This is a genomic window from Pseudomonas sp. FP2254 (assembly GCF_030687695.1).
GTDB lineage: Bacteria > Pseudomonadota > Gammaproteobacteria > Pseudomonadales > Pseudomonadaceae > Aquipseudomonas > Aquipseudomonas quebecensis.
The window spans coordinates 685,638-742,124 of record NZ_CP117444.1; the positions used below are offsets into that span (position 1 = coordinate 685,638).

At 63.1% G+C, this 56,487-nt stretch carries 50 protein-coding genes and 1 pseudogene (2 of these 51 running past the window's edge); 23 read left to right on the forward strand and 28 right to left on the reverse strand.

The annotated features are described in order from the left end of the window. From prmA to PSH94_RS02965, 6 genes and pseudogenes are all read right to left on the reverse strand, one after another. Positions 1–106, reverse strand: partial view of a 50S ribosomal protein L11 methyltransferase gene (prmA, locus tag PSH94_RS02940; RefSeq protein WP_181080888.1) — the beginning only. 773 nt of this gene lie to the left of the window's left edge; 106 of the gene's 879 nt are visible here — the first part of the coding sequence; its start codon is at positions 104–106; its stop codon lies off the left edge, out of view. Between the two features lie 210 nt (positions 107–316). Beyond that, positions 317–1,678, reverse strand: coding sequence for an acetyl-CoA carboxylase biotin carboxylase subunit (gene accC / locus PSH94_RS02945; RefSeq protein WP_181080887.1), 1,362 nt, complete (start codon positions 1,676–1,678; stop codon positions 317–319). A gap of 17 nt (positions 1,679–1,695) precedes the next feature. Further along, complete coding sequence (accB, locus tag PSH94_RS02950) at positions 1,696–2,160, reverse strand: acetyl-CoA carboxylase biotin carboxyl carrier protein (protein WP_181080886.1); 465 nt, start codon at positions 2,158–2,160, stop codon at positions 1,696–1,698. 24 nt (positions 2,161–2,184) lie between these two features. Continuing rightward, positions 2,185–2,640, reverse strand: coding sequence for a type II 3-dehydroquinate dehydratase (gene aroQ, locus PSH94_RS02955; RefSeq protein WP_034095685.1), 456 nt, complete (start codon positions 2,638–2,640; stop codon positions 2,185–2,187). A 235-nt stretch (positions 2,641–2,875) separates the two neighbouring features. After that, positions 2,876–3,391 (reverse strand): annotated as a pseudogene (locus PSH94_RS26010) (methyl-accepting chemotaxis protein); the annotation flags it as partial. 1,499 nt (positions 3,392–4,890) lie between these two features. Beyond that, on the reverse strand, positions 4,891–6,561 hold the full coding sequence (locus PSH94_RS02965) for a PleD family two-component system response regulator (protein WP_181080884.1): 1,671 nt from the start codon (positions 6,559–6,561) through the stop codon (positions 4,891–4,893). A gap of 389 nt (positions 6,562–6,950) precedes the next feature. On the opposite strand from PSH94_RS02965, the gene PSH94_RS02970 reads away from it, so the two are divergent. The 4 genes from PSH94_RS02970 to speA all read left to right on the forward strand — a co-directional run bounded on the left by PSH94_RS02970 (position 6,951) and on the right by speA (position 11,075). Then, positions 6,951–7,928 (forward strand): DUF2333 family protein, encoded by a 978-nt coding sequence (locus tag PSH94_RS02970; protein ID WP_370694758.1) that lies wholly within the window; start codon positions 6,951–6,953, stop codon positions 7,926–7,928. A gap of 2 nt (positions 7,929–7,930) precedes the next feature. Next, positions 7,931–8,467, forward strand: coding sequence for an NUDIX hydrolase (locus tag PSH94_RS02975; RefSeq protein ID WP_305437711.1), 537 nt, complete (start codon positions 7,931–7,933; stop codon positions 8,465–8,467). Between the two features lie 181 nt (positions 8,468–8,648). Continuing rightward, on the forward strand, positions 8,649–9,020 hold the full coding sequence (locus PSH94_RS02980) for a translation initiation factor Sui1 (RefSeq protein WP_181080881.1): 372 nt from the start codon (positions 8,649–8,651) through the stop codon (positions 9,018–9,020). 141 nt (positions 9,021–9,161) lie between these two features. Further along, on the forward strand, positions 9,162–11,075 hold the full coding sequence (gene speA / locus PSH94_RS02985; protein ID WP_181080880.1) for an arginine decarboxylase: 1,914 nt from the start codon (positions 9,162–9,164) through the stop codon (positions 11,073–11,075). Between the two features lie 535 nt (positions 11,076–11,610). On the opposite strand, the gene PSH94_RS02990 is transcribed toward speA, so the two are convergent. Continuing rightward, positions 11,611–12,957 (reverse strand): MATE family efflux transporter, encoded by a 1,347-nt coding sequence (locus PSH94_RS02990; RefSeq protein WP_305436405.1) that lies wholly within the window; start codon positions 12,955–12,957, stop codon positions 11,611–11,613. 207 nt (positions 12,958–13,164) lie between these two features. Here PSH94_RS02990 and PSH94_RS02995 point away from each other — a divergent pair, with 207 nt between their 5' ends. Beyond that, positions 13,165–18,066 (forward strand): alpha-2-macroglobulin, encoded by a 4,902-nt coding sequence (locus tag PSH94_RS02995; RefSeq protein WP_305436407.1) that lies wholly within the window; start codon positions 13,165–13,167, stop codon positions 18,064–18,066. Between the two features lie 75 nt (positions 18,067–18,141). Here the strand turns inward: PSH94_RS02995 and PSH94_RS03000 are convergent, their stop codons facing one another. Continuing rightward, positions 18,142–18,435, reverse strand: a complete 294-nt coding sequence (locus PSH94_RS03000; protein ID WP_034095695.1) for a hypothetical protein — start codon at positions 18,433–18,435, stop codon at positions 18,142–18,144. A gap of 108 nt (positions 18,436–18,543) precedes the next feature. On the opposite strand from PSH94_RS03000, the gene pbpC reads away from it, so the two are divergent. The 6 genes from pbpC to PSH94_RS03030 all read left to right on the forward strand — a co-directional run bounded on the left by pbpC (position 18,544) and on the right by PSH94_RS03030 (position 25,370). Next, the gene (pbpC, locus tag PSH94_RS03005; RefSeq protein WP_305436409.1) at positions 18,544–20,886 is read left to right on the forward strand and encodes a peptidoglycan glycosyltransferase PbpC; all 2,343 of its coding nucleotides are present in this window, start codon (positions 18,544–18,546) and stop codon (positions 20,884–20,886) included. A gap of 160 nt (positions 20,887–21,046) precedes the next feature. Further along, positions 21,047–21,352 carry a MazG-like family protein gene (locus PSH94_RS03010; protein ID WP_305436410.1) on the forward strand — a complete coding sequence of 102 codons (306 nt, stop codon included), beginning with the start codon at positions 21,047–21,049 and terminating at the stop codon, positions 21,350–21,352. Continuing rightward, positions 21,349–22,098, forward strand: coding sequence for a methyltransferase domain-containing protein (locus PSH94_RS03015; protein WP_305436411.1), 750 nt, complete (start codon positions 21,349–21,351; stop codon positions 22,096–22,098). The genes PSH94_RS03010 and PSH94_RS03015 overlap by 4 nt, the downstream gene beginning before the upstream one ends. Before the next feature lie 24 nt (positions 22,099–22,122). Next, positions 22,123–22,734 carry a DUF4136 domain-containing protein gene (locus PSH94_RS03020; RefSeq protein WP_305436412.1) on the forward strand — a complete coding sequence of 204 codons (612 nt, stop codon included), beginning with the start codon at positions 22,123–22,125 and terminating at the stop codon, positions 22,732–22,734. Between the two features lie 44 nt (positions 22,735–22,778). After that, positions 22,779–23,336, forward strand: a complete 558-nt coding sequence (locus tag PSH94_RS03025) for a DUF4136 domain-containing protein (protein ID WP_181080872.1) — start codon at positions 22,779–22,781, stop codon at positions 23,334–23,336. A gap of 87 nt (positions 23,337–23,423) precedes the next feature. Continuing rightward, positions 23,424–25,370, forward strand: coding sequence for a pilus assembly protein TadG-related protein (locus PSH94_RS03030; RefSeq protein WP_305436413.1), 1,947 nt, complete (start codon positions 23,424–23,426; stop codon positions 25,368–25,370). On the opposite strand, the gene PSH94_RS03035 is transcribed toward PSH94_RS03030, so the two are convergent. Beyond that, a complete protein-coding gene (locus PSH94_RS03035) occupies positions 25,355–28,090 on the reverse strand; it encodes a PAS domain-containing sensor histidine kinase (protein ID WP_253510276.1) in 2,736 nt (911 codons plus the stop codon). The two genes, PSH94_RS03030 and PSH94_RS03035, sit on opposite strands and share 16 nt — an antisense overlap. After that, entirely contained in the window at positions 28,087–28,530 is a 444-nt protein-coding gene (locus PSH94_RS03040) for a TadE/TadG family type IV pilus assembly protein (RefSeq protein ID WP_181080869.1), read from the reverse strand. Before PSH94_RS03040 ends, PSH94_RS03035 begins: the two co-directional genes overlap by 4 nt. 72 nt (positions 28,531–28,602) lie before the next feature. On the opposite strand from PSH94_RS03040, the gene PSH94_RS03045 reads away from it, so the two are divergent. Beyond that, a complete protein-coding gene (locus tag PSH94_RS03045) occupies positions 28,603–29,052 on the forward strand; it encodes a prepilin peptidase (protein ID WP_305436417.1) in 450 nt (149 codons plus the stop codon). Positions 29,053–29,166: 114 nt separating this feature from the next. Continuing rightward, the gene (locus tag PSH94_RS03050) at positions 29,167–29,943 is read left to right on the forward strand and encodes a response regulator transcription factor (RefSeq protein ID WP_305436419.1); all 777 of its coding nucleotides are present in this window, start codon (positions 29,167–29,169) and stop codon (positions 29,941–29,943) included. A 7-nt stretch (positions 29,944–29,950) separates the two neighbouring features. Here the strand turns inward: PSH94_RS03050 and PSH94_RS03055 are convergent, their stop codons facing one another. The 8 genes from PSH94_RS03055 to cpaB are packed head-to-tail and all read right to left on the reverse strand — an operon-like array spanning position 29,951 to position 37,361. Next, positions 29,951–30,220, reverse strand: coding sequence for a DUF3613 domain-containing protein (locus PSH94_RS03055; protein ID WP_305436422.1), 270 nt, complete (start codon positions 30,218–30,220; stop codon positions 29,951–29,953). A gap of 11 nt (positions 30,221–30,231) precedes the next feature. Next, positions 30,232–30,942, reverse strand: a complete 711-nt coding sequence (locus PSH94_RS03060; protein WP_181080865.1) for a tetratricopeptide repeat protein — start codon at positions 30,940–30,942, stop codon at positions 30,232–30,234. A gap of 12 nt (positions 30,943–30,954) precedes the next feature. Further along, positions 30,955–31,842, reverse strand: coding sequence for a type II secretion system F family protein (locus tag PSH94_RS03065; protein ID WP_305436425.1), 888 nt, complete (start codon positions 31,840–31,842; stop codon positions 30,955–30,957). Between the two features lies 1 nt (position 31,843). Further along, positions 31,844–32,725 (reverse strand): type II secretion system F family protein, encoded by an 882-nt coding sequence (locus PSH94_RS03070; protein WP_305436427.1) that lies wholly within the window; start codon positions 32,723–32,725, stop codon positions 31,844–31,846. A gap of 11 nt (positions 32,726–32,736) precedes the next feature. After that, the gene (locus PSH94_RS03075) at positions 32,737–34,005 is read right to left on the reverse strand and encodes a CpaF family protein (protein WP_181080862.1); all 1,269 of its coding nucleotides are present in this window, start codon (positions 34,003–34,005) and stop codon (positions 32,737–32,739) included. After that, positions 34,002–35,195: a pilus assembly protein gene (locus tag PSH94_RS03080; RefSeq protein ID WP_181080861.1), complete on the reverse strand. Its 1,194-nt coding sequence runs from the start codon at positions 35,193–35,195 to the stop codon at positions 34,002–34,004. The genes PSH94_RS03075 and PSH94_RS03080 overlap by 4 nt, the downstream gene beginning before the upstream one ends. Beyond that, positions 35,192–36,409 (reverse strand): type II and III secretion system protein family protein, encoded by a 1,218-nt coding sequence (locus PSH94_RS03085; protein ID WP_305436429.1) that lies wholly within the window; start codon positions 36,407–36,409, stop codon positions 35,192–35,194. The genes PSH94_RS03080 and PSH94_RS03085 overlap by 4 nt, the downstream gene beginning before the upstream one ends. Positions 36,410–36,428: 19 nt before the next feature. Then, on the reverse strand, positions 36,429–37,361 hold the full coding sequence (cpaB, locus tag PSH94_RS03090; protein ID WP_305436431.1) for a Flp pilus assembly protein CpaB: 933 nt from the start codon (positions 37,359–37,361) through the stop codon (positions 36,429–36,431). Positions 37,362–37,693: 332 nt separating this feature from the next. Between cpaB and PSH94_RS03095 the strand changes: the two genes are divergently transcribed. Beyond that, the gene (locus PSH94_RS03095) at positions 37,694–37,885 is read left to right on the forward strand and encodes a Flp family type IVb pilin (RefSeq protein WP_181080858.1); all 192 of its coding nucleotides are present in this window, start codon (positions 37,694–37,696) and stop codon (positions 37,883–37,885) included. A gap of 60 nt (positions 37,886–37,945) precedes the next feature. Next, entirely contained in the window at positions 37,946–38,356 is a 411-nt protein-coding gene (locus PSH94_RS03100) for a response regulator (protein WP_181080857.1), read from the forward strand. A gap of 14 nt (positions 38,357–38,370) precedes the next feature. Here PSH94_RS03100 and PSH94_RS03105 read toward each other — a convergent pair whose 3' ends face one another. Together PSH94_RS03105 and PSH94_RS03110 are read right to left on the reverse strand one after the other, a co-directional pair. Continuing rightward, complete coding sequence (locus PSH94_RS03105; RefSeq protein WP_305436434.1) at positions 38,371–39,219, reverse strand: MaoC/PaaZ C-terminal domain-containing protein; 849 nt, start codon at positions 39,217–39,219, stop codon at positions 38,371–38,373. A 2-nt stretch (positions 39,220–39,221) separates the two neighbouring features. Next, on the reverse strand, positions 39,222–40,574 hold the full coding sequence (locus PSH94_RS03110) for a 3-oxoacyl-ACP reductase (protein ID WP_305436436.1): 1,353 nt from the start codon (positions 40,572–40,574) through the stop codon (positions 39,222–39,224). A gap of 109 nt (positions 40,575–40,683) precedes the next feature. On the opposite strand from PSH94_RS03110, the gene PSH94_RS03115 reads away from it, so the two are divergent. Together PSH94_RS03115 and PSH94_RS03120 are read left to right on the forward strand one after the other, a co-directional pair. Beyond that, positions 40,684–41,961 carry an acetyl-CoA C-acetyltransferase gene (locus PSH94_RS03115; RefSeq protein ID WP_181080854.1) on the forward strand — a complete coding sequence of 426 codons (1,278 nt, stop codon included), beginning with the start codon at positions 40,684–40,686 and terminating at the stop codon, positions 41,959–41,961. A gap of 134 nt (positions 41,962–42,095) precedes the next feature. Then, positions 42,096–42,995 (forward strand): PA4780 family RIO1-like protein kinase, encoded by a 900-nt coding sequence (locus PSH94_RS03120; protein WP_181080853.1) that lies wholly within the window; start codon positions 42,096–42,098, stop codon positions 42,993–42,995. A gap of 383 nt (positions 42,996–43,378) precedes the next feature. On the opposite strand, the gene cueR is transcribed toward PSH94_RS03120, so the two are convergent. The 3 genes from cueR to PSH94_RS03135 all read right to left on the reverse strand — a co-directional run bounded on the left by cueR (position 43,379) and on the right by PSH94_RS03135 (position 46,425). Further along, on the reverse strand, positions 43,379–43,780 hold the full coding sequence (gene cueR, locus PSH94_RS03125) for a Cu(I)-responsive transcriptional regulator (protein ID WP_181080852.1): 402 nt from the start codon (positions 43,778–43,780) through the stop codon (positions 43,379–43,381). Next, a complete protein-coding gene (locus PSH94_RS03130; RefSeq protein WP_305436437.1) occupies positions 43,777–45,978 on the reverse strand; it encodes a cation-translocating P-type ATPase in 2,202 nt (733 codons plus the stop codon). Before PSH94_RS03130 ends, cueR begins: the two co-directional genes overlap by 4 nt. A 66-nt stretch (positions 45,979–46,044) precedes the next feature. Beyond that, entirely contained in the window at positions 46,045–46,425 is a 381-nt protein-coding gene (locus PSH94_RS03135; RefSeq protein WP_181080850.1) for a hypothetical protein, read from the reverse strand. 148 nt (positions 46,426–46,573) lie between these two features. Here PSH94_RS03135 and PSH94_RS03140 point away from each other — a divergent pair, with 148 nt between their 5' ends. After that, the gene (locus tag PSH94_RS03140) at positions 46,574–46,765 is read left to right on the forward strand and encodes a heavy-metal-associated domain-containing protein (protein ID WP_181080849.1); all 192 of its coding nucleotides are present in this window, start codon (positions 46,574–46,576) and stop codon (positions 46,763–46,765) included. Between the two features lie 85 nt (positions 46,766–46,850). Further along, positions 46,851–48,044, forward strand: coding sequence for a multidrug effflux MFS transporter (locus PSH94_RS03145; RefSeq protein ID WP_181080848.1), 1,194 nt, complete (start codon positions 46,851–46,853; stop codon positions 48,042–48,044). A 9-nt stretch (positions 48,045–48,053) separates the two neighbouring features. Here PSH94_RS03145 and PSH94_RS03150 read toward each other — a convergent pair whose 3' ends face one another. The 3 genes from PSH94_RS03150 to PSH94_RS03160 all read right to left on the reverse strand — a co-directional run bounded on the left by PSH94_RS03150 (position 48,054) and on the right by PSH94_RS03160 (position 49,704). Beyond that, positions 48,054–48,227: a hypothetical protein gene (locus tag PSH94_RS03150; RefSeq protein ID WP_181080847.1), complete on the reverse strand. Its 174-nt coding sequence runs from the start codon at positions 48,225–48,227 to the stop codon at positions 48,054–48,056. Positions 48,228–48,372: 145 nt separating this feature from the next. After that, entirely contained in the window at positions 48,373–49,386 is a 1,014-nt protein-coding gene (locus PSH94_RS03155) for a zinc-binding alcohol dehydrogenase family protein (protein WP_253510301.1), read from the reverse strand. A 24-nt stretch (positions 49,387–49,410) separates the two neighbouring features. After that, positions 49,411–49,704, reverse strand: a complete 294-nt coding sequence (locus tag PSH94_RS03160; protein ID WP_305436441.1) for a putative quinol monooxygenase — start codon at positions 49,702–49,704, stop codon at positions 49,411–49,413. Between the two features lie 104 nt (positions 49,705–49,808). On the opposite strand from PSH94_RS03160, the gene PSH94_RS03165 reads away from it, so the two are divergent. The 3 genes from PSH94_RS03165 (at position 49,809) to PSH94_RS03175 (ending at position 53,043) form a co-directional block, all read left to right on the forward strand. Then, positions 49,809–50,738, forward strand: coding sequence for a LysR family transcriptional regulator (locus PSH94_RS03165; RefSeq protein ID WP_305436443.1), 930 nt, complete (start codon positions 49,809–49,811; stop codon positions 50,736–50,738). Between the two features lie 134 nt (positions 50,739–50,872). Then, the gene (locus PSH94_RS03170; RefSeq protein WP_181080843.1) at positions 50,873–51,562 is read left to right on the forward strand and encodes a helix-turn-helix transcriptional regulator; all 690 of its coding nucleotides are present in this window, start codon (positions 50,873–50,875) and stop codon (positions 51,560–51,562) included. Positions 51,563–51,672: 110 nt separating this feature from the next. After that, complete coding sequence (locus PSH94_RS03175; RefSeq protein ID WP_181080842.1) at positions 51,673–53,043, forward strand: MFS transporter; 1,371 nt, start codon at positions 51,673–51,675, stop codon at positions 53,041–53,043. 49 nt (positions 53,044–53,092) lie between these two features. Here the strand turns inward: PSH94_RS03175 and PSH94_RS03180 are convergent, their stop codons facing one another. Continuing rightward, positions 53,093–54,046: an adenosine deaminase gene (locus tag PSH94_RS03180; protein WP_181080841.1), complete on the reverse strand. Its 954-nt coding sequence runs from the start codon at positions 54,044–54,046 to the stop codon at positions 53,093–53,095. Between the two features lie 193 nt (positions 54,047–54,239). Here PSH94_RS03180 and PSH94_RS03185 point away from each other — a divergent pair, with 193 nt between their 5' ends. Next, on the forward strand, positions 54,240–55,331 hold the full coding sequence (locus tag PSH94_RS03185; RefSeq protein ID WP_181080840.1) for a calcium:proton antiporter: 1,092 nt from the start codon (positions 54,240–54,242) through the stop codon (positions 55,329–55,331). A 33-nt stretch (positions 55,332–55,364) separates the two neighbouring features. On the opposite strand, the gene PSH94_RS03190 is transcribed toward PSH94_RS03185, so the two are convergent. Beyond that, positions 55,365–56,487 carry the 3' portion of an 8-oxoguanine deaminase gene (locus PSH94_RS03190; protein WP_305436446.1) on the reverse strand. 236 nt of this gene lie beyond the right edge of the window, so 1,123 of the gene's 1,359 nt are visible here — the last part of the coding sequence; its start codon lies off the right edge, out of view — the gene reads right to left on this strand; its stop codon occupies positions 55,365–55,367.

The following is a 56,487-nucleotide window of genomic DNA, read 5'->3' on the forward strand; positions in this document are numbered from 1 at the left end:
CGGCGTCCATGAAGGTCACCGACACGGCGCCCACTTCGAGGAATGCGTCTTCGTAGGTTTCGGCTTGTTCTGGGCTGATGGCGAGACGGACTTGCAGCCAAGGCATGGCGGGCACCTTTGAAAATAATGAGTGTGCGACGGCGGGGTCGCGAAAGCGCGCAAGTTTACGCGAGCGGCGGGCAGAAGACGACACTGCTGACTGCACGCCGGTCAAATGTGGGGCTGCCCCCTCCTACCTATGGAGTGTGTACTTTTTCAAAATAGAGGGCCCACAAACAACAAAACCGCCCGAAGGCGGTTTTGTTGGGTGGAGCACTTACTGGTTGGCCAGCTTGTGTTCCAGGTAGTGAATGTTCACACCACCTTCGCAGAAGCCTTCATCGCGGACCAGGTCCCGGTGCAGCGGGATGTTGGTCTTGATCCCGTCGACCACGATTTCGTCCAGAGCGTTGCGCATGCGGGCCATGGCCTCATCGCGGGTGGCGCCCCAGGTGATCAGCTTGCCGATCAGCGAGTCGTAGTTGGACGGAACCTTGTAGCCGCTGTACAGGTGCGAATCGACGCGAACGCCGTTGCCGCCCGGTGCATGGAAATGCTTGACCAGGCCTGGACTCGGAATAAAGGTTTTCGGGTCTTCGGCGTTGATTCGGCACTCCAGGGAGTGGCCGTGCAACTTCACGTCGTCCTGGGTGTAGGACAGTGGGTTGCCGGCGGCGATGCTGAGCATCTCCTTGACGATGTCGATACCGGTAACCATTTCCGACACCGGGTGCTCTACCTGAACGCGCGTGTTCATCTCGATGAAGTAGAAACGACCTGCTTCATAGAGGAACTCGAACGTACCGGCGCCACGGTAGTTGATGTCGATGCACGCTTTGACGCAGCGTGCCAGCACTTCCTGGCGTGCTTTCTCGTCCAGGCCCGGTGCCGGGGCTTCTTCCAATACCTTCTGGTGACGGCGTTGCAGCGAGCAATCGCGGTCGCCCAGGTGGATGGCGTGGCCCTGGCCGTCGGACAATACCTGCACTTCCACGTGACGTGGATTGGTCAGGTACTTCTCCAGGTAGACCATCGGGTTGCCGAACCAGGCAGCCGCTTCGGAGCGAGTCTGCTTGGCCGCTTCGATCAGGTCTTCTTCCTTGTGCACCACGCGCATGCCGCGACCACCACCGCCACCGGCGGCCTTGATGATCACCGGGTAGCCGACTTCGCGACCAATGCGCAGTGCGGTTTCCTCGTCCTCAGGCAATGGGCCATCGGAACCTGGAACGGTTGGCACGCCGGCGGCGATCATGGCGTCCTTGGCCGATACCTTGTCGCCCATCAGGCGAATGGTTTCGGCTTTCGGGCCGATGAAGGCAAACCCGGACTTTTCCACCTGTTCGGCGAAATCGGCGTTTTCCGCGAGGAAGCCGTAGCCTGGATGGATGCCGTCAGCGCCGGTCACTTCCGCGGCAGCGATGATGTTCGAGACTTTCAGGTACGAGTTCGTGGCCAGTGGTGGGCCGATGCAGATGCTCTCGTCCGCCAGTTTCACGTGCATCAGTTCGGTATCGGCCGTCGAGTAAACAGCGACGGTCTTGATGCCCTCTTCCTTACAGGCGCGCAGGATACGCAGCGCGATCTCGCCGCGGTTGGCGATCAGGACTTTTTGCAGTTTCTTCGCAGGTTTCAACATCGAAGGTGCTCCGCGGTTCAAACGATGGTGAACAGCGGCTGGTCGTACTCAACCGGCTGACCGTTTTCTACCAGGATGGATTCGATCACGCCGGCTTTTTCAGCGGTGATGTGGTTCATCATTTTCATCGCTTCGACGATGCAGATGGTGTCGCCCACTTTCACGGTCTTGCCCACTTCAACGAAGGCTGGCGAGGTCGGTGCCGGGGTGCGGTAGAAAGTACCGACCATTGGCGACTTGACCACGAAACCGTTCAGCACAGGAGCTGCCGGTGCGGCAGGAGCAGCCGGGGCAGCCGGTGCAGCGGCTGGTGCAGCAGCGGCCGGAGCCGGCGCTTGCATCTGCGGGGCATAGAATTGTTGAGCCGGGGTCTTGCTGTGGCGGCTGATCCGTACGGACTCTTCGCCTTCCTTGATTTCCAGCTCGTCGATACCGGATTCTTCCAGCAGTTCGATCAACTTCTTAACTTTACGGATATCCATGAATCATCAACTCCCAAGGGTCGGTCAGGGGCGCTTGGCCGGTTGTTCAAGCTGTTCCAGGGCGGCCTCCAGGGCCAGTCGGTAACCGCTGGCGCCAAGGCCGCAGATCACTCCTACCGCTACGTCGGAGAAGTAAGAGTGATGGCGGAAAGGTTCGCGTTTGTGCACGTTCGACAAATGCACTTCGATGAATGGGATGCTCACCGCCAGCAGCGCGTCACGTAATGCAACGCTTGTGTGCGTAAAAGCGGCGGGATTGATCAGGATAAAGTCCACGCCTTCGCCGCGCGCGGCATGGATTCGATCAATCAATTCGTACTCGGCGTTGCTTTGCAGGTATTGCAGATGGTGGCCGGCATCACGGGCTCTCTGTTCCAGATCGAGGTTGATCTGATCGAGGGTCACTGCCCCGTAGACGCCCGGTTCACGGGTGCCAAGCAGGTTCAGGTTGGGTCCGTGAAGAACCAGTAAGGTCGCCATCGGCTGTTCCTTGTTATGGAGGTGGGTACGTCAGAACCCGGCGACTATGCCGTAAAGCCTTTGTGACTGTCCAGTTCTATGCAGTAGGCGGCACGATTAGCGAGGATAGCGCGAAATTTGTGACTGTGGGCCAGTATCCGGTCATAGGCGACACGTCCTTGAACCCTATGGAGATCAAGTGTGGGAGGGGGCTTGCCCCCTTCCACATTAGTTCTTGATATGACGCTGGATCCGGTTAGACGCGGAATGCCTGTACGGCGGTATTGAGCTGCCCACCCAGCACCAGCAGGTGCTCGCCCTGGCTGCGGCCCTGGCCGATGCGCAGCAGATTATCCTCACCCAACTGATGAATCCGCTCGCTGTTATCGCGGATTTCGCTTACCGCATCACGTTGCTGCGCGGTGACATCGGCGATGCGCACGGCGGTATCGGAAATGGTCTGGATCGCGCCGACGATTTCATCCAGTGCGCCGTCGGCCGCCTGGGCCTGCTGGGCGGTGGCTTCGGCGTGCTCGACCTGGGCGCGCATGCCTTCCACCGATTGGTGAGCGGCGCTTTGCAGACCGGCGATCAGGCCCTGGATTTCGGCGGTGGCGCCGGCGGTGCGCTGGGCCAGGGAGCGCACTTCGTCCGCGACCACCGCAAAACCACGTCCGGCTTCACCGGCGCGGGCGGCTTCGATGGCTGCGTTCAGCGCCAGCAGGTTGGTCTGGTCGGCGATCGAGCGGATCACCGTAAGTACGCCGCCGATAGTGGCGGATTCTTCAGCGAGTTTTTCGATCATCTGCGCGTTTTGCTGCACTTCACCGACGAGGGCATGCAGCCCGGTCAAGCTCAGGCCGATCACCCGCTGGCCTTGTTCCACCGCCTGGCCCGCGCTGCGGCTGGCGCCGGCGGCCTGGCTGGCGTCGCCGGCCACTTGCTGAATGGTCGCTTCCAGTTCACCCAGGGAATCGCGGATCTGCGCGGTGTCGCCGGCCTGGCGCTCGGCGCCGTCATGCAGGCCGCTGCTCAGTTCGGCGAGCGTGCGGCTGCTGCCGGCGACTTCCTCGGCATTCCCGCGAATAGTGCCCACCAGGTCCACCAGATAAGCGCGCAAGCGGTTCAGGGAGGCTCCGATATCGTGCAGTTCGCGGTTGGTCTTGCCCAGGGCAATCGGCTGGCTGAAGTCGCCCTCGGCCCAGGTCGACAGAGCGGGCGCCAGGCTGGTCAATACCCGGGCCAGGCGCCGCTGCAGGGTGTCGATCAGCAGCGCGATCAGCAGGATCAGGCCAATCATCATGCCTTGCATCAGGCGCACTTCGGCCTGGATTTTGCCATGCTGCGCGCGCACCACCGGCTCCAGCCCGGCAATGGCTTGCTGCACGGCGTTGATTTTCAGGTGCGTGGCGGCGGCCAGGTCGGCGCGCTGCTGGATCTGGGTACGGGTGCGCTTGAGTTCAGCGGGATAGCGGGTCAACAGGCTGTTGAGTTCGCGCTTGAGGTCGACGCCGGTGTCCTGAGCTTCGGTTTTTTCGGTGTTTTCCAGGCCCATCAGCGCGGAGAAATCATCGGTGTTGGATTCGGTGCTGGCTTTCACACCCAGTAATGGCAACTGTTCCAGCAGGTCGGCCTGGCCACGGATCTGGCCCAGTTCGCGCTCCACATCATCGGCCAGCTCGGCGCGTCCGCTGCTGACCAGTTTGTCGCGGGCCAGTGAGAGTTTGCCCAAGTGCTGGGAAGCGGCCAGCAGCGCTGGCAGGTAGCGTGCAGCTTCCGGCGAGTTCACGCCGGTGGCGTACTGGCTCAGCTGTTCCAGGTTCGCACCCAGCTCACGCTCGGCCTGCACCAACAAGGCTTGCGGGTCGCCAGCCAACTTGCCGGCGGCAAGCAGGTCGGTTTTGCTGAAGGCGTCCAGTTCCACCAGGCTGGGGCGCAGGCTCTGCGCCAGTTCGGCCGGCAGTTCGTGCAATTGTTGCAGCAAGCCTTCCAGGCTTTGGCTGGCGCCGCTCAAACGCAGCGCATCGCCATTGGCCAGATAGTCCTCGATATTGCGTGCCGCCTGGTTCTGAAAGGTCTGCGACAGGCTCAGGTAGCGTTCCATCAGCAGATAAGGGCGCTCCAGGGCGCGTTGCGACCACCACAGGGTCGCCCCGAGGGCCAGGCACACGGCCACTAACAGGAGGGTGTTGAGATTGGTCAGCAGCTTCAGGCGCATGCGAGGTTTCAGCCGGCAGCAAAAGATAAGTGCCTGAAGTTATTGCGTTTCTATTACAGCGTTATGACGGAGTCGGTGGATTCCGATGAAAAGATGGCACTTTGCTTTGATGTGCGCGCCGCCTGTACGCGGTTGCGTCCGCCGTCCTTGGCGCGGTACAGCGCCTCGTCGGCCTGGGCGGCCATCATCAGGCTGTCGGAACCGTCGCACAGCTCAACCAGGCCGGCGCTGAAGGTGCACCACAAATCCTGAGGCTGAGCCGGGTAGTGGATTTCGGCAAAACGTTCGCGAATTTCATCCAGCACCTTGCAGGCCGATTCCAGGTCGGTATCGGGCATCACGATGGCGAACTCCTCGCCGCCGTAGCGCCCGATAAAGTCGGTCTTGCGCAAACGTTGCTTGAGAAACAGCGCCAGACTCTTGATTACGCGGTCGCCCATCGGGTGGCCATGGCTGTCATTGACGCGCTTGAAATGGTCGATATCGAGCATCGCAAAGCTCAACGGCTTGTTCTCGCGGCGCGCGCGGAAGCTGCAGTCTTCAAGCAGTTGCAGGATATGGGTGTGGTTGTACAGGCCGGTCAGGCTGTCGCGCACCATTCGCGCCTTGAGGTGCCGGGCGCGTGCTGCGCGATTGCGCACGGTGGTGATCAGGTGGCGCGGCTTGATCGGTTTGGTGAGGAAGTCGTCGCCGCCCTCACTCATGGCGTCCAGTTGTTTGTCCAGGTCATCTTCGGCCGACAGGTAGATGATCGGCACGCTCACATAACGGTCGTTATGGCGGATCACCTTGGCCAGCTCGGTGCCGGTGCAGGCGGGCATGTACATGTCGAGGATGATCAGGTCAGGCTGGAAGTCCGCCAGTTCGGCCATGGCCTGGATCGGCTCGATCAATGTGCGGGTGACGATACCGGCACTGTTGAGCAGGCGCTCGGTGTGCAGGGCCTGGGCCCGCGAGTCGTCGATAATCAGCACTTTATAAGGGTCGTACTGAGCGACGCAGGTCAGCACTTCAATCTTTTCCAGCAGGCTGGAGGCTTCCAGCGTGCCGGTCAGGAACTCCTGGCCGCCGGCGCGTACGGCGGCCAGGCGCGTGGGCGTGTCGGTTTCGTGCAGGCTGAAAAACAGCAGCGGCAGCTTGTGCTCCAGGCCTTCCTGGGCTTCGGCGGCGAGCGTAAGGCCCAGGCCGGCGCCGCAGAAATCCACATCCATCACAATCGCCGACGGCAGGCGCTCGGCCATTGACGCGCGAAACGCCGCCACGCTGTCCAACGACTGAGCGCTCAAGCCAAAGAATTCCAATTGCTTGGCCAGGCGTTCGGCGCGGTCGTGATCGGCCAGCATCACGTAGATCGGCTTGCGCATCGGCGGCAGTAAGGTTTGCTCCAACTGGTCGCCCTGGCGCAGGCCGGTGCGCGACAGGCGCTGCATCAGTCGGTTGAGCTCAGTGATCAACTGACTGCTCAGACGGCCGCGGTTTTCATCCACCGCCCTGAGGGATTCGCCGATACGGTGCGCCAACTGACCGTGCTCGGGCTGTTCGAAACGCTCGGCAAAGCGCAGCAGGCGCAGGTTCGCGTCGTTGAGCTCGGAGAGGTCTGCATTCGACCATTCGCTGCGTTGCAGGCGCTGCCAGATCTCAAGAATTTGACGTGCCTGATGAATTACCCGCTGGGCAAAGTGCTGCTTGAGGCGCTCACGGCTGGGGTCTTCTGGCTCGGTCATATCCTGACTACTGGTGAGGGTGCATGCTGAGGGCGACTGATGGCTCTATGCTAGCACCTCTTGATCAAGCGGATGAGTGTCATACGTCAATTAACTGCGTGTCTTTGCTATTCAGTTAATGACTGGCTGGTCGCGTGCGTGCAAAAGCGTGCATCCTTTATAGTCGAACACGGCCGGTGCGCCAGTTTGGATAAAAGCGCCGCGCCGACGGGCACGATGGGGTAGGGTTGTGGTCGGAGTGTTTGAACGCACGCCATCAATTCAAGTGCATGAACTCAAGTGATTGAAAGGATATCGCCATGCTGGACTGGAAAAACCGTGCAGGCAGTGCCAAAGGCCCTGTGCCTGAGCCCAAGTCAACCAACCGCGGCTATTTTCGTACGCTGCTGATGAGCCGTGCGGTACTCAGCCTGCTCGGCGTGTACCTGCTGGTCACCGGCGCTCTGGGTTGGTACTGGAGCGAAGAGCCTGCGCTGTTTCCGGTGCAGCAAAATGCGCAGATCGCCGCCGAAAAGGACGGCAAGCAGATGGTGGTGGGCTTCACCACCGTCGAAACCCTCAAGAGCGTGGTCGGCACGCTGCTTAACAAGCCCGGCGGTTATATTTCCAACGATCGTTTCCCGCCTGGTCTGTGGATGGACAACATGCCCAGCTGGGAGTACGGCGTGCTGGTGCAGGTGCGGGACCTGACCCGCGCTCTGCGTAAAGACTTCGCCCGCTCTCAGTCGCAGTCCGCCGAAGACGCCGATCTGGCCAAGGCCGAGCCGCGTTTCAATTTCGATAACAAAAGCTGGGTACTGCCATCCAGTGAGTCCGAGTACCAGGAAGGGATCAATTCCCTCAGCCGTTATGAAGCGCGTCTGTCCGACCCCAACCAGCGCGGCGCCTTGTTCTACGCCCGTGCCGACAACCTGAACAACTGGCTGGGGGATGTGGCTACTCGCCTGGGTTCGTTGTCGCAGCGCCTGTCGGCCAGCGTCGGCCGGGTCAAGCTCAATACCGCGCTGAAAACCGAAGCCCTGGCACCGGGTGAAGTACCGCAGGTCGATGAAGAAGTGGTGGAAACCCCATGGATGCAGATCGACAACGTGTTCTATGAGGCCCGTGGTCAGGCCTGGGCCTTGTCTCACCTGCTGCGTGCGATTGAAGTCGACTTCGCCGACGTACTGGCCAAGAAGAACGCCACGGTCAGCGTGCGCCAGATCATTCGTGAGCTGGAAGCCTCGCAGGAACCGGTTTGGAGTCCTATGATTCTTAACGGCAGTGGCTTCGGCGTACTGGCGAACCATTCGCTGGTGATGGCCAATTACATTTCCCGGGCAAACGCTGCAGTGATCGATTTGCGTCAGCTCCTCAATCAGGGTTGATGATGGACGTTACTCCACGGGAGGCCGCTCACCGGGTGGCCTCCGATGCTGAACTGATCTGTTGGGTGGATGAGCAGGACAACCTGCTCGGCCATCTGGTCAGGTCAGACTTGCGCAAGCGCGGCCTTATCGGCCGTTGCACCTTTATCTTCCTGTTCAACCGCGCCGGTGAGCTCTGCGTGCACCGCCGCACTCTGAGCAAAGCCCTGTATCCAGGATTCTGGGACACTGCGGCCGGTGGGATGGTCGCGGCCGGTGAGACTTATGGTGAATCGGCGGCCCGCGAGCTGGAGGAGGAACTCGGAGTCAGTGGCGTGGAGTTGACCGAGCATGACCATTTCTATTTCGAGCAGGACGGCAGCCGGCTCTGGTGCAAGTCCTACTCCGCCGTGTGGGATGGGCCCCTGCGGTTGCAGCCTGAAGAAGTCATGGAAGCGCGTTTTTTGCCCGTCGAGACGGTCTTGAAGGAAGCTGAGCAAAAACCGTATTGCCCGGACGCCCAGGAGGGCCTGCGCCGCTATCTGGCCCTGCGTCGCTAAACTTGCATGAATTGGCGCTATTTGGCTCTTAGCAAGCGTGCTTTTTGCCGTTACACTGCGCGACTTTTCACCCGAACCGCCTTGGCGTGTCGGTAGCGCTGCCCCTGCCTGAGTGGGGTTTCGCGGTCGGTCGTCCGTTAACGGGGGCCGATCAGTCTTTGTCCTCCCAAGAGGATTGCCGGTGGCCAAAAAAGCCGCATCCTTCGCCGCCCTTGGTGGCCTGGTATTTTCCACCGACGCAGGTCGCCACTGCCCGGACTGTCGTCAGCCCGTGGACGCCTGCATCTGCAAACAGACCCTGATCCCGGAAGGCGACGGTATCGCCCGCGTGCGCCGCGAGAGCAAGGGCCGTGGCGGCAAGACGGTGACCACCATCACCGGCGTGCCGTTGGCCGCGGAGCCGCTCAAGGAGCTGGCCACCACGCTGAAAAAGCGCTGTGGCACCGGTGGCGCCTTGAAAGACGGGATCATCGAGATTCAGGGCGATCACGTCGAACTGCTGTTGGCCGAGCTGATCAAGCTTGGTTACAAGGCCAAGAAGTCCGGCGGCTGAGCCTCTTCCCGACCTGTGTCTAAACTCTGTCCTGCGAGTGGGGTCTACCTCTCTTACAGGCAAATCGTCATTTTCATTCTTTAGACTGCGCCGGCCTCGAACCCGAGGCGGTGTCTTCGACTTCATTTATAGGGGACTTCGATGTCCGTACGACGCACACGCAAAGACGATGGCAGCCAATGGACAGTTGCGGACAGCCGCAGTGTTTACGGGATTCGCCATTGGGGGGCCGGGTATTTCGCGATCAATGATGCCGGTCGCGTTGAAGTCCGTCCGAACGGTCCCGACAGCACGCCCGTCGATCTCTACGAGCAGGTCGACGAGTTGCGCAAGAGCGGCCTGTCGCTGCCGCTGCTGGTGCGTTTTCCCGATATCCTGCAAGACCGCGTGCGCCAACTGACCGGTGCATTCGACGCTAACATTGCGCGCTTGGAATATCAGAGCCAGTACACCGCGCTGTACCCGATCAAGGTTAACCAGCAGGAAGCGGTGATCGAAAACATCATCGCCACGCAGAACGTCTCCATCGGCCTGGAAGCCGGCTCCAAACCTGAGCTGCTGGCCGTGCTGGCGCTGGCACCAAAAGGCGGCACCATCGTCTGCAACGGTTACAAGGACCGTGAGTTCATCCGCCTGGCGCTGATGGGCCAGAAGTTGGGCCACAACGTATTTATCGTGATCGAAAAAGAATCCGAAGTCGGCCTGGTGATCGAAGAGGCGGCGAGCCTCAAGGTCAAGCCTCAGGTTGGCCTGCGCGTGCGCTTGTCGTCCCTGGCGTCGAGCAAATGGGCGGACACCGGTGGCGAGAAGTCCAAGTTCGGTTTGTCGGCCGCGCAACTGCTCTCCGTGGTCGAGCGCTTCCGCGCCGCCGGGCTGGACCAGGGCATTCGCCTGCTGCACTTTCACATGGGCTCGCAGATCGCCAACCTGGCGGACTACCAGCACGGTTTCAAGGAAGCCATCCGGTACTACGGCGAGCTGCGCAACCTCGGTTTGCCGGTGGATCACATCGACGTCGGCGGGGGCCTGGGTGTGGATTACGACGGTACCCACTCGCGTAACGCCAGCTCCATCAACTACGACATGGACGACTACGCCGGCGTGGTCGTGGGCATGCTCAAGGAATTCTGCGACGCGCAGAGCCTGCCGCATCCGCACATCTTCTCCGAAAGCGGTCGCTCGCTGACCGCCCACCACGCCATGCTGGTGGTGCAGGTAACCGACGTCGAAAAACACAACGACGAAATCCCGCTGATCGAAAACAAGGAAAGCCTGCCGGAAACCGTGCAATGGCTGGTGGATCTGCTGGGCCCGACCGACATTGAGATGGTCACCGAAACCTACTGGCGCGCCACCCACTACATGAGCGACGTGGCCGCCCAGTACGCCGACGGCAAACTGACCCTGGCAGAAAAGGCCCTGGCCGAACAATGCTACTTCGCCGTGTGCCGTCGCCTGCACAACTCGTTGAAAGCCCGTCAACGCTCGCACCGCCAGGTGCTGGACGAACTCAACGACAAGCTGGCCGACAAGTACATCTGCAACTTCTCGGTGTTCCAGAGCCTGCCGGACACCTGGGCCATCGGCCAGGTGCTGCCGATCCTGCCGCTGCACCGTCTGGACGAGGAGCCGCTGCGCCGCGCCGTGCTGCAAGACCTGACCTGCGACTCCGATGGCAAGATCAAACAATACGTCGACGAACAGAGCATCGAAACCAGCCTGCCGGTACATGCCCTGAACGAAGGCGAGGACTACCTGCTGGGTATCTTCCTGGTCGGCGCCTACCAGGAAATCCTCGGCGACATGCACAACCTGTTCGGCGATACCGACTCGGTGAACATCTACCAGCGTGAAGACGGCTCGGTGTACAGCGCCGGGATCGAAACCCACGACACCATCGAAGACATGCTGCGCTATGTGCATTTGTCGCCGGAGGAGTTGATGACGCATTACCGTGATAAGTGCGCCAGCGCCAAGATCAGCGCATCGGAGCGTACCCAGTTCCTCGACGCGTTGCGTCTGGGGCTGACGCGGTCTTCGTACCTGTCCTCCTGATACCGGTTCAGCGTTTAACAAGGGCCGCAGTTAACACTGCGGCCCTTTTTTATGGAGTTGGCGGTCAAGTGCCGGTTCCAAGGCACCTTTCATCTGCGCAGCGATAAGTAAACGGTCAATATACGAGGACGCACAAGTTGACCGAACAGCCGCCGGGATTGAACTTGAGGTTGAACCGGTCAATCTTGTCGCGGTTGCTATCGGCCGGCATTACGGTTAATCCGAAGCTATTGATGGGTAGGTCGATTGTTGCGTTTGGCGCGAGGGGGTGGACGTCAGAATTCTGGCTGACTATTACAGTGGAACTGCCGGCATTGCTTACCCGCATGGTTCCCTCAACGCTGTTGGGGCCTCCAGCGGTGCATCCTGCGACCGTTGCCAGGGTGCACGCTGTGACGATCCATAGTGCGGTAACGCTTATGTGTTTTGTGATGTTCATATTCGACTCTCCAGGAAGGTAGGGGGTGGATACCTCCCTGGCTATTCAACCCCCGGGTCGTCGGTTTGTAACCTGTCAGAAGTAACAGGTAGGGGATTAATGACGGGTGCCGATCCATTGTTCCTGCCGGTTCAGCCGCCAGGCGATCGCCCACAGCGTCAGGCTGCGCATCGCCATGAACAGCAGGAAGGTTATCCACAAGCCGTGGTTGCCCAGCCCCTGCAATGCCCAGGCAAACGGCGACACCATCAGCACCGTCAGCAGCATTGCGTTGCGCATCTCCCGAGCCCGTGTTGCACCGATAAACAAGCCATCCAGCAAATAACTCCACACCGCAATCAACGGCAATACCGCCAGGTAAGGCAGGTAGATATCAGCCGTTTCGCGCACGCTGGGGATATCGGTCTGCATGGCGATAAACAGATGGCCGGCGACGGTGAACAACAATGCAAATCCAAGGCTGGCAATCAGCGACCACCCGCCGGCCACCACCAGCGAACGGCGCAGGGATTGCCGGTCGCGGGCGCCGATGGCGTGGCCGCACAGGGCTTCGACGGCGTGGGCCAGGCCGTCCAAGGCGTGGGCGGTCAGCAGCAGGCCGTTGAGCAGCAGCGCGTTGGCCGCCACGGTGGCGTCGCCCAGGCGTGCGCCTTGCACGGTGATCATGAAAAATACCGACTGCAACGCCAGGCTGCGGATAAAGATGTCGCGGTTCACCGCCAGCAACGGGCGCCAGCTCTCCCATCGTTTCAATGCGGCCCAGGCGATATGCCCGGGGTAGGCGCGCAGGGCCTTTTGCGTAAGGGCCAGGCCGAGCAGGGCACCGGTCCATTCGGCGATCACCGAGGCGCGGGCGGAGCCGACCACGCCCCAATCCAAACCCAACACAAACCACAGGTTCAAGGCGATGTTCACCAAGTTGGTGGTCAGCAGAATCGCCAGCGGCGCGCGAGCGTTCTGTGTGCCGAGGAACCAGCCGACCAGGGCATAGCTGGCCAGCGCGGCGGGCAGACCGAACAGGCGAGTGTGGAAGAAATCGCGGGTCAGTTGGTTCAGTTCGGGCGAGGGCTGCATCCATTCCAGGGCCAGGTGGCTCAGGGGAGTGCCCACGGTGCCGAGCAGCATTGCCAGGCCCAGCGCCAGCAGCAAACCTTGCAGCAGAATTTGCCGCAGTGCCGCACCATCCTTGCGCCCGGCGGCCTGGGCGGCAAAACCGGTGGAGCCCATGCGCAGAAACCCCATGGCCCAGGCCAGGAAGGTATACAGGCTGGCCCCGACGGCCACGGCGCCCAGTTGGTGGGCATGGGGCAGGTGGCCGATGACCATGCTGTCGACCAGGGCAACCAACGGCACCGAGATATTCGACAGAATCATCGGCGCAGCCAGGGCCCATACGCGGCGGTGGGTGGGGCGGTCGCGCCAGTCGGTCAGTAAGGTGGACATGCAGGCTCCTTGGGGGAGCGGCATTGTAACCATCCATTAGCCCTGCAGCAGAGCCAATGTGGGAGGCGGCTGTGGGATTTGGCTGGGGGTTTCAAACGGCTGCGAACCAACCCACCCTCCGTCGGTCAATGTGACCAGTGCCACACCAGCCCCGCTCGGGCTGATATATAGTTCACACCCCGGTTTCCTCTGACAACGAGTGCCCCAATGCTTAACAAAGGACTGTTCCTGGCTTGCGCGCTGGCCCTGCTGAGTGCCTGCGATTCCTCCGACAAACCTGCTGCGCCGACCGCCCCCGCAGCCGCCACCAGCACCGCGCCCAAGCCGGTCAAGGCGGCAGTGGATGTGGCGGCGCTGAAGCAACGGTACGCTGGGCGTGAGTTGAGCGTGGTGGACGTGTCCGAGGTGCAGCTGGACGGTGCCAGCACGTTATCGGTGAGCTTCTCCATTCCTCTGGACCCGGAGCAGAAGTTCGCCGACAAACTGCATCTGGTCGACAGCAAGTCCGGCAAGGTCGACGGCGCCTGGGAGCTGTCCGACAACCTCATGGAACTGCGCCTGCGCCACCTCGAGCCGCAGCGCAAACTGGTGCTCACCGTCGACGCCGGGCTCAAGGCCGTCAACGATAATAAACTCGCCGCCGAGTACATCGCCCGCCTGGAAACCCGCGACCTGCAAGCCACCGTCGGCTTCGCCAGTCGCGGCACCCTGCTGCCGACGCGCCTGGCAGAAGGCCTGCCGGTGATCGCGCTGAACGTCGACAAGATCGACGTCGAATTCTTCCGCATCAAGCCCGAGTCCCTGCCGTCGTTCCTGGCTCAGTGGGGGCGCAATACCAGCCTGCAAAGCTACGAGTCCCGTGAGTTGCTGCCCATGGCCGACCTGGTCTATGGCGGGCGTTTCGACCTCAACCCGGCGCGCAACACCCGCGAAACCCTGCTGCTGCCGATTGCTGGCCTCAAGCAATTGCAGCAGCCGGGGGTGTATCTGGCGGTGATGCGAGCATCGGGCACTTACAACTATTCTCAGCCGGCCACGCTGTTCACCTTGAGTGACATCGGCCTCTCCGTGCATCGCTACAGCAATCGTCTCGACGTCTTTACCCAGGCCCTGGAAGGCGGCAAGGCCCTGAACGACGTGGACCTGGAAGTGCTGGACGCCGATGGCCGCGTGCTGGCCCAGGGCAAGACCGAAAAGGGCGGCCATGCGCAATTGCCGCTGCCGAAAAAAGCCCAGGTGTTGCTGGCCAAGCAAGGTGAGCAGACCAGCCTGCTGCGCCTGGACAGCGCCGCCCTCGACCTGGCCGAGTTCGACATCGGCGGCCAACCGTCCCATCCCTTGCAATTCTTTGTGTTCGGCCCGCGCGACCTGTATCGCCCCGGCGAAACCGTGCTGCTCAACGCCTTGCTGCGCGACAAGGACGGCAACGCGGTCAAGCCGCAGCCGGTGAGCGTCGAAGTGCGGCGCCCGGATGAGCAGGTCAGCCGCAAATTCGTCTGGGATGCCGACGCATCCGGCCTCTATCAATACGCCCTGCAATTGGCCGGTGAAGCGCCGACCGGGCGCTGGCAACTGGTGTTCGACCTGGGCGACGGCAAGCCGCAGCTTTACGAATTCCTGGTCGAAGACTTCCTGCCCGAACGCCTGGCCCTGGAACTCAAGGGCAGCGACACGCCGCTGAGCCCGGCGGACAGCCCGCAGATCCAGCTCACGGGGCGCTATCTCTACGGCGCGCCGGCCTCGGGCAACCGCATCAGCGGACAGGTGTATGTGCGGCCGCTGCGCGAGGCGGTCAAATCGCTGCCGGGCTACGAGTTCGGCTCCGTCACCGAGGAGGATCTGAGCCAGGACTTTGAGATCGACGAAAGCGTGCTTGACGCCAAGGGCCGTGAAGTCCTGAGCATGGAGAGCAAATGGGCCGAGGCCAAGTCGCCGCTGCAATTGATTGTGCAGGCCAGCCTGCATGAGTCGGGCGGGCGGCCGATCACTCGGCGCCTGGTGCAGCCGATCTGGCCAGCCAAGCAACTGCCGGGCCTGCGTGGGCTGTTTGACGGCAAGGAAACCAATGGCGACGGCCCGGCGGAATTCGAAGTGCTGCTCGCCAACCAGGAAGGCCAGAAGCTCGCCGCGCCCAACCTCAAGGTACGCCTGGTGCGCGAGCGCCGTGACTACTACTGGAACTACTCCGACAGCGACGGCTGGAGCTATCACTACAACGAGAAATTCCTCAACCTTGACGAGCAAACCTTGAACATCAAGGCCGGCGACACCGCCAAGGTCAGCTTCCAGGTGGAATGGGGCCCGTACCGCGTCGAGGTCGAAGACCCGCAGACCGGCCTGGTCAGCAGCCTGCGTTTTTGGGCCGGTTATCAGGCCCAGGACAATACCGAAGGCGGCGCGGTGCGCCCCGACCAGGTCAAGCTGGCGCTGGACAAACCGGCCTATGGCGATGGCGACACCGCTAACATCACAGTCACGCCGCCGGCCGCGGGCAAGGGCTACCTGCTGGTGGAATCCGCCGAAGGGCCGCTGTGGTGGCAGGAAATCGACGTGCCGGCCGAAGGCAAAAGCTTTGCCGTGAGGCTTGATCCGAAATGGTCGCGTCATGACCTGTACGTCAGCGCCCTGGTGATTCGTCCCGGCGAACGCAAAGCCAATATCACCCCCAAACGTGCGGTGGGCCTGCTGCACCTGCCGCTGGACCGCACCCAGCGCAAGCTCGGCGTGACCCTCACCGCACCGGAAAAAATGCGTCCCAAGCAACCGCTGAAAGTGAAAGTCGCCGCCCGGAATGCCGATGGCAGCGTGCCGAAACAGGTGCATGTACTGGTGGCGGCAGTAGACGTGGGTATCCTCAACATTACCGAATACCCGACGCCGGACCCGTACGCCAGCCTGTTCGGCCGCAAGGCCTATGGCGTGGATCAGTTCGATATCTACGGCCAGTTGATCGAAGCCGGGCAAGGCCGTCTGGCCAGCCTGGCGTTCGGCGGTGACGCGGCGTTGGCCAAGGGGGGCAAGCGCCCGGACACCAGCGTGACCATCGTCGCCCTGCAAAGCGCGCCGGTGACTTTGAATGACAAGGGTGAGGGTGAAGTCAGCGTCAATATTCCCGACTTCAACGGCGAACTGCGCCTGATGGCCCAGGCCTGGAGCGATGACCGCTACGGCATGGCCGAAGCCAGGACGGTGATCGCTGCGCCGCTGGTGGCCGAACTGTCGGCGCCGCGCTTCCTGGCCGGCGGCGATCAGACGACCCTGGCGCTGGACCTGTCCAACCTGTCGGGCAAGGCGCAGAAACTCGATGTGCAACTGAGTGCCGAAGGCCAACTGGAACTGGTCAATGCCGGCGCGCAATCGGTGGAACTGAAACAAGGCCAGCGCACCACGCTGCGCATCCCGGTCAAAGCCTGGGGCGGGCTGGGACAGGGCAAGCTCAAGGTGACGGTCAACGGGCTGGACCTGCCGGGCGAACAATTGCCGCCGTTCAGCCGCGAATGGACCCTGGGCGTGCGCCCGGCTTATCCGGCGCTGCTCAAGCATTACCGCGCGGTGCTCAAGAACGAGCCGTGGAGCCTGCCCGTCGGCACGCTGGACCAGTTCGATGCCTCGGGGCGTGAGGCCTTGTTGAGCCTGTCGAGCCGGCCGCCGCTGAACCTGGGCGCGCAGATCAGTGCGCTCAAGGCCTATCCGTATGGTTGCCTGGAACAAACCGCCAGCGGCTTGTACCCCTCGCTGTATGCCGACGACGCGTTGCTCAAGCGCCTGGGCGTCAAGGGTGAGCCGGATGCCGAGCGCAAGCGCAAGATCGAGCTGGGCATCGAGCGCCTGCTGGGCATGCAACGCTACAACGGCAGCTTTGGCCTGTGGGGCGCCGACGGCGAAGAGGAATATTGGCTGACCGCTTACGTCACCGACTTCCTGTTGCGCGCCCGTGACCAGGGTTTTGCCGTACCGGCCGAAGCCCTGAAAAAAGCCAGCGAGCGCCTGCTGCGTTACGTGCAGGAGCGTAACCTGATCGACGTCGACTACAGCGACAACGCCGACCACACCCGCTTCGCCGTGCAGGCCTACGCCGGCATGGTCCTGGCGCGCAGCCAGCAGGCGCCGTTGGGGGCCTTGCGCAGTATTTTCGAACGGCGCAGCGACGCGCGTTCCGGGCTGCCGCTGGTGCAATTGGCGATTGCCCTGCAAAAGATGGGCGACCAACCGCGTGCCGACCAAGCTTTGCTCGCCGGCCTGGCCGCACAACGCAATACCAAGGAGTGGCTGGCCGACTACGGCAGCCCGCTGCGCGACCAAGCGATGATTCTGGCGTTGCTTGAGGAAAATGACCTGGCCAAGGGCAAGCGTGAGGAGCGGTTGTTCACCTTGTCCGATCAACTGGCGGCCAGCCCGTACCTGTCGACCCAGGAGCGCAATTCGCTGTTCCTCGCCGGCCGCCTGGGGTTCGCGCAACCCGAGGCGAACTGGCAGGTGTCGCTTACCGGCAGTGGCGGGGTGCATGAGTTGAATAATCAGCAGCCGACGCTGGCGCTCGAAGGCAAACTATTGTCCGGCGATCTGGCCCTGAGTAATCAAGGCGACACGCCGGTGTACCAGCAGTTGACCCTCTCGGGTTATCCACAAGTGCCGCCGACAGCGGGGGGCGACAACCTCAGTATCCGGCGCGAATACCTGGGCATGAACGGCCAGCCGTTGAACCTGCGCAACCTCAACAGCGGCGACCTGGTGCTGGTGCATGTGGCGGTCAGCGCCAAGCAGCGGGTGCCGGACGCACTGGTGGTAGACCTGCTGCCGGCGGGCCTGGAACTGGAAAACCAGAACCTGGCACAAAGCGCCGCCAGCCTGGAAAACGCCAGCAGCCAAGTGAAGGAATGGCGTGAGTCGATGCAGAACGCATCGCTCAAGCATCAGGAGTTCCGCGATGATCGCTATGTGGCGGCACTGAACCTGGACAGCGATGTCACCACGCACCTGCTGTATCTGGCGCGTGCCGTGACGCCGGGCATCTATCGCGTGCCGCCGCCGCAGGTGGAGTCGATGTATCGGCCGAATTGGCAGGCGGTGGGTGACACCCCGGCGGACCTGGTGATCAAGGGGCGCTGATTTCTCAACGTGGGATCGGAACTGATGTGGGAGGTGGCAAGGCCCCTCCCACAGCGGCAATGACAGTCTTGGGGGTCAGTGCACGACCCAACTGAGCAGCCACAGGCCGAGCATCAGCCAGATGATGCCCATGATTATTGACGCCCGCATAAAGGCGCGAACGGCCGAGTAGAGCAGCATCAGGCCGATGATCAGGGTGATGATGCTGATGATCGACGTGTCCATGCCCAAGGTGCGGGACAGACCCTCGACAAAGTTACTGCCGGCGTGGGTCAGGGCACCGAACAGTCCGCTGAGGCCATCGACGATAAAGCGGATGACGGAACCGAGCGCCTGGCCCAGCCATTCGAAGAAGCTTTCAACCTGCATGTGAGTGTCCTGATCAGAAGGTGGGCGTGTGTGTGCCTTTGGTTGTAATTGCAGCGGGCTAGTTCCCCACAAGCATAGAGGTTTGCCGGTTTGAGGTTTCGTTTAATCATGGCTGGATGCGCTCGGCTGTCACAGTTACTGCGCTGGGTTTTGGGTGTTGTGCTGGTAGTGATCGCGCTGCTTTGGCTGGCGGACCGCCTCTGGCCCCTGCCGCTGCCCAAGGACGACCTGGCGCGGGTGGTGCTGGCCGAGGATGGCACGCCGTTATGGCGGTTTGCCGATGCCAATGGTGTGTGGCGCTACCCGGTGCAGACCCGTGAGGTGTCGCCGTACTACCTCGACGCGCTGCTCACCTACGAAGACCGCTGGTTTTATCAGCATCCTGGCGTGAACCCGCTGGCGTTGGTGCGGGCGACCTGGCAGAACCTGGCCGGGGAGCGGGTGGTGTCGGGTGGCAGTACCCTGTCGATGCAGGTGGCGCGTCTGCTGGACCCGCATTCGCGTACCTTTCACGGCAAGTTGCGCCAGCTGTGGCGCACGGCCCAATTGGAGTGGCATCTGTCCAAGGCCGAGATCCTCAACCTGTACCTCAACCGCGCGCCCTTTGGTGGCACCTTGCAGGGCGTGGCGGCGGCCAGTTGGGCTTACCTGGGAAAGTCCCCGGCGCAGTTGACCCATGCCGAGGCCGCGTTGCTGGCGGTATTGCCCCAGGCACCGAGCCGCCTGCGCCCGGATCGCCATCCGCAACGCGCGCAGCAGGCCCGCGACAAAGTGCTGCGGCGCCTCGCCGAATTCAAGGTGTGGCCGCAGGCCGCAGTCGATGAAGCCCTGGAGGAACCGCTGCTGCTCGCCCCGCGCCTGGAGCCCAGCCTGGCGCCGTTGCTCGCGCGCCGCCTGAACCGTCCCGACAGCCCGCCGCTGATCCGCACCACCCTCGACGCCACTCTGCAACGTCGCCTCGAAGACCTGTTGCTGGGCTGGCGTGCGCGCCTGCCGGAGCACACCTCGGCCGCGATCCTGGTGGTGGAGGAAGAAAGCATGGCGGTACGCGCTTACCTGGGCTCGGTGGACATCAACGATGCCAAGCGCTTCGGGCATGTGGACATGGTCAATGCCTTACGCTCGCCGGGTTCCACCCTGAAACCTTTCCTGTATGGCATGGCGCTGGATGACGGCTTGATTCATTCCGAGTCGCTGCTGCAGGACGTGCCCCGGCGCTATGGCGATTACCGTCCGGGCAATTTTTCCATGGGCTTTACCGGCGCGGTGCCGGCGAGCACTGCGCTGTCCAGTTCGCTTAACCTGCCGGCGGTGCAATTGCTGGAAGCCTACGGGCCCAAGCGCTTCGCCGCGCAGATGCGCATCGGCGGCGTGCCCCTGGCGCTGCCGGCGCTGGCCGAACCGAACCTGGCGCTGATCCTGGGCGGCGCGGGCAGCCGCCTGGAGGATCTGGTCAGCGGCTACAGTGCCTTTGCCCGCGACGGCAAAAGCGCCACCCTGCGATTTCAGCCGGACGATACGCTCAGAGAACGGCCGCTGCTGTCGCCAGGGGCTGCCTGGATTGTGCGGCGCATCCTCAGCGGCCAGGCTCGACCGGATCGCGACCCGCGTGCCGAGTTGGTGCAGCGTCCGGTGCTGGCCTGGAAAACCGGCACCAGCTACGGCTTCCGTGATGCCTGGGCAATTGGTGTGGGGCCGCGCTACTTGATCGGCATCTGGATCGGCCGCCCGGACGGCACGCCCGTGCCTGGCCAGTTCGGACTGGCGTCGGCGGCGCCGCTGATGCTGCAGGTGCACGATGTGCTGACCAACCGCGACAGCCAGCGCGGCATCAGCGCGCCAGTCAAAGCGGTGCCGGCCAATGTCGGCGTGGCGGCGATCTGTTGGCCGCTGGGCCAGCCCATGAGCCGCACCGACCCCAATTGCCGACGCCAGCGCTTTGCCTGGACGCTGGACAACACCACGCCGCCGACTTTACAGGCGTTGGATCAGCCGTTGAGCGTGGGCTTGATGGAGAGCGTTTGGGTCAATGCCAAGGGTTTGCGTGTGGACGCCCACTGTCCCGGCGCGGTTGCCAGGAATATCGCCCTGTGGCCCGCGCCGCTGGAGCCATGGCTGCCCAGGACTGAACGCCGTGAAGCGCGCATCCCGGCGGCCGACCCGGACTGCCCGCCACCGGCCTTGGCGGCTTCTTCACCGTTGTCGATTGTCGGTGTGCGCGAAGGCGACCAACTGCGCCTGCCCGCCGGCAGCCAGCAGGCTTTACAGCTAAAACTATCCGCCCTGGGCGGCAGCGGCCGGCGCTGGTGGTTCCTCAACGGCGCGCCCCTGGGCGACAGTGCCAACCAGGACAGCGTCAATGCCAGTTTCGAGCGCTTGGGCCGCTACCAGCTCAGTGTGTTGGATGAGGCCGGTCAAACCGCCAGGCTTGAATTCAGCGTGGTGGATTAGGGCCTCATCGGGGGCAGCCCCCTCCCACTTTTTGATATGTAAATGCATTCAAATGTGGGAGGGGGCTTGCCCCCGATGGCGGCCTGAAGACCAACCCAGGTGATTCACTTGCCTTCAACGCTCATCCCCCCGAAGCTATACACCTTCAGGAGCCCGCCCCATGAACCTCGAACACCTCACCGAACGCCTGCATCGCATCCGCGATACCAACGACTGGAAACCGTTTCACAGCCCGAAAAACCTGGCCATGGCTGCCAGTGTGGAAATGGCCGAACTGGTGGAAGTCTTCCAATGGCTCACCGAAGATCAATCCCGCCAATTACCCGCCGACACACTTGCCCACGCCGGGCAGGAAGTCGGCGATATCGTGTTGTACCTGTTGTTGCTGTGCAGTGAGTTGGGCCTGGACATGAACGAGGTGGTGCGTGCCAAACTGGCCGACAGCGAACGGCGGTTCGCCCCATGAGTGATCGTCACTTCGATCAACTGGCCACGCGCTTCGCCGAAAAAATCTACGGTGGGGCCAAAGGCGCGATCCGCCTGGCGGTGTTGCAGGCCGACCTGGCCGAAGCGCTGCCTGATCGCCCATTGCGCGTGCTCGATATTGGCGCGGGCCTGGGGCATATGTCGCTTTGGCTGGCCGAGCGTGGTCACCAGGTAACCCTGGCCGAACCCGCCGCGCCGATGCTCGAAGGTGCTCGCCAACGCTTCGCCGAAGCCGGGCAGCATGCGACCTTTATCCACGCGCCCTGGCAGGAGCTGCTCGGCCAACTCACGCAACCCTATGACCTGGTGCTGTGCCACGCCGTGCTGGAGTGGCTGGCCGAACCCCACGCCATCCTGCCGGTGCTGCATCAGCTGACCGAGCCGGGCGGCTGGTTGTCCCTGGCGTTCTACAACCGCGATGCGCTGATCTACCGCAACCTGCTCAAAGGCCACTTCCGCAAGATGCGCAAGAACGACATGGCCGGCGAAAAGCAAAGCCTCACGCCGCAACAGCCCCTCGACCCGCGAGAGCTGGCGGCGCAACTCGAAGGGCTGTGGCAGGTCGAAAGCCAAAGCGGGGTGCGGGTCTTCCACGACTACATGCCGGTGGAGTTCCAGGCTCGCGCCGCATTGCAGGACCTTATCGAGATGGAGCTCATTCACCGTCGTCACCCAAGCTTTGCCGGACTTGGGCGTTATTTGCACTGGATCTGCCGTCCGGTTTAAGCGGCCCAGTCCGGGGAGGTCGAAATGCGTCGTCTGTGTTTGATCCTGCTGTCTCTCGGGCTGGGCGCATGCTCCAGCCCCAACCCTTATGTGGCCGCTTCGGCGCCGATCCCGCCGATCCCGCCGGCACCGCCGCAGGCTGCCGGCACCTTCGATGCCAGCGCCTACCCGGCGCCGGTGCGGGACTACGGCGCCTATCGCAATTGGGCCTGGCGCAACGGCCGGCTCCCGGCGGGTACGGCCTGGGCCGACTCGGCACAAATCGCCGAAGCGGTCAGCGGCGCGCTCGACCAGCGCGGCCTGCGCCCGCTGCACGACAATCGCCCGGCGGACTTGCTGGTCAGCGCCGACGTGCGCCAGGAGAAACGCCTGCGCCAGGTCCAGGACGATTACGGCTACGGTTACAGCGGCTACAACCGCTATGGCCCGGGCTACGGCATGTACAACACGGTGCCGGTGGTACGCACCTATGAGGTGCAGGTGGTGGTGGTTCGCATCAACCTGTTCGATGCCCGCAGCGGCCAGCCGGTATGGAGCGCCAGCGCGGAAACCGGCAGCCAGGGCAGCCTCGGCGAGCGGGCCGAAGCATTGCGCCAGGCCGTACAAAAGGCCATGGCCGCGTACCCTCCCCGTTAACCGCTATTCTCATTTAACGCACCGGTCGCTTTTGGAGAATCACCATGTTCCGTCGTCTCGCTACGCTTGCGTTTGCCATGCTGCTGGGCGGTTGCCAGACCAGTCAGGTCAACCACGACTTCGATGCCAGCCGCGACTTCGGCGCGTACCGCAGTTGGGCCTGGAAAGACCCTGCCCTGCAGTACCGCCCCGATGACCCGCGCATCCAGAGCGACCTCACCGAACAGCGCATCCGCCAGGCCGTCGGCGAACAACTTGATCAGCGCGGTCTGCGCCCGGCCGCCGCCGGTACCAAGGCGGACGTGAACGTGCAGGCCTACCTGATCGTCGAAGACCGCCAGCAACAAGTCACCACCAACTATGGCGGCGCCTGGGGCGGCCCATGGAACGGCTACTGGGGCGCGCCGATGTACAACGAAACCCGCAACATCACCTACAAGGTGGCAACCATCCAGATCGACCTGCTCGATGGCAAGGACGGCAAACTGGTGTGGCGCGGCAGCGACGAACAACTGATGAGCAGCACCCCGAACCCACAGGATCGCAACAACGCGATCCGCACCACGGTCACTCGTATCCTCTCCAGTTATCCACCCCATTGATCGCTGACCGCCGCCGGCGCGGCAGCCCCCGCCATCCTTGTCTACACTCCTTCGAACCTACGGAGAGTAAGCGCGAAGGAGTGCCTGATGTCTCCCCGAATCGGTTGCAGGCAGCGTGGTGCCATCAGCTTGATGGCGGCGGGCACCCTCGCGGTAGCCCTGGTCTTTCTATTGCTGGCGGTAGACAGCGGCCGCCTGTACCTGGACAAGCGCAAATTACAATCCATCGCCGACACCTCGGCCCTGGAAGCCGCCGGGCGCGGCGGCCTGTGCAGCCCCACCACCACAGCCAACGACTTCGCCAGGGAAAATGCCGCGCGCAACGGTTTCACGGTGACTGGCGACAGCAGCCGTGGCCTGACAGTGACGTGCGGTACGCTGGTCACCAATGCCGGTAATATCCGCGTCTTCAACCCGGATGCCACCAAGAAAGAGGCCGTACGCGTGGTGGCGACCCGCAGCGTGATGACCAGCGTTGTCAGCGGCCTCTGGAGCCTGTTCAGCGGCGGTTCGGCATCCACCCAGACCCAACTCAGCGCCACCGCCGTGGCCGCCTACGCGCCGCCCGTGGCGCAACTGAGCATCCGCAGCAACCTGGGCACCGTCGATTCGGCAAAGTCAGATGTTTTGAACCTGGCGATGGGGCGCCTGCTGGGCGGCAGCCTGTCGCTGACCGCGGCAGGCTGGGATGGGCTGCTGAACACCAACGTCAACCTGCTCGGTTACCTTGATCAGTTGGCGCTTACCTTGAACGTGAAGGCGGGCGACTACGATGCGTTGCTCAGTACGGCGGTGTCCGCCAATGAGTTGATCGACGCGTCGGTGAAGGTCCTGCAAAAAAACGGCGCCGTGGCCACCGCCGTTATCAATGATGTGATCAAGGTTCAGGCGATTGCCCCCAGCACCCGGCAGTTGACGGTCGGGCAGTTGCTCCAAATCGCCACCGGTACGTCGGCTGCCGCTTTGAACAGCAACCTTCAACTGTTCCAACTGCTGCAAACCACCGCGCAATTGTCCAGCAGCAAGAACCCGGTGAGCGCAGCGGTGCAGTTGAATATTCCACTGGTAGGCAATGTATCGGTGCAGACCAAAATCATGGAGCCGCCGCAACTGTCGGCGATCGGCAACCCGGCGAAGGCCAAGGCGGGGCTTAATAATGTGCCGCCGACGGATCAGATAGCCGTGCGTACGGCGCAGGTGCGCACGCTGATAACGGTGCAGGCACCTGTCTTGAATGGTGTGTCTTCGGTCGCGACGGTACTGAGCGGGCTGCGTACACCGGTTTCGAACCTGGTGAAGGGCCTGTTGAATTTGAATATTCCAGCGGCGGTGGGTGGGCTCCTTTGTCTGGTCTCCTGCGAAATCACCGATGTGGCGATCAGCGATACGCTGTCGATCTACATCGAGGCCGGCAGTGCTGAAAGCCATGTCACCGATTACGCCTGCGCCACGCCGGCCAGTAAGTCTCTGACCACGCAGACCAGCACCTCCGCAGCAACGTTAGGCATCGGCACCATCAGTTCGACGGCGTTTTCCTCCACCGCGCCGGTGGTCGTGCAACCGCTGAGGCTGGTGGATTTCGGCAAGCGTTCGTGTGCGGTATTGAACTTGCTCTGCAGCCCCAACCGCACACCGAATGTGGGCGGTGGCCTGACGGTCAAAGCGCTGTCCACCGTGGGTGCCCAGTCCGGCCCGCTGGTATTTGCCCCCGTGGCGGAGATGAACGCCACGCCCACCTACCTCCCCGCGGCGGGCACGAGCAATATCATCGGCAGCCTGAGCGCGACATTGAGCGCTCTGCAGGTCACCTATGTGCCTCCCAGCGGCAGCGTGTCCAGCGGCGCGCTGGCGAGCGTGGCCAGCACGATGAACACCATTGCCAACTCGGTGATCTCGCTGGTTCAGGGCGTGCTGTCGCCGCTGCTTGACCCTGTCGTCAACAGCCTGCTCAAGTCCCTGGGCATCAGCCTGGGCAACGCCGAAGTCGGCGCCAACCTCAGTTGCCATATGGGCCGCGCTTACCTGGTGATCTGAGCCACCGGCAATTCCACGCAGAACCGCGCGCCCTGTTCGCCGTTGACCACGCTCAGGCGTCCGCCCATGTTTTCCACAATGCCGTAGCTCACCGACAAGCCCAGCCCGGTGCCCACGCCGATCGGCTTGGTGGTGAAAAACGGTTCGAAAATCCGCTCCAGCAGACGCGGGTCGATGCCGCCGGCGTTGTCTTCCACCCAGAGGCGCACATGCCGGCTGTCGTGCTCACAATGCAGCGCGATCCAAGGGCGCAGTTGCGGGTTCTTTTCGCGCTGGCTCGACAGCGCGTCGCGGGCATTGACCATCAGGTTGATCAACACTTGCTCCAACTGGTCGACATAACCGTTGACCTGCACCGCGACGTCCGGCGCGGTGACGCGCAGTTCCACGCCTTTGCCGCGCAGCCCTTCGCTGAGCAGCGCCAGGGTGCCCTCCACCGCCTGGGCGGGGTCGAAGGGCTGCTGTTCGATTTCCGAGCGGCGGCCGAATACGCGCATGTGGTCCACCACGCGGGTGGCCCGTTGCACCTGGGCGTCGATGCGCTGCAGTTTTTCGGTGAGGTAAGCCACCTCGGCGTTACCGTCGCCCAGGCGCTTGAGCACGTTGACGATAGCCATGCGCATCACATTCAGCGGCTGGTTGATTTCATGGGCCAGGCCGGTGGCCATTTCGCCGAGGGTGGCCATCTTGGCGCTCTGGGTCAGTTGCTGCTGGGAGCGCCGCACTTCGGTGTTGTCGCGGCCCACGGCCTGTACCTCCAGCAGTGTGCCGTGCGCATCGAACACGCCACGGTCGGACCACACCCACCAGGCATGTTCGCGCCCCGGCAGCGCCAGGCTGATTTCCGCCGTGCTCACTGGAAACTCCGGGGTCAGTCGGCCGATACGCTGCACAAAGGCTCGGCGCTGTTCGTCCGACAGCCAATGGCCGAGGTTCAGCCCCGGTAATTGAGCGGGTTGGCATTCGAGGTAATGGGCCAACGGCGTGTTGCCGAAGGTCAGCGTCAAGTCCGGGCGGTAACGGCAGATCATCGCCGGCGAGTCTTCCACCAGGATGCGGTAGCGCTCTTCGCTTTGCTGAATGCGCTCGGCGGCCAGTGTCGCTTCGGTCACGTCCAGCCACAGGCCCACCGCCTCCACCGGTATGCCAAGGTCGTCGCGCAAAAGTTTGGCCTCGTCGAGCAGCCAGTGGTAATGGCCCTGGCTGTCGCGCACACGGTAGCGGCTGCGCACGCTGCCCTCGCGTAGCAACTGGCGCGTGCGCTCGAAGTAAAGGTCGCGGTCGTCGGCGTGGATCAGTGCGGGCAGGTGCTCGTGGTCGCAGTCGGCCAGGGTCCAGCCGAGCAGGGGCAGCAAACTGTCGCTGAAGAACACGGGGTGCAGCGCGCCGCTCACGTAGCGCTGCACATAAATCACCGCCGGGGCGCTGGCGATCAGGTTGTCCAGGCGCGCATGGGCGGCGGCGGCCTGCACTTGCTGGTTCTTGATGTCGCTGATGTCGAGCATGAAGCCGACCCAGCGCCGCTGCCGGCCCTCGCCCAGCACTTGGCCTTGCACGCGATACCAGATCGGATTCTGCGCGGTGTCGCTGCGTTGCAGGCGCACACCGGTCAGCAGCGGCCTGCCCAAAGTCTGCAGGTCGTGCAGGCGGCTGTGCAGTTCCTGGCGGTCGGCGGGGTGGATCAACTCCAGCCACAGCGCCAGCGGCTGGCGGGTCGGGCCGTCCTCCAGGCTGAGGCTGTGCAGCAACTGCGGCGCCAGCTGGATTTCATCGGTGGCGGGCAGCAGTTCCCACCAGCCGGTGCCAAGCAGGCCTTGCAAGGCCTCGACCCGCTCCAGTTGCTGATGATGGTGTTGCTCGCGCAGGCGGCTGAGCAACGGGCCGGCGAGCGCAGCGGCAAGGTCCAGCCAATCCTGGTCATGGGTGTGCGGTTGGCCGCGGTAGAAACCGCAGAGCAGCCAGGCGGCGACACCCTGGCCGTCCCGATACGGCACCAGCACCCCGTCGGCATCGCCGAACACGCTGTGCAGGCGTGGGTTGTCGCTGCGCCCCCGGGCCGTGTCCAGGCGCAACGGTGCGTTGCCGTTAAGGCTGTCCAGACGCGTGCCCAGGCGCTGGCCGGTCTGCCACAACGCTGGTGCATCGTGGGCCGCATATTGGCTGTAGATTCGCCATCCCTGATCTTCTTCATCCAGCAATGCCACGGCGACACACGGGATGCGCCAGCGTTGCGACAGGCTGCGCAAGTGCTCGTTGAACACCTCGGGCAAGCGGCCAAGGCTGCACACGCGCAATTGCTGGCTCATTCGGCAGGCCAGTTGATGGTTCTGTTCGCGGTCCTGAGCCAGTTGCCGACCTTCGAGCAAATCGCCCACATCCAGCAGGCGCAAGACCCAGCCGTCCGCATCGGGCTCGACCCACCCTCGGGTGTGCAGCACCTGACCGGCCGCCCCCTGAAAATCCAGGTCCAGGCTCTGGTGCTGCCACTCGGCCGGGTTGCCTTCGATACTCAGGGTGCTGCCGGCACACAGTAATTGGCGCAGGTGCGGGCGCGTCCCGCCCACGGTGCTCGGGCCCAATTGCGCGCGCAGCGCCGCGCTCAGGCCCATGACCTGGCCGCGCGAATCCAACTGCACCTGCAAGCCGCTGGCGGTGGGCGTGTGATCGGCGCCAGCCGTACGGCCGAGCAAGCGCCCGAACAGGTGCTCTCCGGCCTTCAAAACTGCAGGCTCGAACGTGCCGCCAGATTGGCCGGCAGCCTGGGCACGGTGCCTACGCCCGGCAGGACCAGCGCCGGGAATACGGCATAGAGTCGGGAGGAGGGGTAGCTGATCGTGACGGTCAAGGTGTTGCCGGTATAGGTGGCGCTCACATCGTCACGCTGGAACTGGAAACTGGCCGGGATCCAGCTCAATTGGCCCACCGCTGTGTCCTTGGCGCGTTGAGTCAGTTGCGCGCCGTAGGCCGTCCCGGCGGTCGCGGGGTCCACGGCCATGGCTTGACGCACCGCCTCGGCCGCGGCCTGGTTGAACGATTGCATCAGCAGCAAGGGCAGGCTGTAGCTGATCAAGCCGTAGAACACCGCAAAGAACATTCCGAAGACCAAGGCGAACTCGATGGCGGCGGCGCCTTTCTGCTGGCGGGGGAGGCCGGTTTTCATGACTGCGTCTACCCTGACGGCTACTACTTGATATCAGCATAGAATCAATCAGCGAAAAGGGACTTTTTTTACGTGATTCACGGCGTGGTGGTGCTGGTGTGGCTGGGGCTTTGCGCGTTACAGGACGGGCGACAGCGGCGGATTGCCAATCGCCTGACTCTGGGCGCGGCGCTGTCAGCCTTGATCTACCTTGCGTGCACGGGCACTACCTGGCTCGGTGGGTCCGCCGTCGAAGGTGGCTGGGCATTGGCAGTGGCGCTGGCGTTGACCTTGCCCGGTTATGCCCTCGGTCGTTTCGGCGCGGGAGATGTGAAACTGCTCGCCGCTCTGGGCCTGGCCGGCACGGTGGATTGCCTGCTGTGGTCGCTGATCGTCGCGGTTGTGGCGCAAGGGGGCTGGGTGCTTGCGGGTCAACGGCTTGCAGTGCGCCTTTCGAAAACGGGCTTGAGGGCGTCAAAAAAACAGCCGTTCGCGCCCTGTGTCCTGGTGGGCTTCACCCTCTACTGGCTGTGGGTTCAATAGCGGGCGGACGTTATGTACAGAGTTACAAACTGCGTCTAGGTTTAGGGGAACGCCCCGTCAATCAGTCGTCCGAATGGATAGGTCGCCTTTGGGCTGCCAGGCATGGAGTCGCGCGTGAATAAGCTGATACCGGCAGTAAAAGTGCTTGTGGTCGACGATCAACCCCTGATCGTGGAAGAACTGTGTGAGTTTCTGGAAGACAGTGGCTACCGCTGCGTGCACTGTGAATCCAGCCATCATGCGTTGCAGCGTTTTGCTGAAGACGCTGAGATCGGTCTGGTGCTGTGCGACCTGCATATGCCGGACATGGATGGCATCCAACTGGTGCAGGCGATGCAGACGCTTGCCGGCAAGCAACGCGCCTTCGAGGCGATCATGCTCACGGGTCGCGCCGACAAGCAGGATGTGATCAAAGCGCTGCGCGCGGGGATTTCGGATTACTACCAGAAGCCTGTCGATCTGCATGAGCTGCTCGAAGGTATCCAACGCCAGGAAGCAGCGTTGGACGAGCGGCAAAAAAAGCTGCAGCTGGGGCACCTGAACCAGAAGTTGCAGGACCTCTCCGACTCCATCAATGACCTTTACCAGGACCTCGATAAGGTGCGCCGAGCGCCGGTGTCGTCCGGCGACGCTGCGCCCAGCGATGCCGCGCTGCCGGCGGACGTTGCGCCGATCTTCATGCAGCTGTCACCGCGCCAGTTGGACGTGGCGCGCCTGGTGGGCAAGGGCCAGACCAACTACCAGATCGCCTGCGAGCTGGGCATTACCGAGAACACAGTCAAGCTGTACGTGTCCCAGGTGCTGCGCCTGACTCAGATGCACAACCGCACCCAGCTGGCGCTGGCCCTGTCGCCCAGTGCGATGGCGCGTCAGCGCATCCCGGCGCACTGACGGGCACTTATCGGCGCGCGCCGCCGGACGATGCACCGTCGGCGCCCTGTTCGAAGAACTCCGGGATGGGATGCTTATTGCTGTCCAGCCAACGCTGCAACGCCTGCTCGCGCTCGGCGGGGCTGCCGGTTTGCGGCGTCGGCGAGGCGGCCTGGCCGTTGACCTGCAACGTCAGCCACTGCTCCGTTTCGGCTTGCTGCGGTGAGGATGGTCCAGGTTCGATGGCGCAGGCCGCCAGAGGCAGCAGTCCTAGAAAAACCAGGTAATGGGCTTTCATTGTGTCGACTCCTATTGCACGGTCACAGGTGGGGCGGCGCCGCCCGTCGCGACGTTGTGCGCCGTTGCGCCGGCGGCCTTGAGTGCCTCGGCACGTTCCTGGGCTTCGGTGACCTGTTCAGGGCTCAGTCCCAGTTGGCTGACCACTTTCGCCGCTTGCCCCCAGTCGTCCTGGTAAATCAACAGCGTTATCAGGTTGACGGCGGCCAATGGGTCGCCTTGCTTGAGTTCGATGGCGGTCAGGAACTCGAAACGCGCGTCCTCCAGGCGCCGTTGCTTGAGGTAAACCACGCCCAGATCATTGCGGATTTTCTCGTCGGTGGGCGCCAGCCGCGCCGCCCGTTGAAGATGGGTCATGGCCTGGGCATTGTCGCCCTTGGCGGCGGCCAGTTGGCCCAGGCCATGTTCGCCTTCGGCGGTCATGCAGGTGCCAAGCAGGCTGCGATACAACGGCTCGGCCTCACTGCGTCCGAGCAAGCGATAAGCCCGGGCCTTGCGCTGGCGCACCTGGGGCAGCGCATCGGGCAGACTTTGCAGGTTGGCCAGGCTGGCGTGCAGCTTGCCCTCGTTGGCGAGGTCGTCGGCCAGGTTCAGCGCCAGTTCCTGTTCCGAACCTGGCTTGGCGCAATTGCCGGGTGTGGTCAACGTCGCCCACGGTGACTGGCCATTGGCAGCGCAGCCGCCGAGCATCATCAGGGCCAGTCCGGCAATCAGTGTTTTCATCGGGGGCTTTCCTCAAAAGTGGCTGAGTGCACGGGCGATACCGATAAAGGCCGGACCGCCCAGCACGATCAGCAAGGCCGGGAACAGGAACACCATCATCACCACCGACATTTTTGCCGACATCTTGGAGATGTATTCCTGCAAACGGGTCAGGCGTCGGTCGTCGAGCAACTGCTTGAGGGCCAGCAGCGATTTCATCGCACCGCCGCCCTGCAGGATCAGTTGCTGGAGGATGGTGCAGGTGTCGTTGAACTCATCCACGGCCAGCACGCGTGCGGTCTTGCCTAATTCTTCGCCCAGCTCCAGGCCCGAATCGACGCGGGCCAGGACCAGCCGCAGCTCCTGGGTCAACTCCGGCAGCAGGCGCTGGCCCTCGCTGCTCAGCACGCGCAGGGCCTGCTCAACCGCCATGCCCGATTCGAACATGATGCGCAGCAGCGGGATAAAGGTGGCTATCTCGATGGCAATGCGTTGCTGCCGGCGTTTGGCCGTGGATGCCAGGATGCGCTTGGGCAACAGATAGCCCAGGCCCAGCGCCACCAGCGGGGCGATCCACGGCGACGGCGTGTGCGGGTACAGCAGTTGCTGGCCCACCAGGGTCAGGCCGAGCAGCACCAGCGGTGTGCCGACCTGGCACGCGGCAAATATCGAGCGCTGGTTGGCCTTGCGCCAGCCGACACGGTTGAGCAGGGTCTGGGTTTCGGTGTCCAGAGTAACGGAGCGCTGGGCCAGTGTGCTGGCGCCCAGATGCCGCATCAGGCTGCCGAGCCGCGCCTGGCGGGTGATCTCCCCCTGCAGGCGCAGGTTGATCAGGCGCCGGCGGCGGCGCTGTTCCAGCCAATGGCCGGCCACCAGCACCAAGGCCGCAAGAAACATCAGCGCGCTCGCCAGCAGGGCCATCTCAGATACTCCGCAACATGCGCCACATCACGAAGCTGCCGGTCAGCTCCATGGCCAGGGCGCCGAACAGCATCCAGCGCCCGGTTTCGTCGTTCCACATGGTCATCAGGTAGTGCGGGTTGGCGAACATGAAGTACCCGACCATGCACACCGGCAGGCCGGCCAGCACGTAAGCGGTCATGCGCGTTTCGCCAGTCATGGCCTTGAGCTGGCGCGCGCCCTGTTCCTTTTCGCGGATCATCTTGATCAGGTTTTCCAGCAACTCGCTGGCGTTGCCGCCGTAGCGGTGGTTGACCTTGAGACCCAGGGCAAACAGGCGAAACTCATCGCGCTCGTAGAACTCCGCGAAGTCATGCACCGAATCCGGCAGGCTCACCCCCAGTTGCACGTTACGCTGGATGCGCCCCATGGCTTGCTTGAGCGGTTCGTCGGCCGCGTCGATACCGCCAAGCACCGCGTCGGCGAGGGTGCGTCCCGACTTCAGACTGCGCACGGTGTAGTCCAGCAGCGACGGCAGTTGTTCGATCATTCGGCGTACGCGGTGTTGATAGCGCCAGGCGATGTAGGCGCGTGCGATCAGTGGTGGCAGCACAAGCATCAGCAGCAGGCCTGGCCATTGGGCTACCAGCAGCCCGAGCAATGCACCCAGCGCCCAGCCGAAAAGCCACAGGCCCAGGCGCTCGGCGGGCTTGCCCCGGCCGGCGCGTTGGAACATGCGTTCCAGGCCGGCCCACGCAGCGCGGGTCGGTGCCTTCGCAGGCTGGCCTTCGGCGAGCCGCTCCAGCACACGTTCGCTGCTGGCTCGGCGCACGCCGCTCTGGAACAGGCTGAAAGACAGCGCCACCAGGATGATGCAGATCAGCAGCAGGAAGGTTCCGGACACCGTGCTTCTCCTTACTGCGGCAGCGCGCTTTCGCGGCGCAGTTTGTCGCCCGCCGGGTTGAGCGCTTCGCGCACGAACCCGACGGCGGTGCGTCGGTCCAGGCGAAACAGCGTGTTGGTGACGTAAATGTCATCGCGCACGCCCACCACTTCCACCACCTCGCTCACGCAGCGCCGGCCATCGGGCAGGCGGGTGAGTTGGATCACTACGTCCAGCGCCGCGCAGATCATCTGGCGCAGGGTTTTTTCCGCGACCACACGGCCGGTGAGGCCTACCAGGGTTTCCAGACGCAGCAGCGCATCCTGGGCGTTGTTGGCATGCACGGTGCTCATGGAGCCGTCGTGACCGGTGTTCATCGCGGTGAGTACATCGAGCACTTCCACGCCGCGGATTTCACCGAGGATGATGCGGTCCGGGCGCATCCTCAGGGCGTTGCGGATCAGGTCGCTGGCCTTGACCTCGCCATGCCCCTCGGCATTCGGCGGGCGGGTTTCCAGACGCACCACGTGTGGGTGGCCCAATTGCAGTTCGGCGACGTCTTCGATGGTGACCAGGCGTTCGTGGGGGTTGATCAATTGGCTGAGGATATTGAGCAGCGTGGTCTTGCCGGTGCCGGTGCCGCCGCTGATCAGGATGTTGCAACGCTTGCCCACCGCGTCCTGAAAAAACTCGAAGATGCTGTGGTCGATGGTTTGCATCGCCACCAGGTCGCTGCTCTTGAGCATGTCTTTGCGGAACTTGCGGATCGACAGGCAGGGCCCATCCAGCGCAATCGGCGGGATAATCGCGTTGACCCGGCTGCCGTCCGGCAACCGCGCATCGACCATGGGTGACGATTCGTCCAGGCGCCGGCCCAACGGTGCGAGGATTCGCTGCATCACCCGCTCCACATGGTGCGCATCGATAAAACGCAGGTCGCTCTGGTGCAGCAGGCCTTCGCGCTCGATAAACACCCGGTGCGGGCCGTTGACCAGTATCTCGGTCACCGCCGGGTCGCGCAGCAGCACTTCCAGTGGGCCGAAGCCGGTCAGTTCGTCGACGATTTCTTCGGCCAGGCGCTCCATCTCGTAACGGGAAACCGCCAGGTGCATGCGCGTGATGTATTCCGACACTTTATCGATCACCAACTGCGCCAGGGATTGGCGCGTGCCTTCCAGCAGGTTTTTGCCCGACTCCTCGATGGCATCGATGATGTAGCGGTGCAACACCAGTTTCAGCCCGTCATGGTCGTTGTGCCCGGGGGCGCGGGCCGGGCCGCCGAACAGTTTCTCGCCGTTCATCGTTGCGACCTGCGCAGACGTTCGAACCAGCGCGCCGACGGTTTCTGCATGCCTTCGGAGCGTCTGGCCAGGCGTTCGCCGAGGGTGCGCAGGCCTTGGGTCAAGGTCTCTCGGGGGGCCAGGCTGAACAGGCTTTGCCCCTGGTTTTTGGCATTCATGCGCAATTCCGCGCTCAGGGGCAGCACCGCGACGCATTCCAGGCCGTAGGTCTTTTCCAAGGTGTCGATGTCCGGCGCGCAGCTTTTGAGGTGGCGGTCGATCAGCAGCTTGGCGTGTTCGAGTTTCATGCCTTTTTCCCGCCACAGGTTGAGCACCGCCAGGTTGCGCCGGCAATCGAGCACACTCTGGTCGGTGCACCACAGCAGCTTGTCGCAGTGGCTGACGAAGGTGCGCAGGGCTTCGCTGTCGGTCTGCCCGGTGAGGTTCACGACGATGTGCTGGAAGTGCTGGCGCAGGGCGCTGAGCAGCATGTACACCTCGGCGGCGCTGGTCAGTTCCAGGGGCTCGTCGTGACCGGCATAGGCCAGGATGCGCAGGTTGTCATCGGCGCGGGCGAAGGCGCTGTCGATCAACGTAGTGTCCAGGCGCCGCAGATGGCGCAGGGCATCGCCGAAGTTGAAGGTGCTTTCCAGGCCCAGCAGCGCCAGGCTGTCGCCGCGCGGCAGGCCCAGGTCGAGCAACAGGGTCTGCTGCCCGCTCTTTTGCACCACCATGGCCAGGTGGCTGGCCAGCAGGGCGCCGTCGCCATTGCCCTGGGTGCCGTAGAGCACGGTAAGCCCGCCCAGGTGCGCATTCGGCGCGCTGGGCGGCAGACGTTTGCTCAGGCGGCGTACCAGCCCGGCCACTTCGCTTGAGCGTGAGCCGTAGGCGACAAAATCCCGCGCGCCGGCCCGCATCGCATTGAGCACCAACTGGTTGTCCATGCCGTCGCCGAGGGCGACGATCGCCAGCATCGGCTTGGCTTCCAGGGCACCTTCGATCAGTGCGCTCTGGGCCACCACGTTGTCGCGGTCTAGCCCGATGAACACCAGGTTGGCGAAGGTCACGTCCACCAGGGCAAGCAGTTCGTCCAGGCTGCCACCCCCGGCACCGACCACTTGGCCGAGGGGCGCTAGGGCGCCCTGCAGCCACTCCAGGTCGACGCTGTTGCGGGTAATGGCCAGGAAGGTCTGGCTCAGGCTATTGCTCATTGGGACAGTCCACTGCGACGGTCGAAGTCGCCGTTTTCGAGGAAGAACAAGCGGTACCAATTCGGATCGTAGCTGCGCAGTTTTTCACCGGGCAGCGATGGCAATTGCGCATTGGCAGCCAGTGGCTGCACCAGGTGCGGGGTGACGATCATCAGCAACTCCTTTTCTTCGCGGCTGCTGTTGGCGTCGCGAAAAAACGCGCCGAGAATCGGGATATCCCCCAGTCCCGGAAATTTGTTAATAGTGGAGCGTGCATTGGTGCTGATCAGCCCGCTGATCACAAAACTTTCGCCATCGGCCAGGGACACGCTGGTGTCGGTGCGGCGCACGGTCAGCGCCGGCACTTGGATGCCCTGGATCTGCACGGCGTTGCTGTAGTCCAGTTCGCTGACTTCCGGCGCGACCTTAAGGGTGATGCGGGTGCGGTCGATCACCGTGGGCGTGAGCGTCAGGCGGATGCCGAACTCTTTGTATTCGATGGAGATGCTGTCGCTGCCGGCGCTCGGCACCGGCACGGGCACTTCACCGCCGGCGAGGAAACTGGCGCTCTGGCCGCTCATGGCCACCAGGCTGGGGCGTGCGAGGGTATAGGCAAAACCGCTGCGCTCCAAGGCGTTGATCATGGCCTTGACCCGCCCGCCGCCAAAACCGATGTTGAAACTGTCGGCGCTCACCGGCAGCTTGAACACGCCTTCCGACGGGGACAGCAGATTGGGACTGCCGAAGAAAAAGTTGCTGCCGTTGCCGAGCAAGCGGGTGCTGGCTTCCTTGAGTTTGCTGCGACTGACTTCGACGAAGCGGATGTCGGTCTGCACCTGGCTGGGCAGCAGCGGATCCTGGGATGGCGACAGTGACAGGCTGGTGAGCGCCGCCGTGGCCTTGCCCTTGACGAACACCATGCTTTGGCGGGGCGCGCTGGCGCAGGCGGTCCAGACCATCAGGCTGGTGGCGCCACTGCCGACGCCGGTGAGCAGGAAGTGGCGATCGCCGTTGACCCGCACATCGGCGATTTTCGGGTCGCCGATCGCCAGGCGGGTGATGGCGACCGGCGATTGCACTTCCTGTTGCAGGCCCTCGCCGACTTCGAGCACCGCCGGCAAGGGGCCCAGGACGCTGCAATTACTCGACGCCGCCAACGCCCTATCCACCGGCAGGCATATCAGCAGCAAGGCCCAGGCCAGGGGCGCGAAGGGGCGGGCGTAGCGATGGCTCATTCACGGCATCCTTGCACGGTCACTGGGTTTGTTGAGCGGCCTGGGCGCCGCGTATCACTTCGATACCTCGGCGGACGGCTGGGGCGGTGTCGCTCTGCGCGGGGCTTTTGGGCGGGCCGATCAGAGCCAGTTGGGTAAATTGGTAGAGGTCGCGGTTGGCCTCGGCGAGTGTGCTCGTGGGATCGCTTTCGCCGGCCCAGTACCTGCCAAGCAACTGTTCATCGGCGCTGCGCACGGCCAGGCGCAACGTACCCGCTTGCGCCGCAAGCATCAGGCGACTCAACAAAGGCTCCGGCACTGCCAGCACCACGGTGCGTGCGCCCGCCCGGCGTTGGGCAGCCTGGGCGCGTTCTTCCACGGTGGCCGGTGGCGGCACGGCGGGCTGGCCGTCGTTGGCCAGGCCCAGTTGATCGCCGACGCTGAGCAGGCGCAGCGCGGGAATGATGATCTGTGCCGACTGTTGCGCATTATCGGTGTCCCGCGCCAGAAACAGCAGCACATCCACGTAATCACCGGGGCTCAGTTGCCCGGCGGCGCCGATCACTTCGTCCACCGCGACGGCCAGCGCGCGTTCGTCCGGGCGAATCATGCGCGCCAGCGGACCGCCTTCGCTGAAGCTTTGATCATTGAGCCAGGTGCCCGCGCCCAAGGCGCGCAACGGCCGGCGGCCGATGGCCTGGTCGAGTTCCGTGAGGCTACCGGCGGGCACGGTACGCAGGTTTTCCAGCGCCAGGTCGGCAGCGGTGAGAGGGACGAACGCGGGCACGTCATGTACCAGCACCACCACGGGGCGCCGGGTCTGGTCTTCGACGGCGGCAGCGGTGCTTTCCACGGAAACGAAGGGGGCGGCGACAGGTTCGGGCGTGCGACTCAACACCAGCCCCCAATACCCCGCGATCAATGCCCCGATGAGCAGCAAGCCGGCCAGCGCCATGCTGATGCGACTGTTCATGACGGCTCTCCTCCTTGCGTTGCACTGCCTACCCGTCTATCCAAACGAGTTAATTCGCAACCTGGCTGTGATGAACATGTAACGATTTGGCTATTTGACGGTAGCTCAGGTAGGACGAAACGCCATTAACGTCGGGAAAATTAATCCGCCTCGTAAACTGCATCTGCACCAGGTGCGCGCTGGCGCGGCGCGAACTTTACGACTAATACTTTGTGATTAATCCGTTATTACAGTTGTGAGGCTGGGGTTTGTTGACAATGCTCTAAAGGCACGCCGCGATGATCCGCGCTAGAGCCATAACGGCTTGCTGTGTCGTATTAGGGAGAAGTCTTATGTTCCTTGACCAGATGTTGAAGCTTTACGTGCAGGCGCAACTGTTTTTCAAGCGCGACGAAGGGGCGTCAGGTATCGAATACGCCATTATCGTGGCGCTGGTTGCATTGGTAATTGTTGGCGCCGGGGCAGGGCTTGGCGACAAGATCAAATCGATCTTCGACAGTATTGCGACGAAGATGACCACCTGAGACCGTCGGTATCACGCGTGGCCATCTTCCTTTAAGTATTTTTTCAATTAGGGAATGTCTATGAGCGCCTCTTCGCCAACCCGCCAGCAAATTCTTTTGGTGGACGACGAAGAGGACGCGCTGGTTGAGCTTGCTGAGTCCCTTGAGAACGAAGGCTTCGAATGCTACACCGCGACCTCGGTCACCTTTGCCCTGCAGGAACTCACGCTGCACCCGGACATCGCACTGGTGATCACCGACCTGCGAATGCCCGAGGAAAGCGGCATCTCCCTGATCAAGCGCCTGCGCGAACATACCGAGCGCTCGCACCTGCCTGTGATCGTCATGACCGGCCATGCCGAGATGGATGATGTCAGCGACCTGCTGCGCCTGCAGGTGCTGGACCTGTTTCGCAAACCGATCTACCTGGTGCGGTTGATCGATACGTTGAATAACCTGTTTCCCGTGCGGCCCACACGACTAAAGCCATGAGCATCGGTTGCCTTTCAGCCGATCGGCTGCCACTTGCCGACCATATGCTCGATCCCGCCGCTCCCGTTCAGTACCCACTCGCCACTTGAACCGGCCGCGCTGGCCGATAACCGCAGGTCGCTGGGCAATCGCACCGGTTTGCGGAACTCCACGTACAACTCGATATTGGCCGCGGGCAAGTGCTCACCCAAGGCGGCCAGGCTGTGCGCCTTGTTCCACAAGCCGTGGGCAATGGCCTGGGGAAAACCGAACAGCCTGGCGGTGAGGGCGCTGAGGTGGATCGGGTTGTAGTCGCCGGACACCCGCGCGTAGCGGCGGCCGATATCGGCGGGGGCGTTCCAGCGCGTCAGTTCGCTGACCTGGATGGGCGTGGGCAACGGCTCATCCGTGGCTTCGCCTGGCAGCTTCACGCCCCGGCACAGCATGCGGCTCTCGCCTTCCCAGAGCAGGCCGAGGGCGTCTTCGACAGTGGTGATCAGGTCAAAAGTCGCGCCTTTGGCGTGTGACTTGAGGTTCTGCGCATGCACGCCGACCCACAGTTCGCCCACGCCTCCCAGTGGGCGGTGGACGCGGATACGGTTGCTCAGATGGATCAGCCCCAGCAGAGGGAACGGGAACGAGGTGTCGGTGAGTAACTGCATCTGCACGCCGAAAGCGAGGATATGCGGGTAGGTGGCGGGCAACATCGGGCTGTCGGCAAAGCCGCATACCTTGCGATACGCCGCCACCGCCTTGGGATCGACGCTGACCCGGCAGCGCAGCCCCCGGTCGGGCAGCGTGTTGCCGCTGATCCTGCGCTTGAGCGCCGCGCGCCAATACAGTGGCGGCAGTAACGGTCGGTTGTTTAAGGTCTGCCACTGCATGCTCACGCTCCCAATAGACTTTGCCCGCACACCCGCAGCGCTTGCCCGCTGACCGCGCCGGAGCCGGGCTGGCCCAGCCACGCCACGGCCTCAGCGACATCCTGAGGCAAACCGCCCTGGCCCAGCGAACTCATGCGCCGCCCGGCTTCACGCAGGGCGAACGGAATATGCGCGGTCATCTGGGTTTCGATAAATCCGGGGGCGACGGCATTGATGCTGATGCCCCGAGGTTTGAGCGATGGCGCCCAGGCTTCGGCCAGGCCAATCAAGCCGGCCTTGCTCGCGGCGTAATTGGTTTGCCCGCGGTTGCCGGCGATGCCGCTGATGGAGGCCAGCAGCACCACGCGGGCGTTGTCGTGCAGGGTGCCGCTGTCGAGCAGGGCTTTGGTCAGTACCTGCGGCGCATTCAGGTTGACCGCCAATACCGCATCCCAATATTCCGGGGTCATATTGGCCAGGGTCTTGTCGCGGGTGATGCCGGCGTTATGCACCAGAATGTCGAGGCCGTCGGGCAGGTGTTCAATCAACTGCGTGGCGGCGTCCTCGGCGCAGATATCCAATACGACGGTGCGGGCGCCCAGGCGAGCGGCGAGGGCTTCCAGATCGGCCTTGGCCTGGGGCACGTCGAGCAGGATCACCTGCGCGCCGTCACGGGCCAGGGTTTCGGCGATGGCCGCGCCGATGCCACGGGCGGCGCCGGTGACCAAAGCCTTGCGCCGCGCCAACGGACGTGTCCAGTCCTCCACCGGGGTGTCGCAGGCCTGCAGACGAATCACCTGGCCTGAGATGTAGGCGCTTTTCGGCGACAGGAAGAAACGCAGCGTACCTTCCAGTTGCGCCTCGGCACCGTCGCCGACATACAGCAACTGCAGCACGCCGCCGTTACGCAGTTCCTTGGCCAAAGAGCGGCTGAAGCCTTCCAGGGCGCGCTGGGCGCTGGCGGCGAACGGATCGCTGAGGCTTTCCGGGGCGCGACCGAGGATCACCAAGTGGGCGCTATGGTCGAGATTTTTCAGCAGCGGCTGAAAGAATTCGCGCAGTTGCTTGAGCGAATCGGTGTGCTGCAGGCCACTGGCGTCGAACACCACCGCCTTGAGCTTGGGCCCGTGGCCGGGGATCCACGCGGGGGCGCCCAGCGGTTCGGCGCCGTAGCTGTAGACGGCGTCGGTGAGTTTGTTGGCGAACGGCAGCACCTGGGCCGCCAACGCGCCGCCACCGAGCAGCAAGGCGCCCTCGACGGGACGCAGGCGCCCGGCCTGCCAGCGTTCCAGGCGTCCCGGCGACGGCAGGCCAATGGCGGCGACCAGGCGCTGGCCGAGGCTGGAGTTGGCGAAGTCGATATAACGGTCAGACATGGAACGCTCTCCGAAGGCTGGGGTTCAAAGGGTTGACCATCCCAGGGTAGCAGTCGTTCGACTAGGCTTAACGGTCCCACCCCGGCCCATCACACACAGGGAGCTTTCCATGACTCAATTGCGGCGTGTAGCGATCATTGGCGGTAACCGCATTCCTTTCGCCCGCTCCAACGGCCCTTACGCCACGGCGAGCAACCAGGCGATGCTGACGGCCGCCCTGGAAGGCTTGATCGAACGCTACAACCTGCACGGCCTGCGTCTGGGTGAAGTGGCCGCCGGGGCGGTGCTCAAGCATTCGCGGGATTTCAACCTGACCCGCGAATGCGTACTCGGCTCGCGCCTGTCCCCGCAAACCCCCGCCTACGACATTCAGCAGGCCTGCGGCACAGGGCTGGAGGCGGCGCTGCTGGTGGCCAACAAAATTGCCCTGGGCCAGATCGAATGCGGCATTGCCGGCGGCGTGGACACCACCTCCGACGCGCCCATCGGCGTGAACGAAGGCCTGCGCAGGATTCTGCTGCAGGCCAATCGCAGCAAGTCCGTGGCGGATAAACTGAAAGTCCTGTTACAACTTCGTCCCCATCACCTCAAGCCCGAGCTGCCGCGCAATGGCGAACCGCGCACCGGTTTGTCCATGGGCCAGCATTGCGAGTTGATGGCGCAGACCTGGCAGATCCCCCGCGACGAGCAGGACCAACTCGCCCTGGAGAGCCACCGGAAAATGGCCGCCGCTTACGCCGAAGGCTGGCACGACGACCTGACCACCCCGTTTTTGGGCCTGACCCGCGACAACAACCTGCGCCCCGACCTGACGCTGGAGAAACTCGCCGCCCTCAAGCCAGCGTTTGAACGCAGCGAGAAGGGCACGCTCACCGCCGGCAATTCCACCCCGTTGACGGACGGCGCATCCCTGGTGTTACTGGGCAGCGAGGCGTGGGCCCAGGAGCGCGGCTTGCCGATCCTGGCCTATCTGCGCGATGGCGAAGCGGCGGCGGTGGATTTCGTCAACGGTGCCGAAGGCCTGCTGATGGCGCCGGTGTATGCGGTGCCGCGCTTGCTGGCCAGGAATGGTCTTACATTGCAGGACTTCGATTACTACGAGATCCACGAAGCCTTCGCCGCCCAAGTGTTGTGCACGCTCAAGGCCTGGGAAGATGCCGATTACTGCAAGACTCGCCTGGCGCTGGACGCGCCATTGGGCGCGATTGACCGCAGCCGTCTCAACGTCAAGGGCAGTTCCCTGGCGGCGGGGCATCCGTTTGCCGCTACCGGCGGGCGCATTGTCGCCAACCTGGCCAAATTGCTGGCGACGGCGGGCAAGGGCCGTGGGCTGATCTCGATCTGCGCCGCGGGTGGGCAAGGTGTGACGGCGATCATCGAGCGCTGAGGGCGCCCTTAATTGGCCTATTGGTTGCATTCTTCAACGGGCAAAGATCAGTCGCCTCTCCCACCAGCGAGCCGATTGCCGTATAACGAGTGCCATACGCGTATTTGGTAACAAAGGACCCACAATAAAAGCTGATGAAGACTCCTAAACGCATTGAACCCCTGATCGAAGACGGTCTGGTCGACGAAGTGCTGCGCCCACTCATGAGTGGTAAAGAAGCAGCTGTTTATGTGGTGCGCTGCGGCAATGAATTGCGTTGCGCCAAGGTTTACAAGGAGGCGAATAAACGAAGTTTTCGTCAGGCATCCGAATACCAGGAAGGCCGTAAGGTCCGTAACAGCCGTCAGGCCCGGGCCATGGCCAAGGGTTCCAAGTTCGGCAAGAAAGAAACCGAGGACGCCTGGCAGAACGCCGAAGTGGCGGCGTTGTTCCGCTTGGCCGGCGCCGGCGTACGCGTGCCGCAGCCGTACGACTTTCTCGAAGGCGTGTTGTTGATGGAACTGGTGGCCGATGAGTACGGCGACGCCGCGCCGCGTCTGAACGACGTGGTGCTGGAGCCGGATCAGGCCCGCGAGTACCACGCCTTTCTGATTTCGCAGATCGTGCTGATGCTGTGTACCGGTCTGGTGCACGGTGACCTGTCCGAATTCAACGTGCTGCTCACGCCGACCGGCCCGGTGATCATCGACTTGCCCCAGGCAGTGGATGCGGCGGGCAACAACCATGCATTCAGCATGCTGGAACGCGACGTGGGCAACATGGCTTCCTACTTCGGGCGCTTTGCCCCGGAGCTGAAAAAGACCAAGTACGCCAAGGAAATGTGGGCCTTGTACGAAGCCGGTACCTTGCACCCGGGCAGCGTCTTGACCGGCGAGTTCGACGAGCCCGAAGAGCTGGCGGATGTCGGCGGCGTGATCCGTGAGATCGAAGCGGCGCGGCTGGATGAAGAGCGCCGCCAGGCGATTCGAGCGGCGGATGATGCGCCGTCGAGCAAAACCCCCGACGAGCCACCGCCGCCGCCCTGGATGCAATAGTCTTCGGCTGCATGCAGATCAACAGGTGGGAGGGGCGGTGCGACGATTCGACCTGCCCCCGGTGGCACAGGTATCTACACAGCTTCGGTAGAAAACATAACCTGAGAAAGTGAGGTTTTTGTGGTGAGCAGGCTTGCCCTGCGGTGGGCTGCGAAGCGGCCCTAAAACCTGACAACCGGTTTGGCCTGATACGCCACAGTGTGCGGAGAGGGGCCGCTTCGCGCCCCAGCGCAGGGCAAGCCTGCTCACCACAGCGTTATGTGTCCGCCTTTAAGACTTGTGAAGATACCTATGCCCCGATGGCAGCGTTTCAGTTACCGCAACGGCTGGCTGATCCACCGCTATCGGGCAAGCTCTCTCCCACATTGGTTTTGCGTATGCCCTTAGGAGCAGCAAGTGCCGGACGCCAACTCCTTGAGAATCGGACAATCGGGCCGGTCATCGCCCTGGCAGTGTTCCACCAGGTCCTGCAAGGTGTCGCGCAGTTGGCCCAGTTCCAGGATTTTCTGGTTGAGTGCGTCGATGTGCTGGCGCGCCAGGGCTTTTACGTCGGCGCTGGCACGATTGCGGTCCTGCCACAAGGTCAGCAACTTGCCGACTTCCTCCAGGGAAAACCCCAGATCCCGCGCGCGTTTGATAAACGCCAATGTGTGCAGGTCATCCGCGCCGTAGACGCGGTAGCCGCTGTCAGTGCGGTGAGCTGCTTTCAACAGGCCGATGGATTCGTAGTAGCGAATCATCTTGGCGCTGAGGCCGCTTTGCCGGGCGGCTTGGCCGATGTTCATGGGTGTTGATCCTCCACATCCTTGGGTTTCCAGGTTTTCAACAGCAAGGCATTGCTCACTACGCTGACGCTGGACAACGCCATCGCCGCGCCCGCCAGCACCGGGTTGAGCAGGCCGAACGCCGCCAGGGGAATGCCAATCAAGTTATACACAAAGGCCCAGAATAGGTTCTGCCGGATCTTGGCGTAGGTCTTGCGGCTGATCTCCAGCGCGGCCGGAACCAGGCGCGGGTCGCCGCGCATCAGGGTAATGCCGGCGGCGTGCATGGCCACATCGGTGCCACCGCCCATGGCGATGCCGATATCGGCGGCCGCCAGCGCCGGGGCGTCATTGATACCATCGCCGACCATCGCCACCACATTGGTTTTTTTCAGCGTGGTAACGGTGGCGGCTTTGTCGGCGGGCAGCACTTCGGCATGCACATCATCGATGCCCAGCGCCTGCGCCACCACCCGCGCGCTGCCACGGTTGTCACCGGTGAGCAGATGGCTGCTGATGCCCTGGGCCTTGAGTTGCCCCACGGCCTGCAGCGCACCGGGCTTGAGGGTATCGCCAAACGCGAACAGCCCCAGCACCCGGGGTTGCGCGCCTTGCTCGATCAACCAGGACAACGTGCGACCTTCGGACTCCCAGGCCTGGGCGGTATCCGCCAGGTCGCCGGGGGTGAGGCCGCTGTCTTCGAGCAGCCGACGATTGCCCAAGGCCAGTGGCCGACCATCGAGGGTGCCGGCGATACCGCGCCCAGTCAGGGATTGGCTGGCGCTGACATCGGCGATGCTCAACTGCTGTTCTTGGCAGGCCTGCAGCACCGCATTGGCCAAGGGGTGTTCACTGCCGCGTTGCAGGGCACCAGCCTGTTGCAACAGTTGGGCTTGATCGCCATTTACCGCGATCAGGTGCGCGATCCTGGGCGCGCCGGAGGTGAGGGTACCGGTCTTGTCGAACACCACGGCGCTCACTTCATGGGCGCGCTCCAAGGCTTCGGCGTCCTTGATCAGAATGCCATGGCGCGCCGCCACGCCGGTGCCGGCCATGATCGCGGTGGGTGTGGCCAGGCCCAGGGCGCAAGGGCAGGCGATCACCAGCACCGCGACCGCATTGATAATGGCGGTTTCCAGCGGCGCACCGTACAGCCACCAGCCCAGCAGCGTAATCAGCGCCAGCACCAGTACGGCCGGTACAAACACGCGGCTGACTTTATCCACCAGTTTCTGGATCGGCGCCTTGGCGGCCTGGGCGTCTTCCACCAGGCGGATGATCCGCGCCAGGACGCTTTCGGCGCCCAGCGCGGTGGTGCGCACCAGCAAGCGACCTTCACCGTTGATGGCGCCGCCGGTGACCTTGTCGCCGGGCTGTTTGGGCACCGGCAAACTCTCGCCGCTGATCAAGGCTTCGTCGGCATGGCTCTGGCCTTCGATCACCTCACCGTCCACCGGGAAACGCTCGCCGGGTTTGACGCTGACCACGTCGTTGAGCGACAGGGCGGTGATTGCCACCTCTTGCTCATGGCCATCGCGCACGCGGGTCGCCCGTTCGGGGCGCAAGGCTTCCAGGGCGCGGATGGCGCTGGCGGTCTGGCGCTTGGCGCGGCTTTCCAGGTATTTGCCCAGCAGGATCAGGGCGATCACCACCGCAGAAGCTTCAAAATACAGATGCGGCATGCTGCCGGCCGGAGCGGTGAGCCATTCGTACACGCTCAGGCCGTAACCGGCGCTGGTGCCGATGGCGACCAGCAAATCCATATTGCCCGCTCCGGCGCGCACGGCTTTCCAGGCGGCCACGTAAAAACGCGCGCCGAGGATGAATTGCACTGGGGTGGCCAGGGCGAATTGCACCCAGGCCGGCAGCATCCAATGCAGGCCGAACGGCTGCACCAGCATCGGCAGCACCAGGGGCAATGCCAGAACCATGGCCAGCAGCAAGGCCCAGCGCTCGCGGCGCAGGCGCTGGGCTTGATCGGCGGCGGTGCGGGTTTCGGTTTGCGGCAGGCTGGCGCTGTAGCCGGCTTTGTCGACGGCGGCGATCAGCACGCTGGGGTCTATCTGGCCGAGGACTTCGACGTGAGCACGCTCATTGGCCAGATTGACGCTGACGCTCTGCACCCCCGGCACCTTGCCCAGCGCGCGCTCGACACGGCCGGCGCAGCTGGCGCAGGTCATGCCGCCGATGGGCAGGTCAAAGGTGGTGGTTCCATTCATGGGGCAGTCCTCCAGGAGAAGTAGCCCCCAGGATCAACCTTGACCTGTGGGTAAGGTCAAGCGCCTTCAGTATTCCAGTGCGGCGGGCTTGAGGTACATGCCGTCCGGGCCTTGGGCGATACGCAGCTTGCGTACGTCGCCGACCTTCAACGTAATGTTCTGCGCCGGCGGTGCCAGCAGGCCTGGCAGGCAGCCCGGTGACTGACCCGGCAGCAGCTTGAGACGCAGCGACAGATTGCCCGCCGGCAAGTTGAACGAGGTGGACTGCTCCTGGAACAGCCGACCCGCCAACTGATCGTTGAGGTACAGGCCGATCTCGCAGTTGGTCGGCACTTCCAGGCGCTCCCTGGAAATGATCAGTACCGCATAGTCTTCAGCGGCCAGGGCCTGGGGCGCGGCGGCAGACAAGCTCATCAGGCCCACAAGGCCAAAAAACGACCAGCGCATGGCGAGTACTCCGTGGTTCACAGCTTGGGAAAGTTCAAGCTTGGCCGACGTCGCTCCCGAATACCAGCCCGGCCGATTTCTCAGGAACTTGACCTTGCCATCGTGGCAAGGTCGAGACTGGGTTCAACCTCATCAAAGGAGTCGTGTCATGCAAGTGTTCACTGTGGAAGGAATGACCTGCGGCCATTGCGTTAAAGCGGTGACCCAGGCGGTGAAGAGCCGGGATCCGGCAGCCGAAGTGACGGTAGACCTGGCGGCCAAGCAGGTCAGCGTGCAGAGCCAACTGAGCCGCGAAACGATCGCCGGGCTGATCAAGGAAGAAGGCTACACCGTCGTCTGATTTTTAATAGTTAGCGAGCTATCGTAATGTTCAAGGCACCCAAGCGCGGCTAGACTGTCGGGCTGCCGACTCACTTGGGTGCCCGATGAACCTTCGCATCATTCTGATCCTGGGCGCCTTGAGCGCCTTCGCGCCGCTGGCGATCGATTTTTACCTGCCTGGTTTTCCATCGATGGCCACGGCATTCGCCACCGATGAAAAACATATCCAGCTGACCCTGGCGGTGTATTTTGCCGGCCTGGCCATCGGCCAATTGATCTACGGCCCGCTGGCGGACCGTTTCGGTCGGCGCGGGCCGCTGCTCAGCGGCGTGACCCTGTTTACCCTGGCCTCTTTCGCCTGTGCCTTTGCGCCGTCCCTGGAATGGCTGATCGGCGCGCGCTTCGTGCAGGCCCTGGGCGGCTGTGCGGGCATGGTGATTTCCCGCGCGGTGGTCAGCGACAAGTGCGACCCCGTGGGCTCGGCCAAAGTGTTCTCCCAACTGATGCTGGTGACTGGCCTGGCGCCGATCCTTGCGCCGCTGGCCGGCGGTTTGATGGTGGGCTTGTGGGGCTGGCAGTCGATCTTTCTAGCGTTGTCGATCTTCAGTGTGATGGCCGCCGTCGCCGTAGCGGTGGGACTGCCGGAAACCTTCCCGGCCCATCAACCGCGCCAGCCGTTGTCCGGCTCGCTGCGTCGTTACCTTCAGTTGCTCTCGGACCGTGTCTACCTCGGCTATGCCCTCACCGGCGCATTGTCGATTGCCGGGATGTTTGCCTACATCGCAGGCTCACCTTTCGTATTTATCAAACTCTACGGCGTACCCGCCGAGCACTACGGCTGGGTGTTCGGCTCCAACGCTGCGGGTTTTATCCTGGTGGCGCAGCTCAATGCGCGCCTGTTGGCCAAGCGTGGCCCTGCGTTCCTGCTGTCGCGCACGGTGTGGGTGTATGTGGCGGCGGCGCTGACGCTGCTGGGTGTGGCCGCGTTGCGCACCGACGCGTTGTGGCCGTTGCTGGTGCCGCTGTTTATTTGCATCGCCAGTCTGGGCTGCATCCTGCCCAATACCTCGGCGTGCGCCATGGCCGGCCAAGGCGCTCGGGCCGGTAGCGCGTCGGCGTTGCTCGGTTGCATTCAGTTCGGCGTGGCCGCGGGAGCGGCGTCGCTGGTCGGGGTGTTACACGATGGGACGGCCTTGCCGATGGCGATGGTCATCAGCTTGTGCGGGTTATTGGCGGTGACGGTGGCCATGTCGACCTTGCGCCTGCAACGGGCCAGGGCCTTGCAGGCGCAGGGCTGACGGACGGTTTCAGCCAGCGGCGGCGCGTTGCTGGCTGATCGGGAAAGCGTGCGGCGCCTGGATGCGCGCTTGCAGGGTCTCGGCAAAGGCACGGGCCTCGGCTTCACTGCGAAAGGTAATGGCTTTGTGGTCCAGGCGGACCTCCCACTGGGATTTTGCTAACGCTTTTATCAGGATCTTCATTGCTGACTTCCTCACGTAAAAGAATCGTGGCAAAGGCGGCCAATATAAACCCGAATGCGCTCGCAAATATGACAAAGGTCAACTCTCTGACTAGTGGCGCCGTCTATCACTCACACGAATAACAGACGGCGCCCACAGACGGCTGTCAGAAACCTTCCAGCACGATCTTGCCCTTGGCCTTGCCGCTCTCCAGCAACGCGTGGGCCCGACGCAGGTTCGCTGCGTTGATTGCACCGAAGTGCTCGCCCACCGTGGTTTCCAGCGTGCCGGCGTCGATCAGTTCAGCCACGCGATTGAGCAGGTGGTGCTGTTCGATCATGTCCGGCGTCTCAAACATCGAGCGCGTGTACATGAATTCCCAGTGCAGCGACAGGCTCTTGCGCTTGAGCTTGCTCACGTCCAGCGCCTTGGGGTCGTCGATCAGCGCGAGCTTGCCCTGAGGTTGCAGCGCTTCGACCAGTTGGTCCAAGTGGTGCTCGGTCTGGGTCAGGCTGGCGACATGAGTCACTTGCGCCTCGCCCGCCTGGTGCAAGGCTTCGCTCAGCGGCTGGCTGTGGTCGATCACCCGATGGGCGCCCAGTGCTTTGGCCCATGCCTGGGTTTCCGGGCGCGAGGCGGTGCCGATCACCTTTAACGCTGTCAGTTGGCGGGCCAATTGGGTCAGGATCGAACCCACACCGCCGGCGGCACCCACGATCAGCAGGCTCTGGCCTTGATCCTCCTTGCCCTCGCGGATCTGCAGGCGCTCGAACAGCAGCTCCCAGGCCGTGATAGCGGTCAGCGGCAGCGCGGCGGCTTCGGCAAAGCCCAGGCTTTTGGGCATATGCCCGACGATGCGTTCGTCCACCGTGTGCAACTCGCTGTTACCGCCCGGGCGCGTCAGGGAACCGGCGTAGAACACTTTGTCGCCGGCCTTGAACAGGCTCACGTCGCTGCCGACCGCCTTGACCACGCCGGCGACATCCCAGCCCAGCACCTTGGCGGTACCGGGTTCCGGGGCGACGTTCTGGCGCACCTTGGTGTCCACCGGGTTGACCGAGATGGCTTTGACTTCCACCAGCAGGTCGCGCGGGCCGGCGACGGGGGCCGGCAGTTCGATGTCTTGCAGGGACTGTGGGTCGTTGATGGGCAATGACGCGTAGTAGGCAATGGCTTTCATGGGGGCTCCGGAAAAGGGCAGTGATCAGGCCAGAAAATTCAGGCGCTTGAGTTCGAAATGTTCGAGTACATCCGCCGCTTGGGCGCGGAAGTCCTGGATATGCGCGCTCTGGTCGTGGGCGGCCAACGCAGTATCGTCGCGCCAGCGTTCGAGCATGTAGAAGGTTTCGGGGTGCTGCTGGTCCTGGTGCAGGTCGTATTGCTCGCAGCCGGCTTCATGGCGCGTGGGTGCCAGCAGGCCGCGCAGCAGGGTTTCCAGGGTGGCCTGTTGGCCGGGTTTGGCGATCAGTGTGGCGATAACGTTAAAGGCAGCGGACATAAGCGACTCCTGGCACGTTGGCAATGGGATGGGCAGATGATTGGCTATTTCCAGGCAACATAAAAGCGGCTAAAACAGCGGGCTGTTTCAATGGAATTTTGATAATGCTGCGCTTTGACGATTTGCAACTGTTTGTACGTGCGGCGGATTTGGGCAGCCTGTCGGCGGCGGCGCGGGTGATGGACTTATCGCCGGCCGTGGCCAGTGCGGCGCTCAAGCGCATCGAGCAGCAGCTGGGCGCGCGTTTGCTGGCGCGCTCCACCCGTAGCCTGCGCTTGACCGCCGAAGGCGAGGGGTTTCTTGAGTATGCCCGCGCGGCGCTGGGTTCCCTGGATGAGGGGCGGCGCTTGTTGGCCAGCGGGCAGGACCATGTCAGCGGAGTCCTGCAACTGTCGGCACCGTCGGACTTCGGCCGTAACCAGTTATTGCCGTGGCTGGATGACTTCCAGCGTGAACACCCGCAACTCAATGTGCGCCTGTTGCTGGGCGATCGGATCGCCGACCTGTTTCGCCAGCCGGTGGATATCGCCCTGCGCTACGGCGAACCCGAGGACTCCAGCCTGGTGGCGTTGCCGGTGGCGCCGAACAATGTTCGCGTGCTGTGTGCCGCCCCCAGCTACCTGGCGCGTCACGGCGAACCCCGGCACCTGGAGCAACTGGCCCAGCACAATTGCCTGTTGTATAGGCTCGGCGGCCGCGTGCATGACCATTGGGTTTTTCACGACGGCAAGCGCGATATCAGTCTGACGGTCAGCGGCAACCGTTTCAGCGATGACGCCGATGTGGTGCGGCGCTGGGCCGTGGCCGGTGTGGGCATCGCCTATAAATCCTGGCTGGATGTGAGCACCGACGTGCTCGCCGGGCGTCTGCGCCTGGTCCTGCCGCAACTGCGCGGCGAGGCCACGACGCTCAATCTGTTGTGCGCGCACCGGACGCACTTGAGCAAACCGATCAACCTGTTGCGGGAAATGCTTGTGTCCCGCTGTGCGATCCTGACCGCGCAGATGCCGGAGCCGGCAGGCACCGACCAATAGACTCCATCACAGCAGGAAATTTCACTCAGGTTCTGTCCCTATCCACGCTGTAAGACCGCGCGGAACCGGCGGTTGGCGCACCTATACTTTGCCGCCAACCGCAGCAGAAACGTGATTCGACAGGGAGTGAACAGATGGAAGCAGCACCTTGTATCAGCCAGATCGCTGGCTTGCTGGCCGAGCCAAAACGCATTGCCATGCTCTGGGCCTTGATGGACGGTTCCGCCAAGTCGTCGGAGGAGTTGGCGAGGCTGGCCGGGCTGACGCCGGCGTCGGCCAATGCGCATTTGGCGCGGCTCATCGGCAGTGGGCTGCTGCGCGCCGAGGCTCGACGTGGCCGGCGCCTGTTCCGTGTGGCGGCCGCCGATGTCAGCCATGCCATCGATGCCTTGGCCAGCACTACCCTGGCCAGTGCGGCCCGCGCCGCGCCGGATGCTCCGTTGCCGGTCCTGGCGGCACCGCCGGCATTGCGCCAAGCGCGGCTGTGCCACGGCCACCTGGGGGGCGAGCTGGCGGCGGGGTTGTACGCGCGCATGAGGGCGGCGGGGTGGATCGAGCGTTATGAGCAGCGCCTGGATATCACCGTCAAAGGCGCGCATCAGCTGGCGAGCCTGGGTATTTTTACCCAGGCGCTGGCCTCGCCCCTGGCGTGCGATTGTTTTGACTGGAGCCAACAGCATCCGCATCTGGGCGGTACATTGGGTGCGGGGTTGTTGCAGCTGTTCCTGCAGTCCAACTGGGTCAGCCTGGTCAACGAGTCCCGGGCCCTGCAGATCAATGCCGTGGGGCACGCGGAGATCGCTCGCCTGGCCGCGAACGAGTAAGGCTGGCCGCGCGGTCGTCGCTTAGAGTTTCAATCAGGTCGCATCCAGCAATAACCCGGAAAAAGCATGCCGCACACTCGCCGAGGGTTTTTTTCAACAGGGGGTGCGGCATGGGTATGCAAGGTTTCAGTGCGGCGGAACGGCTCGAACGGTTACCCATCAGCGGTTATCACCGGGTGATTTTTATCATCATCGCCTTGGCGTTTTTCTTCGACTCCATGGACCTGGCGATGATGACGTTCCTGCTGGGTTCGATCAAAGCCGAATTCGGCTTGAGCACCGCCCAGGCAGGCCTGCTCGCCAGTTCGAGTTTTTTCGGCATGGTGGTGGGCGCGTCTTTGTCCGGGATGCTTGCCGATCGTTTCGGGCGTAAGCCGGTGTTCCAGTGGAGCATTGTGTTGTGGGGGATTGCCAGCTACCTGTGTTCGACGGCGCAATCCGTGGAGATGTTGACGCTGTTTCGTATCCTGCTGGGGATCGGCATGGGCATGGAGTTTCCGATTGCGCAGTCGATGCTGTCCGAGCTGATCCCGGCCAAGGCACGCGGGCGTTATATCGCGTTGATGGACGGTTTCTGGCCGTTGGGCTTTGTCGCGGCGGGGGTGCTCTCGTATTTCCTGCTGCCGGTGATCGGCTGGCGCGACATCTTCCTGGTGCTGGCGGTACCGGCGGTGTTTGTGCTGGCGATTCGCTTTTTCATCCCTGAGTCGCCGCGCTGGTTGGAACAGGCTGGACGCCATGACGCGGCGGACAAAGTGTTGCTGGGGATCGAGCACAAAGTGCGCACCTCTCTGGGGCGCGCCGACTTGCCGGAACCGATTGGCCTGCCACGGGTGCAGAGCGTGCCGGGGAATTTCTTTTCGGCATTCCAGCAATTGTGGTCGGCGCAGTATCGCCGGCGCACGCTGATGATCTGGAGCGTCTGGTTCTTTGCCTTGCTCGGTTTCTACGGGCTGACCTCATGGCTGAGCGCGCTGTTGCAGCAGTCCGGTTTTGCGGTGACCCAATCGGTGTATTACACGGTGATCATTTCCCTGGGCGGGATTCCCGGCTTTTTGATGGCGGCCTGGTTGGTCGAGCGCTGGGGGCGTAAGCCGGTGTGCGTGGTGACGCTGCTGGGCGGCGGTGTGATGGCGTTTCTGTATGGGCAGAGTGCGGTGTTTGGCGGCAATGTCGGTTTGCTGATCACCACCGGACTGTTGATGCAGTTCTTTTTGTTTGGCATGTGGGCGGTGCTCTATACCTACACGCCGGAGTTGTACCCCACCTCGGCGCGAGCGACCGGGTCCGGGTTCGCCTCGGCGATCGGTCGGGTCGGCTCATTGCTCGGGCCGCTGGTGACCGGACTGGTATTTCCGGTGACCGGGCAGGGCGGGGTGTTTGCCCTGGGCGCGTTGTGTTTTGCGGTGGCGGCGCTGGTGGTGTGGGTGTTCGGGATGGAGACGAAGGGCAAGACCCTCGAAGAATTGGCCGAAGCCTGAAAACCGTGGCCAAAAAAGAAGGGAGGGTGCAGGCACCCTCCCTTTTTTGTTACGGCTTGATCAACCGCGCATCCAGGCTGTTCTGCGCCAGGCGTTTGGCCTGGTCCTGGGTCATGCCCAAGGATTCATACAGCGCGTGGAAGTTTTCGGTGACATAGCCGCCGAAATACGCCGGGTCGTCCGAGTTCACCGTCACTTTCACGCCCCGTTCGAGCATGTCGAGGATGTTGTGCTGGGCCATGTCGTCGAACACGCAGAGCTTGGTGTTCGACAACGGGCACACGGTGAGCGGGATCTGTTCGTCGATAATGCGTTGCATCAGGCGCTCGTCTTCGATAGCGCGCACGCCGTGGTCGATACGCTCGATTTTCAGCAGGTCGAGGGCTTCCCAGATGTATTCCGGTGGGCCTTCTTCGCCGGCGTGGGCCACGGTGAGGAAGCCTTCATGCCGTGCGCGATCGAACACGCGCTGGAACTTGCTTGGCGGGTGGCCCATTTCCGAGCTGTCCAGGCCAACGGCCACGAACGCATCGCGGAACGGCAGGGCCTGGTCCAGGGTTTTCTCGGCTTCTGCTTCGCTCAGGTGGCGCAGGAAGCTGAGGATCAAACCGCTGGTGATACCCAATTGCTGTTCGCCATCTTTGAGCGCGGCGGCGATGCCGTTCAGCACCACTTCGAAGGGGATGCCACGATCGGTGTGGGTTTGCGGATCGAAGAATGGTTCGGTGTGGATCACATTCTGGGCTTTGCAACGCAGCAGGTAGGCCCAGGTCAGGTCATAGAAGTCCTGGGAGGTGCGCAGTACATCGGCGCCCTGGTAGTACAGGTCGAGAAATTCTTGCAGGTTGTTGAAGGCGTAAGCCTTGCGCAGGGTGTCGACGTCGTTCCACGGCAGCGCGATTTTATTGCGCTCGGCCAGGGCAAACAGCAGCTCAGGCTCCAGCGAGCCCTCCAGGTGCAGGTGCAGTTCGGCCTTGGGCAGGGCGTTGAGCCAATCGTACATGTCTAAATTCTCATCAGGTGCAATCGCCGCATTCTACAGGCCATGGCTGAAATAATCGGCAAAACCTGACCAGCAGGAGAGTATTGGTTTAACTCGCGCAAGGGCGACGTGAACTAAGGTGTAACGAAACGTTAGCGGCGTGGCGCAGTCTGTACCCCATCAATGACTGATTTGCCGCACTAAAAGGCCCGGAATGCTCACATCCCTCAAGCAAGAAAAATTCATGCTGCTGGCGCTGATTGCCGCCATCGCCGCCTATCCGCTGGAGCATTGGATGCTGCACAGCGGGCAAATGGTGGCGTTGCTCGCGGGGTTGGCGTTGATTGCGTTTATCGTGATGGCGTCGATGCGCGTGGCGCACCATGCCGAGCAACTGGCGGAAAAAGTCGGCGACCCCTACGGCACCATGATCCTGACACTCGCGGCCGTGCTGGTGGAGGTGGTGATCCTGGCGATCATGATGAGTAACGAACCGTCACCGACCCTGGTGCGCGACACCATTTACTCGGCGGTGATGCTCGACATCAACGGCATCCTGGGTCTGGCCGCGCTGATGGGCGGGATCAAACATGGCGAACAGTCCTACAACGACGATTCGGCGCGCACCTACAGTGTGATGATCCTCACTGCCATGGGTGTATCGATGGTCGTGCCGGAATTTATCCCCGAGGGCGACTGGAAAATTTACTCAGCGTTCACCATCGGCGCGATGGTCGTGCTGTACACCTTGTTCCTGAGGATGCAGGTGGGGCCGCACAGTTATTTCTTCAGCTACAGCTACCCGGAAAAACGCCGTAAGAAGTTGCCGACGCAAGAGGAAGCGGCGCCGGTCAGCCTGGCGTTTTCCATTGGTACTTTGGTGTTTGGCGTGGTGGTGATCGGTGCGTTGGCGGAGGTGATGTCCAAGACCCTCGACCTTGGCCTTGAAGGCACCGGCGCGCCGCCGGTGGTGACGGCGATTGTGGTGGCGGCCATTTCGGCAGCGCCGGAAATCCTGACGGCCTTGCGCGCCGCCTTGGCCAACCGAATGCAGTCGGTGGTTAACATCGCGTTGGGCGCCTCGTTGTCGACGGTGATCCTGACTGTGCCGGTGATGGAGGCCATGGCGCTCTACACCGGCCAACCGTTCCAGATGGCAATGACCCCCGTGCAAACCGTGATGGTGTTTATCACGTTGATCGTCAGTGCGATCAACCTCAACGATGGCGAGACGAATGCCATCGAAGGGATGACCCACTTTGTGCTGTTTGCGACCTTTATCATGTTGTCGCTGCTGGGCCTGTAAGCTGCGCCGAACCCCGCAGGCGAGGGGGCTGGATCAGGTTCCGGCGATCAACGCTCGCGCCGCCTGGGTGTGATCGGCGATCAGGCCTTTCAAATCCACGCCTTCCACCTGTCCGTCGATGACTCGCCATTGTCCGCCGATCATCACCCGGTCCGCTCGGTCGGCGCCGCACAGCAGCAGCGCCGAAATCGGGTCATGGCTGCCGGAAAAGCGCAGCTCGTCGAGCTTGAATAGCGCCAGGTCGGCTTGTTTGCCGACGGCCAATTCGCCGATGTCCGTACGGCCCAACAACTGTGCCGAGCCTTTGGTGGCCCAGCCGAGCACGCCCTCGGGGGTGATGTGCTGCGCGCCATAACGCAGGCGCTGGATATACAGGGCTTGGCGCGCCTCGAGGATCATGTTCGACGCATCGTTGGAGGCCGAGCCGTCCACGCCCAGGCCGATCGGCGCACCGGCGGCGATCAGGTCCAGGGTCGGGCAGATGCCCGAGGCCAGGCGCATATTGGAACTTGGGCAATGACAGATCCCGGTGCCGGCCTGCCCCAGGCGTGCAATTTCATCCGGGTTGAAATGAATGCCGTGGGCCAGCCAGGTGCGTGGGCCGAGCCAGCCGACGCTGTCGAGGTAATCCACCGTGCGCAGGCCGAAACGTTGCAGGCAAAAATCTTCTTCGTCGAGGGTTTCGGCCAGGTGAGTGTGCAGGCGCACATCCAGTTGAGTGGCCAGGTCGGCGCTGGCGCGCATGATGTGCGGCGTGACTGAAAACGGCGAGCAAGGTGCCAGGGCAATCTGGATCTGTGCGCCGTCGCCGCGTTGATGGTAGGCGCGGATCAGGCGCTGGCTGTCGTCCAGGATCACCTGGCCTTGTTGCACGGTCTGTTGCGGTGGCAGGCCGCCATCGGCCTCGCCCAGGCTCATGGAACCGCGCGTGAGCATCGCGCGCATGCCCAGTTCGCGCACGCTGTCCACTTGCACGTCGATAGCGTGTTCCAGGCCGTCGGGGAACAGGTAGTGGTGGTCGGCCGCCGTGGTGCAGCCGGAGAGCAACAGTTCGGCCAACGCCACTTTCGTGGCCAGGGCGAGCCTTGCCGGGGTCAGCCGCGCCCAGACCGGGTAGAGGGTTTTCAGCCACGGAAACAAGGGCTGATTGACCACG

Excerpts from the sequence above, each read along its gene's own strand:
- accC (WP_181080887.1), bottom strand. The coding sequence starts at position 1,678 with ATGTTGAAACCTGCGAAGAAACTGCAAAAAGTCCTGATCGCCAACCGC.
- accB (WP_181080886.1), bottom strand. The coding sequence starts at position 2,160 with ATGGATATCCGTAAAGTTAAGAAGTTGATCGAACTGCTGGAAGAATCC.
- aroQ (WP_034095685.1), bottom strand. The coding sequence starts at position 2,640 with ATGGCGACCTTACTGGTTCTTCACGGACCCAACCTGAACCTGCTTGGC.
- PSH94_RS02965 (WP_181080884.1), bottom strand. The coding sequence starts at position 6,561 with ATGACCGAGCCAGAAGACCCCAGCCGTGAGCGCCTCAAGCAGCACTTT.
- PSH94_RS02970 (WP_370694758.1), top strand. The coding sequence starts at position 6,951 with ATGAGCCGTGCGGTACTCAGCCTGCTCGGCGTGTACCTGCTGGTCACC.
- PSH94_RS02975 (WP_305437711.1), top strand. The coding sequence starts at position 7,931 with ATGGACGTTACTCCACGGGAGGCCGCTCACCGGGTGGCCTCCGATGCT.
- speA (WP_181080880.1), top strand. The coding sequence starts at position 9,162 with ATGTCCGTACGACGCACACGCAAAGACGATGGCAGCCAATGGACAGTT.
- PSH94_RS02990 (WP_305436405.1), bottom strand. The coding sequence starts at position 12,957 with ATGTCCACCTTACTGACCGACTGGCGCGACCGCCCCACCCACCGCCGC.
- PSH94_RS02995 (WP_305436407.1), top strand. The coding sequence starts at position 13,165 with ATGCTTAACAAAGGACTGTTCCTGGCTTGCGCGCTGGCCCTGCTGAGT.
- PSH94_RS03000 (WP_034095695.1), bottom strand. The coding sequence starts at position 18,435 with ATGCAGGTTGAAAGCTTCTTCGAATGGCTGGGCCAGGCGCTCGGTTCC.
- pbpC (WP_305436409.1), top strand. The coding sequence starts at position 18,544 with ATGGCTGGATGCGCTCGGCTGTCACAGTTACTGCGCTGGGTTTTGGGT.
- PSH94_RS03010 (WP_305436410.1), top strand. The coding sequence starts at position 21,047 with ATGAACCTCGAACACCTCACCGAACGCCTGCATCGCATCCGCGATACC.
- PSH94_RS03015 (WP_305436411.1), top strand. The coding sequence starts at position 21,349 with ATGAGTGATCGTCACTTCGATCAACTGGCCACGCGCTTCGCCGAAAAA.
- PSH94_RS03020 (WP_305436412.1), top strand. The coding sequence starts at position 22,123 with ATGCGTCGTCTGTGTTTGATCCTGCTGTCTCTCGGGCTGGGCGCATGC.
- PSH94_RS03025 (WP_181080872.1), top strand. The coding sequence starts at position 22,779 with ATGTTCCGTCGTCTCGCTACGCTTGCGTTTGCCATGCTGCTGGGCGGT.
- PSH94_RS03030 (WP_305436413.1), top strand. The coding sequence starts at position 23,424 with ATGTCTCCCCGAATCGGTTGCAGGCAGCGTGGTGCCATCAGCTTGATG.
- PSH94_RS03040 (WP_181080869.1), bottom strand. The coding sequence starts at position 28,530 with ATGAAAACCGGCCTCCCCCGCCAGCAGAAAGGCGCCGCCGCCATCGAG.
- PSH94_RS03055 (WP_305436422.1), bottom strand. The coding sequence starts at position 30,220 with ATGAAAGCCCATTACCTGGTTTTTCTAGGACTGCTGCCTCTGGCGGCC.
- PSH94_RS03060 (WP_181080865.1), bottom strand. The coding sequence starts at position 30,942 with ATGAAAACACTGATTGCCGGACTGGCCCTGATGATGCTCGGCGGCTGC.
- PSH94_RS03065 (WP_305436425.1), bottom strand. The coding sequence starts at position 31,842 with ATGGCCCTGCTGGCGAGCGCGCTGATGTTTCTTGCGGCCTTGGTGCTG.
- PSH94_RS03075 (WP_181080862.1), bottom strand. The coding sequence starts at position 34,005 with ATGAACGGCGAGAAACTGTTCGGCGGCCCGGCCCGCGCCCCCGGGCAC.
- PSH94_RS03080 (WP_181080861.1), bottom strand. The coding sequence starts at position 35,195 with ATGAGCAATAGCCTGAGCCAGACCTTCCTGGCCATTACCCGCAACAGC.
- PSH94_RS03085 (WP_305436429.1), bottom strand. The coding sequence starts at position 36,409 with ATGAGCCATCGCTACGCCCGCCCCTTCGCGCCCCTGGCCTGGGCCTTG.
- cpaB (WP_305436431.1), bottom strand. The coding sequence starts at position 37,361 with ATGAACAGTCGCATCAGCATGGCGCTGGCCGGCTTGCTGCTCATCGGG.
- PSH94_RS03095 (WP_181080858.1), top strand. The coding sequence starts at position 37,694 with ATGTTCCTTGACCAGATGTTGAAGCTTTACGTGCAGGCGCAACTGTTT.
- PSH94_RS03100 (WP_181080857.1), top strand. The coding sequence starts at position 37,946 with ATGAGCGCCTCTTCGCCAACCCGCCAGCAAATTCTTTTGGTGGACGAC.
- PSH94_RS03105 (WP_305436434.1), bottom strand. The coding sequence starts at position 39,219 with ATGCAGTGGCAGACCTTAAACAACCGACCGTTACTGCCGCCACTGTAT.
- PSH94_RS03110 (WP_305436436.1), bottom strand. The coding sequence starts at position 40,574 with ATGTCTGACCGTTATATCGACTTCGCCAACTCCAGCCTCGGCCAGCGC.
- PSH94_RS03115 (WP_181080854.1), top strand. The coding sequence starts at position 40,684 with ATGACTCAATTGCGGCGTGTAGCGATCATTGGCGGTAACCGCATTCCT.
- PSH94_RS03120 (WP_181080853.1), top strand. The coding sequence starts at position 42,096 with ATGAAGACTCCTAAACGCATTGAACCCCTGATCGAAGACGGTCTGGTC.
- cueR (WP_181080852.1), bottom strand. The coding sequence starts at position 43,780 with ATGAACATCGGCCAAGCCGCCCGGCAAAGCGGCCTCAGCGCCAAGATG.
- PSH94_RS03130 (WP_305436437.1), bottom strand. The coding sequence starts at position 45,978 with ATGAATGGAACCACCACCTTTGACCTGCCCATCGGCGGCATGACCTGC.
- PSH94_RS03135 (WP_181080850.1), bottom strand. The coding sequence starts at position 46,425 with ATGCGCTGGTCGTTTTTTGGCCTTGTGGGCCTGATGAGCTTGTCTGCC.
- PSH94_RS03140 (WP_181080849.1), top strand. The coding sequence starts at position 46,574 with ATGCAAGTGTTCACTGTGGAAGGAATGACCTGCGGCCATTGCGTTAAA.
- PSH94_RS03145 (WP_181080848.1), top strand. The coding sequence starts at position 46,851 with ATGAACCTTCGCATCATTCTGATCCTGGGCGCCTTGAGCGCCTTCGCG.
- PSH94_RS03150 (WP_181080847.1), bottom strand. The coding sequence starts at position 48,227 with ATGAAGATCCTGATAAAAGCGTTAGCAAAATCCCAGTGGGAGGTCCGC.
- PSH94_RS03155 (WP_253510301.1), bottom strand. The coding sequence starts at position 49,386 with ATGAAAGCCATTGCCTACTACGCGTCATTGCCCATCAACGACCCACAG.
- PSH94_RS03160 (WP_305436441.1), bottom strand. The coding sequence starts at position 49,704 with ATGTCCGCTGCCTTTAACGTTATCGCCACACTGATCGCCAAACCCGGC.
- PSH94_RS03165 (WP_305436443.1), top strand. The coding sequence starts at position 49,809 with ATGCTGCGCTTTGACGATTTGCAACTGTTTGTACGTGCGGCGGATTTG.
- PSH94_RS03170 (WP_181080843.1), top strand. The coding sequence starts at position 50,873 with ATGGAAGCAGCACCTTGTATCAGCCAGATCGCTGGCTTGCTGGCCGAG.
- PSH94_RS03175 (WP_181080842.1), top strand. The coding sequence starts at position 51,673 with ATGGGTATGCAAGGTTTCAGTGCGGCGGAACGGCTCGAACGGTTACCC.
- PSH94_RS03180 (WP_181080841.1), bottom strand. The coding sequence starts at position 54,046 with ATGTACGATTGGCTCAACGCCCTGCCCAAGGCCGAACTGCACCTGCAC.
- PSH94_RS03185 (WP_181080840.1), top strand. The coding sequence starts at position 54,240 with ATGCTCACATCCCTCAAGCAAGAAAAATTCATGCTGCTGGCGCTGATT.